Raw genomic sequence first — 57,554 nt, 5'->3', positions numbered from 1 at the left:
TCTTTCGGTAGGAGAGTCGCGTGAGAGAGTGCCGTTTCCCCCATTATTGGAAGCCATGATGATGGAATTGACTTTGGAAATGCTGCGCGAAGCAGGGGTTCGCTTGCCTGCCCCAATTGGACAGACTGTAGGAATTGTGGGGGGAATTGTCATTGGCAACGCTGTCGTGCAGGCTGGAGTCGTCAGCAATATTATGGTGATTGTGGTGGCGTTCACAGCGATCTCTTCGTTTATCATCCCGAACTATGATATGGCATCTGCTGTCAGGCTGATTCGCTTTCTCATGATGGGCCTCGCTGCTATGTTTGGGATAGTGGGGATCGTCATCGGGTTCATGACCTTAATTGGGCATCTGATCTCGTTAGAATCATTACGTGTCCCATACGGAAGCCCGCTTGCTCCAGTAAGATTCAAAGACTGGAAAGACTTTTTAATACGCTTTCCGCTTTTTAAAATGATCAATCGACCAGTAAGCTCCAGAGCGGTTCAAGAGCGCAGGCAAGGGGACAACCGTCCAGAGGGGGATGGAAAGTGAAAAAATACGGGTACAACGAAGTAACCACCATCCAATATATCCTTTTGATTCACGGTACGCAGGTGGGGATCGGCGTTTTGACCATGCCGCGAGAGTTGGCAGAAGTAGCTGGAACGGACGGCTGGATTTCTCTCATCTTCGGCTGGATATTGGCTTTACTGGCGAGCTTGCTCATTATCAACATCATGAAGCGCTATCCTGGATACACCATTATCGACTTGCTGCCACTCTTTTTGGGCAAATGGCTGGGCAAGGCAGGCATTTTTATTGTGGCGCTGTATTGTGCATTAGCCCTTATTGTGGTTACTAGCAATACGGTTGCCATTATCAACGTATGGATATTGACTCAGACCCCTGGATACATTGTGGTCATACTGTTTGCGATACCGATCTACTATATTGTCCGTGGGGGTTTGCGCGTAATTGGAAGGTATTCGGAGCTTATTTTTTATATCACCCTTTGGATGCCGGTTGTGTTATTGACTTTATTTAAAGATACGCATTGGTTGCATTTCCTGCCTGTTTTAAAGGAGGGGATACAACCAGTTTTACAGGCAACTAGATCTACGGTATTGTCATTTTTGGGGTTTGAGCTGGCGTTTTTTCTCTACCCGTTTCTTCAAAAAAAACAATATGCTGCGCTGGGCATCGTGGTGGCAAATACATTGTCATTGCTGGTTTTCTTATCGGTCACTTTATTTTGTTTCGCCTTTTTCAGTCCCGACGAAATATCGCAGTATACGTGGCCCACTCTTAATTTGTGGAAAGTAATTGAATACAGGTTTTTGGAGCGTATAGATATCATTTTTCTAGCATTTTATTCGATCATCTTGTCGACGACCGCCATTCCGTATATGTATTTCACCGTGTTCTCCACAAGCCGATTGTTTGGCAGGCAGGATCATCGAACCCATTTGAAAATACTGACGGTGCTGATCGTGGTTGCATTTTGGCTGTATACACCCTCATTCATTGAGGTGAAAAAATGGACTGAGACATGGAGTCTAGCTGGGTTGGCTGTAGGCTACATCTTTCCGTTGCTGGCTTGGGGCCCGATTTGGTTCCTACAAAAATCGTCTGGGGGACGAAATGTGTGAACAAACTCATACATCTCATAATGGTAATTGTTATGGTCACGGTGCTGCCAGGATGTATGGATCGAATTAACTTGGAGGATGCAACGCTTGCTCTGATGACGGGAGTGGATCTGAACGAAAAAAATGAACTTCTGTTTTATATGACCAGTCCCGTTTTCAGCAAGGAAGCGAAGGAAAAGTCGGAGGAATTTGGGGTAAGAGCAGATACCCAACGTGAGGCGAGACTTGGATACGACAGACTGGTAACAGCTCTAACCGTTGCAGGGAAAATACAGGTGATTGTTCTGGGAAAGCGGCTCTTACAGCATCCAGATTGGTTCAGGCTATTAGATGTGGTTTTTCGTGATGCGCGATTTACCGTGAATGCGCGGATTATTGTTTTTGACGGGCATGTTCACAATCTCTTTCACTTCAAACCAAAGGACAAGCCTCGTCTGGCTTTGCATCTAACCAAACTGATTGATACAGCTAACTCCAGAAATCTTACCGTCAGAACAAGAGCACAGGAGCTGCACCGGCAAATGTTTGAAAAAGGGATGACCCCCTCAGTGACGGAGTTGAAAAAGGACAAGGCGGCCATGATCGTAGGGACGGCACTACTATCTAAAAACGGAACTTACAAAACGCTGATTGATGCGAAGGAAAGCATCCTCTTGCAAATGCTGCTCTATGAAAAGAGGGGGGAAATTTTGCTCACGATTCCTGTAAATTTGAAGGAAGACAGCTCCCAAAAAATTGTGAAGGACAAGGTTAGTTATCATGTGAAGGGTGTATCCAGAAAGGTGAAGACCGAATACAAAAACGGCAGGTTTCATTTTGACGTTCATCTAAAGCTGAGAATTGCCATTTCCGAGAGATTGTTTCCGTTCAACATGGAAAAGGACCATAAAAAACTGGAGAAATTGATCGAACAAGAATTGCACAAGGAATACACCCAATTAATAAAGAAATGCCAAAAGGTGAATACCGATCCGTTTGGCTTTGGGCTGTATGCGCGTGCTTATGCGTACAAAGAGTGGAAGAAGGTAGAGGATGATTGGCCAAAAGCATTTGCCAATGCCGATGTTCGTGTCATTCCTGATGTGTCTATTAAAGGAAATGGTGTAGTGAAATAAGAAAAGGAAACAATCAAAAAAGAAACCCTGGTACACCAACAAGCACCAGGGTTCTTCCTCATTAATAGATGGCTTCCCAGCCTGCTGGTGTAACAAACAGGCGGATCGCTTTGATTTTGCGGTCGTCCATCAAGGTGAAGTAATGACGGTAGTTAGGTGGTACAGAGATCAGATCGCCAGGCGATAGCTCAACGTCGAAATAACGGTCGTTTTGGCCTTTGATCGCAAAAATGCCATGGCCATCTACGCAGAAGCGGCACTCGTCATCTGTATGATGGTGCTCACCTTTGAATTTCACCAAAAGCTCATCCAAATTCGGGACTTTGTCGGACAGGACGATAATATCCGCTGTCAAGTAGCCACGGCGCTTGCTGATATCGTCGATTTCAGGTTTGAAAGCGTCCAGAATCTCTTGTTTTTCTTCTTCACTCGGGCTGTAGTTGTCGCGGTGTTTTGGGTCCAGACGATCGACTCCCCAGTTTTCATAGATGATCCCTTGGGAATTCAGAAAGGCAACTACTTCTTCTGCAGAGCTAATGTACTCGTTGTTGTCGTGAAAACGTATTTGTGCCATCGTTTCATTCCTCCTCAATTAGTAGGTGTAGTGGACACGGCAGCTTGGCGCAGTTGCAGCCAGCGGGCGTGATACTCAAACAGGAATTCAAATGCTTCCAGGTGACGCTTGGCCTCGAAGTTGTTGCCGCCCCAGGCATAAATCCCGTGATTGCGGATGAGGACACCAGGGACTTCCGGGGTGATCACTTTTTCGATTGCGGCAGCAAGAGTGGGAATATCGGCAAAGTTCTCAACAATCGGGACCGTGATACGTGCGTTTTCTTCCCAGATTCCCAGGCCCTTGATCAGCTCCTGCCCCGAAATGGAGAAGGCGCGTTGTCCAAAGTACAGTTCAGAGATGAGGTTATTCCACACCGTATGAACATGGAAGCAGGCACCTGCCTGCGGGAATTTTTTGTAGACCACGGCGTGGATCAATGTTTCCGCCGATGGTTTGAGTGAAGTCGGGTCCACCGGGCGGGAGTCTTTGTCCACAACCAGATAATCTTCTGGGGAAAGCTTTGTTTTATCCTTGCCGCTTGCTGTCACCGCGAATTGCAGCGGTTCACTCTCTATTTTAATCGAAAGATTGCCACTGGTGCCGGGGAACCAGTCCCGCCCCGCAAATGTCAGCTTGGCGTCATCGAGACGGCGAAATGCGTCCATACGTTGCTCTAGTGTTGCTGTCATGGATCAGACGACCTCCTGTTTCAATACTTGCAAAATGGCAATCACGTCGTGGAACGTGGCGAATGTTTGATGAGGCAATTGCAGCTCCTCCGATTTTTGGGCGAGGAAGGAGCGGGCGATGACGAAATCAGCAATCTTTGCTCCAGCCAAATCGGTGATGGAATCGCCAATGACAACGCGATAATGGCTAGCAGGATCGTAGCGGCGGATGATAGTTGTCTTGCACATTCCACATCCGTTCGTGCAGTGATCGTCGCAAGAGTGCGGCCATGTAATGGTGATTCGTTCACCTGAGAAATCACTGCCATTGCAGTAGATCGGCACACCGGATAGATCAAACGGGGAGAGGATGGGCTCCACGAAAAAGTCGATCCCTCCGCTCGTGATCAAAAGCTCGATGCCTTCCTTGCGGCAAAAGCTGACGAATTCGGGGAAGCCAGGACGAATCGTGGCTTCGTTCACGATATAGTCTACAATCTCTTGGCGGAGCGAGGAGGGGAGCAGTTGAAACAGTTTTCCAACGCCCTCCTGCACGCTTATTTTTTGGGAAAGGATCTGCTCAGTCAACGCTTCCCATTCTGGCGGAGCAAACTTGCGGACGATTGCAACGATGTTGTCTTTTTCGGTAATGGTTCCGTCAAAATCACAGAACAAGACTAGTTTTTTGCTCACTGTCCGCCACCCCATTTTTCCAGAGCGATGGCAAGCTCCGGTGATTCGGACGCGGCGTCCTTCAGGGTGCGTCCGGCTGTGACTGCTCGAATTGCAGCGACGAATGCTTTAGCTCCCGCCGTAGCTCCTCCTGGATGACCGTGGATGCCACCGCCTGCATTGACGATTTGATCGAGTCCGAAGTCGTCAAACAACTGTGGAACCAGTCCGGGATGGATACCAGCAGATGGAACCGGGAAAGAACGTCTTATTCCACCCAGGGGCGCCGTAAGATTTTTGGCGAGCTGCAGGGCTTCCGATTTGTCTAAGGCGACGTTGCCGTATGGAGATGGGAACAGGACCAGGTCTGCCCCGGCAATCCGCATCAGTGTACCGAGCAGAAGCGGGGTTGCGATCCCGTAATCAGGCGAAGGATAATAGGCGCCAGCTAATGCCGGGTGGGCCATGATAGGCACGTGGACATCCGGATCTTGTGCCAGTCGGTGCAGAGCATCGAAGCCAAAGGCCAGTACGTTGAACAGCAAACAATCAGCGCCAGCGTCTACTGCACGCTTTGCTTTTTCATTCAGTTCATTCACCGGGCCGGTCAGATTGGCTGCGTAAAGAACCGGTTTGCCCGTTTCGGCTTCTGTTTCCAGAGCGATTTCTTTGAATGCTTTGATCCGATCCAAAAAGGGAGCGCGGTCATCTGCAAAGAAAATTTCGTCATCTTTGACCAGATCAACACCGCCCAATGCCTGTGCCCGGAATTGGGTTTTCAGATCATCGAAGGGAAGACCGAGGCATGACTTGAAGATGCTCATCAGCAGCGGACGATTCTGTGCGCCGAGGCGATTTCGCAGCCCATCGATCCCGTATTTGGGTCCGGGAAAAGCGGCGAGAAACGAATCAGGAAAGACTACGTCAACTAGCTTTATCTTGCCGTCCATGGATAGTTTGCCGAAGATGCCCGTCAAGAGAGACGGAATGTCAGCTGTAAAATTGCGAGTGGGGTAGCTGACGGTAATCAGACCGCGTGTTTCCCCGTTCTCCAGTGTTTCCAGCGGGGTGGCACTCACAGCTTCACCCAGGTATGGCTGCAGCTCTGCTTGTTTTGCGGCAGGCAAGTCAGTCCAGGAACCGACAGTCATTCCTACGGCAATCGCTGCTGCTTTCTTATTCAGATCCTTGGCTTGTGTTAGATAGGTTACGAGGATACGTTGCTCACTCATGCCAGGGCTAATCCTCCTTTTCAATGTGTGCGAAAATGCAAAATAGCCTCCCCGTTGAGCAGGGAGGCGGTTGTCGACTATAAAAGAGTCTTCGTCTCCTCTCATCTCTCGGGTCAGTAGTCGAGACGCGCAGAAGTGATTCTCCTGTCTCGACTCTTATCCGTTGGAATTAGCACCGTTTCGCTATCTAGACAAATAGTAGAATAGCGCCGGTTGCCGGGCATCATAGGGCCAGTCCCTCAGCCAGCTCGCGATAAGAGTTATGTGGTTCACACGATTCATGTGCGATACCCTCATGATATGACGTTCTGAGACGGGAGTCAAATTGTTTTTCCGTCGGGTGTGCTCGCCTGCGCAAGGAAATTTGACGAGAGCTGAAACTTTTTTTCGCCATTCGCGTGGTAATGGATGAAAGGGTGTGGAAGTGTTGGGAAAGTGAGCTTGGAGGACGTGTACAAACTGCACGTAAACGATATCTACCGCTATCTTTTCCGGCTGACACGGGATGCGAGGCAGGCAGAAGACCTGACGCAGGAGACGTTTTTCCGCGCCTTTTTGTCTCTCGATGATTACCGCGGGGAAAAAGTCAGACCATGGCTATTCAAGGTTGCCTATCACGCTTTTGTGGATTGGCATCGCAAACAGATGAGGCGACCTTTGCAGTTGGTAGAGCATCTGGCGGAAAGAGAAGATCATCTGGTGGATGACCCTGCCGAAACAGTCGTGAACAAGGAAATGTGGGAATGGGCGAATGAGCTCCTTTTGCAGCTTCCGGAAAAGCAGAAACAGGTGATCCTGCTCGCTGCGATGCCATTTTCCTATGCAGAAATCGCGGAAATATTGGAAATAGACTTGGCTGACGTGAAGCGCTCCTTGTTTCGAGGGCGACAAAAGATGCGAAAGATGTGGAGGGATGGAGTAGATGACGAATAAGGACGATGACATTCGGGAGCAAAAGCTGCTCAGATACCTTCGTGGAGAGATGACAGACGGGGAAGAAAAGCGACTGGGGGAAGAAGTAATCAGAGATGAAGATTATGCCCAAAGGCTGGAGCGGCTTCTTTTGGGGGAAGAGCAAGGACAGGACTCTGGCAAACAAGAGCTTGCGGCACTCACGGAAGAAAAGCAGCGAGCCATCATTCGCCGGGGAAAATGGAAGATGCGTCTGTCCAATTCTGCATTCACGATGGGGCTTACGTTCATCGCCGGTGTTTTGCTTTTTGTGGTGAACGGCTGGTTCGGTTCACTCATGCATGACGATTTGTTCCGGGTCGCCAAGGACATGGTCAACTTCACACAGCCGGGTGTCACTGTAGGTAGCAGCGGCTCGCAGGTCGGTTTATTTTACGGAAAGATCACCATGGAATTGCGCGAACAGGTAGGGAGTGAGGTCAGCAATGCCGGAATTTTTGAGAGCACCAACATCTTGTGGAAAAGCAGTGCCAGTCCCCAATGGACAAACGGGGTCAGGGAGCAAAAGCTCTTTTTCCGCTACCCGACAGGGGAAAAGATGACTCTGGATGAGACGGAGCATTTGCGGACGCCTGCCTGGACGACCATGCAAAAGCTGCCGGAAGGTACGGTGTCACAGTTGGCGGTTTCCTTTGACCATTTTCTGACCTACGAAGAGTACTATCAACTCATTTCTCGCTATGTCAGCTACGACACACATGATACGGTCTGGTTCGCTGTCGATACGGGGCAGGAAGTAACAAAAAGAGATGCTGATGAAGGAAATCGTCTGCTTGGAGCAGGCGACGTCTGGGGATTTGCGGAGCGCGAGCTAAACTACGGAAATGCCCCCATTCAAGTAAATGGCGAAGGGGACCGACGTGCAGCGGCTTATCTGAACGAAATGAAGTATCTCACTGAACAGGAGCGGCTGACCAATGACATTGGATTTAGCCTTGTTTCCAGGGGCAAGCCCCACATTGACAAGCGGTACCAGTACATGCAGGAAAAAGGAGTCCGCATTTACGGTGCAGTCCTGACGGGACCGACGAAGGAGCTGCTCAAGCTGCAACAAGAAAAGTCCATTACAGCAGCCTTTCTAGGCAAAGTGGACTGGTGGAATTGGGACCGTCCCGCTGCCTCTGGGTCAATGTACAGTTGGTAACAAAAATGGATGCAGGCAACCGAAAAAGGGTGTTGACAGCAGGGAAACGTGGCTGTATGATTCAAACTAAATCATAACTGCATACGATGGATACCTTATCCAGAGAAGGTGGAGGGACTGGCCCGATGATACCCGGCAACCGACATGACGCTTTTCAGGCGCGAGCAGCGACTGAAATGACAAGCGACGTGCACGGTGCTAATTCCTGCAGAAACAAAAGTAGTCTGGAAGATAAGGGGGACAAGAGCACGTTTATTTTGTACGTGACGACAGCGACCTCTTTTCTTCGGGAAAAGAGGTCTTTTTGCATAGTGAAACCGTATGACTGGGGAAGATATCCAGTCCTCTAGAGATAGATCAAAATGACAGTGAGGGGAGAAGTCAAGCATGGCTTATCGCGCGTTGACCGAGCAGGAGGCAGTGGAGTACGTAAAGGGTTTGCCAGGTCTGTTTACCGAGGGAGCAGAGCTTACAAGCCACGAAATCGGTGATGGAAACCTCAATTTGGTGTTTGACATTCGTGAAGCAGCTACAGGAAAAAGCGTCATTGTGAAGCAGGCGCTCCCCTTTGCACGTGTGGTTGGGGAATCATGGCCGCTTACCGTAGACCGTGCGCGCATCGAGAGCGAAGCATTGCGGATTCAGCACAAATACGTGCCGGATTTGGTGCCAAAGGTATATCACTTTGATGTTGAGCTCGCTCTGACCGTTATGGAAAACGTGGGTGACCATATCATCATGCGCAAAGGCCTGACCCATGGCAATCGCTATCCGCTCTTTGCCAAGCAGATTGGCCGTTTTATGGCGCAGACCTTGTTCTACACATCTGATTTGGGGACACATCCGTACGACAAGAAAGCGCTTGTCGGAACATTCCTAAATCCCGAATTGTGCAAAATTACTGAAGATCTGGTCTTTACGGATCCATATGAAAATGCACCTACCAACGATTTCAATCCATTGATTCGCCCAGAGGTGGAAGCGATCTGGAACAACAAGCCGCTCAAGCTGGAGATCGCCAAGCTGAAATACGACTTCCTCACACGCGCTGAAGCGCTTTTGCATGGTGACCTGCATACAGGAAGTATTTTCATTACCGAAACGAGCATGAAAGTCATCGACCCTGAGTTTGCCTATTACGGTCCGATTGGTTTTGATATCGGTGCGGTTATAGCGAATCTGCTGCTCAACTATGCTGGTCAGCACGGTTTGCAAAAAGACCAAGGAGAACGGGAAGCGTATCGCGAATACTTATTGGAAACGGTCGAAGATGTTTGGAACGAATTCGTCTCCCAGTTTGTTCAGCTTTGGCACAAGCAGGCAAAAGAGCGCAGCGCTCATGTGGAAGGTCTGTGGCAGAGCTATGTGAAGCGATTAATCCAGGATACTGCCGGCTTTGCCGGATGCAAAATCCTGCGCCGTGTGATTGGGCTTGCAGGTGTGGCTGATCTGAATACCATCGCGGACGACAAAACCCGCGCAGAAGCAGAACGCTTGGCGCTGGTCATTGGTGAAGCGCTGATTCTCGGCCGCGGCAACGTAGACGAATCAACAGACATTACGGACATTGTCCGTACGGTGACCGCACGCTATTATCAGGAGGCAGCAAAGGTATGACAACGAGTACACAATTTGCGCCGGTCAAGTGGGAGAACGATTGCTTAGTCCTGCTTGACCAAACGCGACTGCCAGTAGAAACGATTTATTTGAACTTGACGACATCCGAAGAAGTGTGGGCTTCGATCCGCCATTTGCAAGTACGCGGTGCCCCAGCGATCGGGATGGCAGCAGCCTATGGACTCTATCTTGGCATTCGCGGCAGCGAGGCAGACTCTCATGAACAATTTTGGAGCGAATTGAACAAGCATGCGGATTACTTGGGTACATCCCGGCCAACTGCTGTCAATTTGTTCTGGGCCTTGGATCGGATAAAGGCTCGTGTAGAAAAAGAAACGAATCTGTCCGTAGCCGAGCTAAAGGCTGCCGTACTGGACGAAGCACTGGCGATTCAAACAGAGGACGCAGAGGTATGTCGGACAATCGGTGAGCATCTGTTGACCCTGCTGCATGATGGTATGGGTATTCTCACTCACTGCAATCCGGGTGCACTTGCAACTGCTGCTTACGGAACCGCGACTGCGCCCTTTTATTTGGCAAAGGAACGCGGCTGGAATCTGAAGGTATACGCCGACGAAACTCGCCCTGTTTTGCAAGGCGCGCGCCTCACAGCCTATGAGCTGCAGCAGGCTGGCATTGATGTGACACTGATCTGCGACAACATGGCAGCGATGGTCATGTCCCAGGGCAAAGTAGAGGCTGTTATCGTAGGAACAGACCGCGTAGCTGCTAATGGTGACGTCGCAAACAAGATCGGAACGTACGGCGTGGCGGTATTGGCCAAGGCACACGGCATTCCTTTTTATGTCGCAGCTCCGTTGTCTTCCGTCGATCTGGAAACACCAACAGGTGACGATATTCCGATTGAAGAGCGGCCAGCCGAAGAAATTACGCATGGCTTGGGCAAGCAAGTAGCGCCAGACGATATCAAAGTGTACAATCCTGCTTTTGATGTGACTCCTGCCAAATACATCACGGCTATCGTCACAGAGACAGGCATTTTTAAACCAGAAGACATTGGTAACAGCAAAAAGTAAATCAAGTTTAGGCAAACGTCCACCTTGTCGTACAGGTGGGCGTTTTTCTCGTCTTTTGGCTAGGTGGTTAATGTGGCTGTGGTGGAGGAGAGGAAAAAGGAGAAAACGCTCCAGCTTCTTGGGGCCCCTGCTAGGGGTCATCCCTGTCCAGCTCCATTCCAAAAGCGAAACCGCGTCCAAAGCAGCCGATTCAAGGTGTATTTCAGAGGTGGACGCTTACAATCGTGTTTCGCTTTTTCCACTCCGCTTCGGCGGTTCCCCAAAGAGCTTCGCTTTTTTCTCCTTTTTCCTCGGCCAGCTTTAGCTCTTCCTCCTGCCTTCTGTTGGGAGCTTCAGGAAGATTAAAGGATAAAATCACCTCCATTTGTGGAATTTAACCAATGAGGTGATACTGTGAAAAAGTTGTTATTGCTTTTGTGTTGTTTAACATTTCTTCTTGGATCTGTACCTGTGTCAACAAACGCTAAACTGCCAAACTTCAATAAGGGAATACCGACTCAGGAATATTTTGATGTGAATCTGAATGGATATGGAATAAAAGTGCTCGATGATTTTGTTCTTGAAAATATCAATAAAAATAAGATTACGCCGCTGACAAAAATCTTTTTTGAACTATTAAGACGGGAGCAGCAATGGATATTCGAGCCCAGACTTTATATAAAAGGAGACAAAGCGTATGTCCATTTCGTAAAAAAGAACGGTTTAAATGTTCTCTACTCATTAAAGAAAGTGAACGAATCTTGGGAGGTCGCTAGCGTCCAGAAAAAGACGATCAATAGAATTCCGGTTCCGAAAGACCTGCTACAACAAGCTTTTATCGAACGGATGGTAGAACCTATCAGTAAAGCAATTAGTCAATATTATGGCAGTGGGAAGTTGTGGTATAGGGGATTTGAGAAGGTCCTCAGTATCGAAAAGGACGAAACCCATTTTATTTTTTTTGTAACGGTTCAAGTAACGACATTTGAAGGTCCGCACAATCCCCCCTATGGTGAAGAAACCATTCGTTTTCGCATAAAAGGTGGCGGTGAGGTAGAACAGATCGGCTATGAACATAGGGATATTACCAAAGAAGAATTATCAAAAATACAAGTAAGGTGAATCAAGTTGCAAATGTTATATTTTGCGTAATTCCCAAAAAGCTTCGTGGAAAGCTCCCAAGAGAAGGCCGATGGAGCTGGGTAGGGATGACCCCCAAGCTAGTGACCCAAGAATCTGGAGCGTTTTCTCCTTTTTCCTCCTCTCCACTCCAGCCCGACCAAACACGCAGCCAAAGATGCGGGCGCAATATCCCGCACTTTCTTAGGAGCTTCTTGCCAAACCATCTGCCTTTGCACCATAATCAGCGTAAACCGTTATTTATCTGGAATTTTCCAGCTGGAGACCACGTAGAGAACAGAGGAGGGCTTGGGATGCGACAGATTTACATGACAGATGAATCGTTTCTCAAACAGTTAGAACCTGCGGATGCTGCCGAGATGTTTTGGCTGACAGATACCAACCGGGCTTATTTGCGAGAGTGGCTGCCGTGGCTGGATTTCACCAAACGGGTAGAGGATACGGCCAACTTTATCCAGATGACGATAAATCAGCATAATAATAATCAGGGAACGCACTACGGCATTTGGTATCGAGGACGCCTGGCCGGAACACTGGGTGTTCACAATCTGGATTGGATCAATAAAAAGACCTCGATAGGCTACTGGCTCGGCGCAGGGTTCCAGGGGAAGGGCTTAATGACGGATGCGGTAGCTACCTATATAGATCGACTCATTTTTGGTTCATGGGGATTGCAAAAGGTAACCATTCAGGCTGCAATAGAAAATAACAAGAGCAGATCGATTCCAGAACGCTTGGGTTTTCAACTGGAAGGGGTATTGCGGCGCAATGAATTTCTGTATGACCATTTTGTCGATCACGCGGTGTACAGCTTGCTTCGTGAAGAGTGGCATGATTTAAAAAATGGATAAAAGGTAGATTGACAAGGAAAATTCAGTAAATTACGATGGAGAAGGTACGAAAAGGGGCTGCGCGATTCGCACGCCCTTTTTTGAGTGAATCAGAAGAACGCGGTCGTTCCTTTGCGAGTAAGCCTCGATAGAGGTTTTTTTATCGAAGCAGTATGTATTTGAAAAGAGGTGACTGGCATGCAGACACTTAGACAATTATCCTGGTTTTTTCGCGCCCATTGGAAGCGATACGTAGTTGGTATCTCTTTTTTGTTTTTCATTGATGTTCTCATGCTATGGCCTCCACGCCTGATAGGGGAGACGGTCGATTCGATTCGCAACAGCTCGCTGACTGCGTCTGCCTTGACACAGACGATGGTGATATTATTGACCCTTGGCGTGCTTTTGTACGTGATGCGTTTCATCTGGAGGTACTTGCTGAACGGTGGAGCACTCATACTGGAGCGCACTTTGCGTGAGCGGTTATTTGCCCATTTGACCCGGATGTCACCGTCATTTTATCATCGCAAACGTAGCGGCGATCTGATGGCTGTCGCCACCAACGACATTCCCGCGATTGAACAGACGGCCAGTACGGGAGTGTTGACGCTCGTTGACTCCTTGTTTATGACGTTGTTGACCTTGGGTGTGATGGTGACAGTCATCGATTGGAAGCTGACTCTGGCTGCTCTGATCCCGATGCCTTTTTTGGCGTGGTCGACAGCATATTACGGAAAGCTTTTGCATGATCGATTTTATTTGGCTCAAGAAGCATTTGGCGAGATGAACGACCACGTCCAACAATCTGTGTCGGGTGTGCGTGTATTGCGTGCTTTTGTGCAGGAACAGGCCGATGTGGAGGCATATCGGCGAGTCAGCGAGAAAACGTTGGAAAGAAATGTGAGTGTATCGCGGATCGACGCCTTATTTGAGCCGACTATTGGGATCATCATCGGCTTTAGTTTTTTGATTGGTCTTGGGTATGGAACCTATCTGGTTTTCAACAGCTCCATCTCATTGGGCGATTTGGTTGCCTTTAATTTGTACCTCGGGCTGTTAATCTGGCCGATGTTCGCATTTGGCTGGCTTGTGAATGTGCTGCAGCGTGGCGGTGCCTCACACAAGCGGTATTCAGAACTATTAGTGGAACAGCCGAATGTAGCGGAGCCCGAACATCCGATTACGTGCGTGACAAGAAATACGGTGGAAGCGCGGCACTTTTCATTTTGCTACCCGGGAACGGAAAAGCCGGCGCTCTCAGATATATCATTCACGCTGGGAGAAGGAGAGACGCTTGGGATTGTTGGACGTACCGGTAGCGGGAAGTCGACCCTTTGTCGTTCCCTTTTGCATCAGTATCGGATGAATGAAGAGTCCCTTTTTGTTGGGGGAGTAGCGATTGAACAGCTTTCCTTTGATGCCTTGCGTGAAAAAATCGGGTACGTTCCTCAGGAGCATCTGCTCTTCTCACGAACGATTGCCCAGAACGTCGCGTTTGGCCGTCCTGATGCCTCTTCCGAAGAAGTGCTGCGTGCACTGGAGCTGGCAGAAATGGGACGTGATCTGGAGCAGTTCCGCGAAGGTCTGCAGACGATGGTTGGGGAAAAGGGAGTCACGCTCTCAGGAGGGCAAAAGCAGCGGATTTCCATTGCCCGGGCTCTGCTGATCAATGCGGACATTCTGATATTGGACGATTCGCTTTCTGCGGTGGATGCCCGCACAGAGGAAAGCATCCTCCGTCACTTAAGACAGGAGCGCGCAAACAAAACAACGATAATTACGGCACATCGCCTGTCTGCAGTGCAGCACGCCCAATTGATTCTGGTATTGGATGAAGGCAGGATCGTAGAGCGGGGAACACATGACGAGCTGATGACGAGAAACGGCTGGTACGCACAGCAGTATCGCCGTCAGCAGATGGAGCAGGATGTCACCGGTTAGTGAAAGGAGGGAGAGCGCTTCATGGGCGAGCAAAATGTATGGGGACGGCTAATGGATTTCGCCAGGCCGTTTCAAAAGCAAGTAATGGGGGCGCTGCTCCTGTTATTGCTTGGGACCAGTGCTGAATTGGCAGGACCTTTTTTAGCCAAAGTGATGATTGATAATCATATCCTCGGCATTCAGAAGCCCTGGTATGAGTTTGATGAAAGACCGCAGGCACCTGCAAATGTGGGTGTTTCCCTCAACGAAAAGTATTATATTCGGGAAGATTTATTGGACGAAGCGGGCTTTGCTCCAGAAGGTCTCCGAGCGAACCAGGTGACGGTCCTTGCGGAAGGCACGGCGTATTATCTGGTTTCTGGCAACGTGAGCCAGAATAAAGAAAAGCAGATTGTGCAGGTCGCACCTGAAAATGGACGGGAGCGGGTAGAAGTAATCGTAGGCGAGGGTACGGCTGATGCTGCAACCAGTTTTACCGGCATCAGGCTGTCGGCCGAGGAAGTAAAGGCGATGTACCAAAGCGATGTGCTGCCGATTGTGTGGCTGTCTGTGGGGTATGCGGTGCTCATCCTGTTGTCGGCAGGATTCAATTATATTCAGATTTTATGGTTGCAGACGATTGCCCAGCGCATTATCCAGCAAATGCGGATGAAGCTGTTTATCCATTTGCAAAAGCTTCCTGTTTCTTTCTTTGACAAGACACCGGTGGGTTCACTCGTTTCGAGAGTGAGCAATGATACGGAGGCCATTCGCGAGCTGTACGTGAGTGTGCTTGGTACCTTTGTGCAGAATGGGCTTTATTTAATCGGTATTTTGATTGCCTTGTATATTTTGCAGCCAGAGCTGGCCCTGTTCTGTTGCTTAACGGTGCCTCTGCTTGTCTTGCTGGTGTTCTTTTATCAAAAATACAGCTCTCGCTACTATGCGAGTATTCGTGCACGTCTTAGCGATATGAATGCTACGATCAACGAAATGATTCAGAACATGTCAATCGTACAGGCGTTTCGTCGCGAGAAGGGCGTGCAAAACGAATTTGCCCAGGTGAATGAAGCCTACTTCAAGGTCCGCCTGAAAGAAATCAACCTGGAATCGTTTTTGCTCAGACCGGCGGTAGATCTGATCTGGAAAATTTCCTTGACCCTGATCATTTGGTATTTCGGTTCTACCTCGTTTCACAGCGCAATCTCCTTTGGTGCGTTGTTTGCCTTCGTCGATTACATGGGGCGGTTTTTCGAGCCGATCAACATGATTATGACTCGTTTGTCGCAGTTGGCGCAGGCTACGACCTCGGCCAAACGCGTCTTTGAAATCCTGGACACCGCGCCAGAAGTAGAGGCCCATGGAAAACAGATCGAGCGGCCGCGTGGGGAAGTGGTCTTTGACCAAGTATCCTTTGCGTATAACGCCGAGGAGTTCGTATTAAAAAACGTCTCCTTCACAGCGAAGCCTGGTCAGACGATAGCGCTGGTCGGTCATACCGGTTCAGGGAAAAGCTCGCTGATGAACCTGCTGCTCGGTTTTTATCAGGTAAACAAAGGACGAATTTTGATTGATGGGCAAGACATGATAACGATCAATACGCAGGTACTGCGTGAGCACGTTGGATTGGTACTGCAGGACCCGTTTTTGTTTACCGGAAGCATTGGCTTTAATATTCGGATGTACAATGAGTCAATAACAGATGAAAAAGTCAGAGCGGCGGCCGAAGCAGTGCGTGCGGATGAATTCATCAGACAATTGCCAGGAGGCTATGACGAGCCGGTGGTCGAACGCGGCATGACCTTGTCGGCAGGACAGCGTCAATTGATCTCGTTTGCACGTGCGCTGGCTGCAGACCCTGCTATTCTCATTTTGGACGAAGCGACTGCCAGCATCGATAGCGAGACAGAGCTGGCCATCCAGGAGGCACTGCATGTGCTGTCCAGAGGAAGGACGACATTCATCATTGCCCACCGCTTGTCTACGATTCAGCACGCGGATCAGATTCTCGTTTTATCCCGCGGGGAGATATCGGAGCGGGGTACACACGAAGAGCTGATGGAACAAGATGGTCTGTATCGAAAAATGTACCAGTTACAGCAAGGGAGTGCATTGGAAGTAACATAGAACATAGATAGAGGATGATAGGAGAGGAGTCAGGCACCATGTCTTCAACACGATACACCTTTTGGGTGCTGATTTTAGTGGTTGCAATAGCAGGACTTAGCCAGGGGTTGAGCATTCCATTACTGGCGGTCTTATTAGAGAAGCAAGGCGTATCATCCGTGATGAATGGGCTGAATGCGGCTGCCCTCTACATTGGGATGGTGCTGATTTCTCCCTGGTTGGAGATACCGCTGAGACGAATTGGCTACCGTTCCACGATTTTCATCGGGATGCTGCTTTTGACGATAGCTACAGCACTGATTCCGCTTTTTAGCCATTTGGTTGTCTGGTTTGTTTTGCGGATGCTGATGGGGATTGGCGACTCCGGACTGCACTACTCCAGCCAGATGTGGGTGACCAAAATCGCTTCGCCGCAAACACGTGGGCGAGATCTTTCCATGTACGGATTGGCCTACGGAGTCGGTTTTAGTGTTGGGCCCCTGGGCTTGAATCTGTTGCCTTTTGGGATTTGGGTACCGTTTGGAATGCTGCTCGTACTGTATGCGGTTGCGTTTGCGCTTTTGGCGCGAATGAAGAACGAGTTTCCTGAACAGATCAAACAGACAGAGAAAAAACAAAATAAATACGCGACTGTTTTGCGGGTAGGTTGGCTCGCGCTGATCCCTTCCTTCTTGTACGGATTTATGGAAACGTCCTTGAACGGCAGTTTCCCGGTATATGCACTGCGCACAGGCTTGTCTATTGAATGGGTATCGGTCATATTGCCATCATTTGTGGTGGGAAGTGTCATCCTGCAAATGCCTCTTGGTTCATGGAGTGACCGGATCGGACGTAAACAAGTCATGCTGGTCTGCGCTGTAGTCGGCGGGATAGCCTTCTTCTTGTTCCCTCTAGCTGGGGAAAATGTCTATATCATGATGGTGCTGCTTGCTATCGCGGGTGCAGCGGTTGGTTCCTTTTATTCGCTCGGGCTTGCCTATTCGGCGGACTTATTGCCTGGGTCCATGGTGCCTACAGCAGGGATCATCGCTGGTATCAATTTTGGTGTCGCAAGTATTTTGGCTCCAAACGTGAATGGCGTGCTGATGGAGATATGGGAGCCCTGGACGATATTCTGGTTGATGGGAGCGCTGTTGATCGTTTTTGCAGCCACGTGTCTGTTTTATCGTCAAGCCAAGTCTGATAAAGATCGTTACCCGATGCAATTGCAAAAGCAAGGCAATTGAGCGACAGGAATAGCATCTTCCTCGAAAAAAGAAGGTGCTATTTTTTTTTGTGAAAAAAGCATAAACGGGCGCACGGGGGGGAAGCGTAATGATAGTAAGTAGAATAGTTAGTGGAGGGGTTGTCCCCATGCTTACTCCGTGCATTTATAAGCGTGGAATCATCTGGATCTTATTTTTCGTGCTTAGTCTGGTGATCATCCCGTTTTTTTCAGAAGATGGTCCGACTCCTGGGGCTCCCAAGGCACCACAAGTAAAGGTGCAGAAAACGCAATAAAAAGACACGCCTGGCATACAAATGGGCGTGTCTTTTGTGTATTCCCTTTTACCTGGTCACAAAGTTTTGCGTGTAGTAGGGACGGCCTTCCTTGAACACTACTCCCACACCGAGCTGCTTGAATTTGTCGTTGAGCAGATTTTGCCGGTGACCGGCGGAGTTCATCCAGCCGATATGAACTTCAATCCCGTCCAGCTGGCCATAAGCAATGTTTTCTCCAGCGTAACCAAACAGGATTCCTGCATGCTGCAAGCGATTGAAGGGCGAACCTGTAGTGGGCGAGGTATGGTTAAAATAATTGTTTTGGGCCATGTCGTTGCTGTGAGACCTTGCTACAGTCGCGACCTTCTCATCCCAGGAGAGAATCGGCAGCTTGGCACGAGTTCGGGCTACATTTAGCAAATCGAAGCTTTCTTTCTCATAAGCGAGTGCTGCTTGTTTGATCTGTGCATCAGTCAATTGCGGCTGGGCAGGCAGGCGTGTGTATGTGATGGGATACATCAGCCCCATTGCAATCGTGGCAAAATGCTCCGGTGTCGAAATGCGTACGCCTGCAACCTTATTTCCTCCCAACTGATCAATCGAAAAAGTAACTGTCTGATTGTTCAGCATGTATGTAGGATGACTCATCGTATTGTTGCTAATGTTGAGTGTGGGCGTAATGGCGAGGGTGCTTTTTGGTGCGCCCCATGCATTTTGCAGGGCAGTCGTGGTTGTTCCGATGGTGACACCTTTTAGATTTAGCTTGGCACCATTAGTAAACAGCGTGACCACTTTGGCATTTTGAATACCGACTTGTATGTAATTATTGAGATCTTTGTTATAAATCCACCATTCTACTCCCGTGTGGCTGGGATCTTTGCGAACGGGCTTGCCCAATATTTGTTCCACTTGGGCCGTGCTCATTCCTAAGTGAATTCCATAAACGGAAATAGCACTCGTCGCGGCTTGCTGTGAAGTCGAAGCGGGTGATGTAGTTACTGCAAAGGCCGGTGAAAGTTGACCGAATAAAGCCAGAGAAAGGCTTGCGGCGAGGATGCTGGTTACTCTTTTTTTAAGCATAATTCTACCTCCTCGGGTTGTTTTCGCCATTCCCAAAATTGTATCGACATGGTTTGGATTCAACAATAGGGATAAGGCAGGAAATGCAGCCCCCTCAGCTAACGAGAGAACTGCATCTGCCTGGATACACACGAGAAAACAGGTCTTTAGTAGTGGTTTTGGCTCATGTTCGGCGCTCCCAGACAACATAGGTTTTGGCGATTAGATCGTGCCAGCCTTGCTTTTTATGATTCCACCCGACCCACATGTAGCCTAGTCCGAATGGAAGGGAAGCGAGCATTTTTCCGATGACTTCACGCAAAATGACTTGTCCCGCGCTCAAATTGGCGCGTGCTTGGCGGGCGCTGATCACGCGGATTCCCGTAATGACCTTTCCTAGTGTTTGCCCCTTCACCCAAGTGAGCAAAACCATATAAAGCAAATCAAATAAGACTTCGATGAGATCAATCAGCGAAAACACGTAGTCGGAAACACCAAGTGCACGACGTAACGGATTGAAAATAAGTAGACTGATCCCAATCAAAAAAAGGGAATCAAGAAGCGTTGCACAGACCCGAATCCAAAACCCGGCAAACTGATAGTGCGGTAGGGTATCGGCAGGATACGAGTTTTCTGGAAGGACGTGCCCTCGGGTGTCGTGCGGATCAAAGGGTCTCTCATTCATGACATGTGCCCCCTTTTTCTTATTAAAAAGTTTTATGGCATAAATTGATACAGCAGACGAGGAGAGCTTTCTCGTTCCAAAATACGCGCGAGTCCCAACGGATCAGGATTGGACCAATGCTGTTTCATGGTAAAGAGCAGCTTGCCAAGAGAGGGCAGGTCCGCATAACGAACGACCATGGCATCTTCTGCGCCGGACAAAGAAAGGGCGTAACGTGTCGCTTCTTCCAGATCGCCGAATTGGTCAATCAGTCCCAGGCGTTTTGCCTGCTCGCCGGAGTAAACTCGGCCATCTGCGATCTCCAATACACGCTGGCGGGAGAGATTGCGGCCATTTACGATCACATCGACGAATTTGTTATAGCTCTCATTAACCAACGTCTGAAAGATGTGGCGCTCAGGGTCAGTCAAGGGGCGAGAGGGGCTGCCGATATCCTTGAACCGCCCGCTTTTAATCGCATACTGATGAACTCCCAGTTTATTTGCCGCTTCATGGTAGTTAAACAGATGAAAAATAACCCCGAGACTGCCTGTCAGCGTATTGGGATTCGCGAATATGGCATCTCCCGCGGTTGCCAAATAATAGCCGCCGGATGCTGCTGTCGAGCCCATGCTGATGACAATGGGAATATGGCGGATTTGTTTGAGGCGCAAGAGTCTGGCATGAATCTCGTCGGTGGCTACGACTTCTCCGCCAGGACTGTCGATTCTCAGCACTAATGCTTTGACTGATTCATCTTCCTCCACACGTCTCAGTTGTTCACTCAAAATTTCTGTCATGGTGGGAACGCTGGCAGCATTTTGTGTCCCTGAAATGACGCCGTTGACAAAGAGCTGCACAATTTTATTGTTGCCCGAGCCTGAGACGACCGTTTCCTCCCATGAAAATCCGGGATGATCTCTCAGTGCTGCATAGCTGCTCGAGGCTCCTTCGACTGTGATACCCGCGATGAAGACGACTAAAACGACAGTGAGTGCGATCCATTTTTTTCGATGCATGAAAAACCACCTCACCCTTAGCATGAACCGGGAGTGCGATCGTTACGCATGGGACAGGCAATGGAAAAATAGGGATTGACGAAAAATCAATATCAAATTAGAATAAGTATAAATTTATTTCCCTGGTACAAAAGAATTCGCCTAAGAAAAGATATGGATAATCATTATCAATTGGGACGCTGTTGCCTTCGGGCAGCAGCTTCCGCTGTTTTTACGGGGGAAATAAGTCTGATTCTCTTTCTCAACCAGATTCCTGCTGAACTGTACATCTATAAAAAGGGAGATGGTAGGCATGATGCAAAAAGCAGCCATGATCGTGTCGGGTTTAGGTTTGCTTGTGAGCTGGTTGTACGGAGAGCTGTGGGGGATGGATCCATCTTGGCTGGCCGTGTTTTTATGCGGTATCCCGATTGCCTGGACAGCATGCAAGGAGCTGATACATGAACGCAACGTCAACAGCGACGTGCTTGTAACGATTGCAATTGTAGCTGCTGTCGGGATTGGTGAGATTTTTGCCGCAGGGGAAGTGGCTCTTATCATGATGATCGGGATGTGGCTGGAAAACCGTACAGTCGCTCGCGCAGCATCTGCCCTGGAAGAAATGATGCAAATGGCTCCGCAAACAGCAAGGGTAAAACGTCAGGACGATTGGGTGGAGGTATCACTTGAAGAGGTAGCACGCGGTGATGTCATTTTGGTCAAACCGGGGGAAAAAGTCCCTGCCGATGGGGTTGTGTCGAGCGGGCAAGCTGCGGTGGATCAGGCAGCATTGACAGGAGAATCGTTGCCAGTCGAAAAGCGCTCGGGCGACGAGGTATTTATGGGCACGATCAATACGAATGGAATCATGGAAGTAACAGCGCAGCGTGTAGGAGAAGAGACGACTTTTGCTAAAGTGACCAGACTCGTAGCTGAAGCGATGGAAAGAAAAGCTCCCGTGCAGCGCCTGCTTGATAAATGGGCAGCCTGGATTGTTCCGAGCAGTCTCGCGCTCGCCATCCTGATGTATCTGTTTACAGGGGATCTGGTTCGTGCGGTTACGATTCTCATCGTTTTTTGTCCCTGTGCACTGGTGCTTGCCACGCCAACTGCGATCATGGCCGGAATCGGCAGTGCCGCCAAGCATGGCATCTTGATTAAAAGCGGCGTGGCTTTGGAGCAAATCGGTCTCGTCAATGCGTTGTTGTTTGATAAAACAGGCACACTCACAGAAGGAAAGCTGCAAGTGACAGGTGTAGCCAGACTTCACAGTAAAACTGGGGAAGATGTACTGCGTCTGGCTGCAGCGCTGGAGCATCATTCAGAGCATCCGGTGGCACAAGCGATCGTCAAGGCAGGAAAAGAACGGAATATCGAGCTGCCAGAGGTGGAATCGTTCCTCGTGCATCCTGGTAATGGTGTTTCAGGCCGAATCGAAGGGCTCGAGGTGCTCGTTGGGAACCGCCGATTTTTTGCAGAAATGGGGGTGGCGACGAATGAGCTGCAGCCACTGCAGGAAGAGCAGGAGCGAGCGGGACATACCGCTGTCTTTGTAGCCAGGGACGGAAAGTTGATCGGAATGGTTTCGCTGGCAGACCGAGTGCGAACGGAGTCGCGTGAAACCATTGATCGTTTGCGCTTGCACGGTGTTGGCGAGATTGCGATGCTGACAGGCGACAACAAAGGGGCTGCCGGGCAAATCGCCAAGCAGGCAGGAGTGACTACAGTATTCGCTGAGCAGTTTCCGGAAGCGAAATACGAGCGCGTGGAGGAATATCGAGGGCGCGGCCTCGTAGTCGGAATGGTAGGTGATGGGATTAACGACGCACCAGCATTGACTTCTGCCCATGTCGGCATCGCGATGGGGGCAGGCGGTACGCAAATCGCTGCAGAAGCGGCAGATATCGTCATCATGACCGATGATGTTTCCAAAGTAGCAGATGCCGTGCAATTGGGGCGCAAAACACTGCGTGTCATCCGTGAAAACCTGATTATCTCCAGCGCGATCAATGCGGTTGCAATTGTCCTCGCCATGACGGGTCTGCTCGGCCCTGTGGGAGGAGCATTTGTGCACAATGCGACCTCTGTTCTCGTCGTTCTCAATTCTGCACGCCTCATTCACTATTTGGCGCAAAAACAAAAAGAGAAGCGAATGACCCCGTCATCCGGTTTTTGCGATTCCTGTACCACAATCTGTACAAGAAAAGGCGCTTGCGAGCTGTCAGCATCCAAAGGGTAAAAAGTACGGCAACCGTTATGAGACCAGAGGATTTTTCTCTGGTTTTTTTCATATAGTGAAATATTTATTACTTTATCGGTGTGTTATCCTTACGTCTCTTGGATGATCCCTCAAAAAGCATGGGCAACCGAAAAGCTGGTGAGAGGAAAACGGAGAAACAAGCGAAGCTCTTTGGGTCGCTACCGAGGCGCAATGAAAAAAGCGAAACACGCCTTTAAGCGTCCACCTCTGAGAAGCCCCATGAATCGGCTACTTTGGACGCGGTTTCGCTTTTGTAATGGAGACGTGCAGTGAATCTTCCTGGCTGGTGACCCAAGAAGCTGGAGCGTTTTCTCCGTTTTCCTCTCCTCCCCTACAGCCCGACCAATGCGCATTTCCCCCCCTTCTGATAATTCATGCAATTTTCCCACTATTGCGGTAAACTATAAGAACGAGCAACATGAAATCATCGGTCAAAGGGGGAACGTCCTTGATTATCCAAGTGACGGACTTGAAAAAAAATTATGGTGACCTGCAAGTCTTAAAGGGCATTACCACCCAAGTGGCAGAGCGTGAAGTGGTTTGCGTCATCGGGCCTTCCGGTTCAGGAAAAAGTACCTTTTTACGCTGCCTCAATCAGCTGGAGGAGGCTACCGGCGGGCGGGTCGTTATCAATGGGCACGATTTATCTGATCCTAAGGTCGACATCAACAAGGTACGGGAAGACGTAGGCATGGTGTTTCAGCGCTTTAATCTGTTTCCCCATAAAACCGTGCTCGAAAATGTCATGTTGGCTCCGGTAAAAGTGCGCAAATTGGCGCAGGATCAAGCCCGTCAGCAAGGTTTGGCTCTCTTGAAAAAGGTAGGTCTCGAAGATAAGGCGGATGTGTACCCCGAAAAGTTGTCTGGAGGCCAGATGCAAAGGGTGGCAATCGCACGAGCTCTGGCTATGAATCCAAAGGTTATGCTATTCGACGAACCAACCTCCGCTCTTGATCCAGAGCTGGTCGGAGAGGTGTTGGCCGTTATGAAAAACTTGGCCAGGGAAGGCATGACGATGATTGTCGTCACCCACGAAATGGGCTTTGCCAGAGAGGTGGGAGATCGGGTGATCTTCATGGATCAGGGTGTTATTATGGAAGAAGGAAAACCAGCGGACATTTTTGCTGATACAAAAAATGAAAGATTACGATCCTTTTTGGGGAGGGTGCTGGCATAAATGACAAAACCAATTCACTTGAATCAGATTCCAGCTGATTTCGTCGACGAGGACCTGGGTATGGCAACTCTCTACCTAGGGGAAGCGGCGGGCAGCGAAAAGCTCTATGCAAATATCGATAAGGTGCAGCCTGGAGCCAAAAGCACCAAGTACCACACTCACTCGCTGCAAGAAGAATTTTTCCTGATTTTGGCGGGCTCAGGTACACTGCGTTTGAATGGTGAGGAGTACCCTGTCACAAAAGGTAGCTTTGTAGCTAAACCTGCGGGAAAAAACATCGCTCACCAGTTTATCAATACGGGCAATGAAGTATTGGAGATTCTCGATTTAGGCACAAAAGTCGAGGGAGACGTAGCATACTATCCGGATGAGGATGTCTACTTTTTGCGAAAAGAAAAAAAGATGTTCAAAGGAACGGAAGCTTTCACGGAGTGGGATTCGGAACCAAATAAATAATAGCGTGTACCAAATTAAGGTACCAGGGCACCAAATGCTTCGTTCATTCAAGACGAGCTTCTGGTGCCCTAATCATGTTACTACTTGGCGGAATCCAGCAATTGACTTACGGTAACAAAATGATAGCCTTGTGAGCGCAGATCCGTGATGAGCTCTTGAAGGGCGGCTACTGTTTGCCTTTGGTTCAGTCCGCCGTCATGAAACAAAATGATGTCGCCGGAAGAAACATTGCTTTTCACACTTTTGGCAATGACCGAAGCCGTTCGAGCCAGCGACCAGTCCCTAGGATCGACCGACCAGTGGATCACGTCATAGCCACTGGATTGCACGGCGTTCATTACGTCATGTGTCATGACACCGCCGGGAGGTCGATAATATTGTGCCAAAATGCCAGTCGTTCTAAGAATAGAGCGTTCTCCTTGTTTGATGTCCTCGTAGACCTCATGCTCTGTGAGCTTGTTCAGGTCATAATGGTGGTAGCCGTGATTGCCGATCTCATGCCCCGCCTTGTAAATCCATTGCATTACCTTTGGATGCTTGTCGACTTGGGAACCGAGCACAAAAAAAGTGGCGGGTACCTTGTTCTGATGGAGGACCTCCAGTATTTTCGGGGTATAGGTTGCGTCAGGCCCGTCATCAAAGGTAAGGGCAACTACTTTTTTCTTCGTATCAATCCGATGGATAGGCTCGTAGGACGGTAGAGGAGGATTGGCTCCTGCAGGTAAAATTGCACAGCCGAGAAGGCAGGCGATGAAAAAGGCGCATAGAACGCCGCGACGCATAACGATCGCCTCCTTCATTTTGGTATAACCCTAGGTTCACCCCCTAGCAGGGAAAACATGCTACCAAAAGAAAACAGGGGTCAGTGTTTAAAACTGATATGTTAAAATGAAGGAATCGTACATAGGAGAGGAGAGAATGAGGTGGAACTCCGCGGTATTTTACAAGGACTCACCCATGAGTATCACGGAAAGGACAAGCCCGTTGACTATTATCTGCAAATCGGCGAGGAACGGATGCCGCTGAATGAATGGCTGGGCAGTGATTTGACGATTTCCTTTTTGGGAGAAAAAAACTGCATTGCCTGTGGGCGAAAAACAAACAAAACCTTCAACAGCGGGTACTGCTATCCCTGTTTTACCAAGCTGCCAGAAAACGATCTGTGCATTGTCAAACCGCATGAATGTCATTTTGATTTGGGGACCTGCCGGGACGAGAGCTTCGGCGAGAAATATTGCATGATTCCCCACTTTGTCTATCTGGCGGTTTCCAGTGACATAAAAGTTGGATTGACTCGCAAGCACAATCAGTTGAAGCGGTGGGTCGATCAGGGAGCGATTCGCGCCATTCCGATTGCGGAAGTCCCGACTCGTCGCATGGCAGGGGAGCTGGAATTTCATTTAAGCCAGTTTTTGCCGGACAAAACCAACTGGCGCAAAATGCTTAAAGGCGATGTAAAAGAAATTGACCTGCTTGCGATGCGTGATGAGGTGTATGGTCACTTCCCGGAGGAATTCAAAGCATTCCAATACCGAGAGGACGAGTGGGTAGATATTGCTTATCCAATTCTAGAATCTCTGGATAAGATCACTTCGAAATCGTTGGACAAAGAAGAACAGCTGGGCGGTCGTTTAATCGGAGTGAAAGCTCAATACCTGATTTTTGAAAATGGTGTATTTCAAACGAGAAAACACGCTGGCTACCAGGTTGAGATCAAAGCGACTCATTCTGCATAAAGCAGGGCAAACTCCTTCAGACTTAGCTTCATATACCCGTGAAGGAGGAAAAACGATGGACAGAGAAATCGAATACACTGAGCCGCTAAAAGGAACACTGGCTGAGGCTGTAAAAGCCAAGGGCGAGGACGAGCTAGGAGTACCGTTTTCGCCGCTTGCGCAAATGTGGCAGGCAGGTCCCGGTGCTGAGGTAGTTGACAACCAAGCGGTGGCAGATGAGTCTGCAAAAAAAACCCAAATAAGATGATCGCAGCAGAGGGAAACGACAGCCAGAGAATGAGGAGGGCTGTCGTTTTTTCTTATCGTTATTTCTTATCGTTATTCCTATGATGATTATGGCTGCCTACTGAGGAGCTGGTGTCAAAAAAAGAAAGGAAGAAGGTACATGAGAGTCTGGAGTCTATCCGTTGTCATTGCTTTGCTGTTAGTGTCTTTTTTATGGGGCGGATTTCAATTGGGGAGCTTGCATAAAGATCGGGAAGTCGTCCAGCTACGCAATGAGCTTTCAGGTCTGAAAGAGAAGTTGGCCCAGGCCAATGAGCAAAGCGAAACAAACCAGCCAACAACGCCATCGAGTGTGGCCTTCCCGGATGAAGGGAGAAGCGGAGTGCGTAAGCAGCAGGTCGATCGGGACGCTATTGTTAATGCGTTCAAATGGACCGACGACAAAGGGACGGGCTATGAATATGAGGAAGTGGAACTGACAGAACGAATGCAAGATCCGCAAAACCGGGACTACAAAGAGGTGCTAAAGCGGTTTGTCGAACAGGAGCTGCAAAAAGAATTGGAAAGCTTCCAAACAATGAGCCGTACGCTCAATCCGCGCAGCCTGTTAGTAGCGACAACCGACCACAATCTGTATGAGGTACGCATGAAAAAATGGTACACCCATGACCAAATTTGGACAGTGCAAGGGTATAACACGTTGCCTGAAATCGGGAAGGTAAATGGAACCGCGAATCATCGCATACTGACATTGGCTGAAGTAGATGAGGAAGTAAGTACATGGGCAAAGGGATTGTTGGCGTCGCCGGAATGGAAAAACGAATTTTTGCGAAGAGACGGGAAAACGTATCTGTTGATCAAGTCATCTGGAGGCGAAACGGACTCAGTCGAACTAGAAGATATTCGTATATGGGTCGAAGAGATGTACGTCGATTATCAGGCGTATGAGTACAAAAATCAGGAGGACCGTTCCTTGATCAATGATTACCTGCTGATCGAAGTCCCCGTAGATGCATCTGCAGGCGTTACCTTCCGAAAAACCGTTTCTGTTACCGAGTAGATTTTCTTCTCTGAGATAGGGATAATGGGTAAAGAGGTATCGCTGCGATGACAGAATGAAAAGCGAGGAAATGGAACATGACAATGAAAGCATACTTGTACAACAAATGTGACACGTGCCGCAAAGCGAAAAAATGGCTGACGGAGCAGAATGTAAGCTTTGAGGAGATTCCGATTGTAGATACCCCTCCCGCCAAAGAAGAGCTGCGCAGCATGTGGCAAGCAAGCGGATTGGATCTGCGCAAGTTTTTTAATGTGAGCGGTGTCCAATACAAAGAGCTGGGACTAAAGGACAAGCTGCCGACGATGACAGAGGAAGAAATGCTGGAGCTGCTCTCATCCAATGGAAAGCTGATCAAGCGCCCTCTGCTGGCTAGCGAAAATACCGTAACTCTGGGCTTCAAGCCAGAGGAGCTGGAAAAAGCCTGGGGAGGCAAATAATCATGCGCCAACCTTCCAAGCGACTGGAGAACTTGTCGGCTGCTATTTTTTCGGAGATGGCAGCCCGTAAACGAGAAGTGGCAAAAAAGCGGACAGTCTATGATTTGAGTATCGGAAGCCCAGATCAAGAACCGGATCAAAAACTTTTAGAAACGCTGATACAGGCTGTGCAGCGTCCTGGAGCGTTTGGCTATGCCCTCAGTGAAGGCACGGCTGATTTCCGCGCAGAGGTAGCTCGCTGGTATCAGTATCGCTTTGACGTCGAGCTTGCGCCAGACGGTGAGGTGCACTCCTTGATGGGCTCGCAGGATGGTCTTGCTCACTTTGCCTTGGCTTGGACAGATCCGGGAGATATCGTGCTAGTGCCTGACCCGGGGTATCCGATTTACGAAGGCAGTGTTCATCTGGCCGGTGCTGTTCCTTATCGGATGCCGCTGCGGGAGGAAAATGATTTTTTACCCAAGCTCGCAGATATTCCAGAGGACGTGGCAAATCGGGCAAAATTTATGATCCTGAATTATCCGAATAATCCAGTTTCAGCCGTTGCTACTATCTCCTTTTTTGAGGAGGTCGTGGCCTTTGCCAAGCGTCATGACATCATTGTGGTACATGATCTGGCCTACTCAGAGATGGCTTTTGACGGTTACAAGCCACCGAGCTTTTTGCAGGCGCCTGGTGCCAAGGATGTCGGAATCGAGTTTAACTCCTTCTCCAAAAGCTTCAATATGGCTGGGTGCCGGATTGCTTATGTGGTGGGGAATGCCGAGATAATCAAACCGCTTGCAGTGGTGAAGTCGAACGTCGACTACGGCGTCTTTTTGCCTGTCCAGCAAATGGCGATTGAAGCCTTGAAGCAAGATCGGGAATCTGGCGGTCAAAATACCGTAGGTCCGATCTATCAGGAGCGCCGGGATGTGCTCTTGTCTGCTTTGGCAAACGCCGGGTGGGTCATTCCTTTGCCAAAAGCGACCATGTTTGTATGGGCACCTGTGCCACAGGGGTGGACATCGCGTGAGTTTGCTTTTGCGCTTTTGGAAAAAGCGGGAGTCGTTGTGATTCCGGGAAGTGCATTTGGAGAGGAAGGCGAGGGGTACGTTCGGATTGCGCTGGTCCAGACACCAAAAGTGCTCTTGCAGGCCGCTGCAGCGATTGCAGAATCAGGAGTTCTTTTGCAAAGAGGAGTATAGCCTGCCACAAAAAAGGAAAATCTATTTTTTGTGCATAATTTAGGAAGCGGCAGCATCGTTTACGGTCCAATTGAAAAACAATTACAGGTTGAAATGATTCCTACATTATATTGACTATAAAGTGAATCCTTTGATATCATTGGACATGTAGGTAAGAACACATTCCTAAGGAGGTTTTACATAATGGCTCAACGTCTAATTGGACTCCCAGCTCCAGATTTCACAATGGAAACAGCACTGGGCAATGGTAAAGAATTCGGAAAGGTTTCCCTGTCCGACTACCGTGGAAAATGGTTGGTACTGTTCTTCTATCCACTCGACTTTACTTTTGTTTGCCCAACTGAAATCATCGCTATGAGCGATGCAATCGAAGAGTTTGCTGACCTGGATGCAGAAGTTCTGGGTGTATCTACTGACTCCGTTCACTCCCACCGCGCTTGGATCAACACTCCTCGCGACCAAAACGGTCTGGGTGGCCTGAACTACCCACTGGCTGCTGACTTTCTGAAAACAACTGCTCGTGACTACGGCGTACTGGACGAAGAAGGCGGACAAGCTTACCGCGGTTTGTTCATCATCGATCCAGAAGGCGTTCTGAAATACCAAGTAGTAACTGACCTGAACGTAGGTCGTTCTACAGACGAAACTCTGCGTGTGCTGCAAGCACTGCAATCCGGCGGTCTGTGCCCAGCTAACTGGCGCCCAGGACAAGCTCAACTGTCTGCTAAGTAATAATCTGAACGGGTAACAGAATAGAAGGGTCTAACATTTTGCTGTTAGACCCTTTTTTTACCATGTAGGTATGATATGAAACAAGAAAAGGAGTTGACCTATCCATGCGTTTGCGCGAAGAATTGCCTGATTTCCCTGGGATTACCGAATGGGTGAATGGACAGGTGACCAAAGCTGACCTCGCTGGCAGCCCGGTTTTGGTACACTTCTGGTCGGTTAGCTGCTACATGTGCAAAGAGTCCATGCCAAGCATCAATGAATGGCGCGACAAATATGCAGCGAATGGCTTGAAAGTGATCGGGATCCACATGCCCCGTTCTGAAAAAGATACGGACATGGAGACCATCAAGCAAACCATTACCGAGCATAACTTGACACACCCTATCGCCATTGATAATGATATGAAGACAGTGGATGCATTCCAGAATGAATATGTCCCTGCTTTCTACCTCTTTGATGAAAACCTCCAACTGCGTCATTTCCAAGCAGGCGAGAAGGGGCTCAATCTCGTGAAAAAACGTCTGTTTAGAATTTTGGGGATCGAAGAGGAATCCTAGAATGTTCGTCTAATTATGTATGTGTAATGGATTGTACCTGATAGGAGGAAATGTAAACGATGGAATTCCCAAAAAGTCTACGTTACAGTGAAGAGCATGAGTGGGTGCGAGTAGAAGGAAACAAAGCGTACATCGGAATCACTGCTTTTGCTCAATCAGAGCTGGGTGACATCGTGTTTGTCGAGTTGCCAGAAGTAGGGGCAACGATTCAACAGGATGAGCCGTTTGGCAGTGTGGAATCGGTAAAAACCGTTTCTGAGCTGTACGCTCCTGTAACCGGCAAAGTGTTGGAAGTGAACGGTGAGCTGGAAGATGCTCCTGAGCTGGTTAACTCCTCGCCGTATGAGCAAGCATGGATGATCGTCGTGGAATTGTCTGATACTGCTGAGCTGGACAAGCTGATGGATGCAGACAAATACGAAGCGATGGTAAAAGAATAGGAACCAATATGAAAAAGCCGAGCTCTTCTGCTCCGGCTTTTTTGTTTTCATCTTTTACCCTTTATGTCGTGGGCAACGTGTCGAATGATGCTCGAATGGTATGGCAGAACGATCAGTGTGGTAGCCAAAAACTACCCTTCCAGCCAACTATGTTCCTCTCGTGGATATCGCCAACTAAACTGTCGGAACGGAAGGGACCGCTTGGTTATATAAACAAAGAGAGGGTTGTCCGTAAGGTAGCGGACAACCCTTCTTCATTTGCCAAGTGTGCATGAAATCTATTCCCGTGATGCGATTAGCTAAGCTTGAAGCTGCGGACAGCATCGTTCATTTCTTCCGCCATTTTCGCAAGCATCGTAGCTGCTGCGGAAATCTCCTGCATGGAGGCGTTTTGTTCTTCGGCTGCGGCTGCTACTGTTTGTGAGTTGCCTGCTGATTGCTCGGCAATTTGCGAAATGTGGCCGATCGCAGAGATGATGGTCTGCATCTGCTGGCTGATCTGTCCCATCTCCTCAGTGACTTCTTCCGTGCGCGTGAGCAATCGGGCAGTAGAGCCAGTAATCTGCTCAAAGGCTGTTCCGGTCGACTGCACGAGTGTCATGCCTTCGCCAAGAATCGTGGAGCCGTGAGTCATCGCATGAATGGCTGATTCCGTATCCCGCCTAATGTCCGCGACAATATTGCTCACTTGTTCTGCGGCGGCGCTGGATTGTTCTGCCAGCTTGCGCACCTCATCAGCGACGACGGCAAAGCCACGTCCTTGCTCTCCGGCACGAGCTGCTTCGATAGCGGCATTGAGGGCCAGGAGATTGGTTTGGTCAGCGATCGTTGTAATTAACGAAATCATTTGCCCGATTTCCTGGGATCGTTGTCCCAATGTATTGACAATGCTCGCTGTTTGTCCCATTTGCGTGTGGATGACGTTCATGTGCTCTACGGTTTTCACAGCCATCTGATTTCCTTCAGTGGCTTGACGGTTGGCCTCAAAAGTTGAAGTGCTGACTTCCTCGATGCCTTTTTCCATCACGGTGATGTGATGGGCAATCTCGGTAATCACTTCACTGCCTTGGTTCGTTGCATCCACTTGCTGCTCGGTTCCATAGGCTATTTCCTGAACGGATTGGGCGATTTGCTCCGTTGCCTTGCTTGTTTGTTCGGCGCTAGCCATCAATTGCTCAGAAGTGGCAGCTACCTGCTGGGCACTGTAGCTGACTTGTCCGAGGGTTTCCCGCAGTGTCGTTGTCATCGCGTTAAATCGGCTTGCCATGACTCCCATCTCATCGACGGTATTGATTTCCATGGAGGCGGTGAAATCTCCATTGGAGAGGGCGTGGGATAGCTGGTTGGCACGATCGATTTGTTTGGTCAGGTATTTGTTGAAAAAGTAAATAACGGCGATCAAAATCACCAGACCCAACAGACTGACTGCACAGAGTTGATAGAAGAGAGCAGAGAGTGGTGCATAAAACTCGTTTTCCGGCATGACCAGTCCGATTGTCCAATTTGTCTTAGGAACTTTTTGGAAATAGATGCGATTTACGCCATTGTCGTCTGTGTATGTCTTCATTCCTTCTTCTTCGGCAAGCAGTGCCGATCCCATTTCGGCGAAAGATGCATTGTCATCCGTTTGGATCGTTTTGTGCATGAGCTTTTCAGCATCCGGATGAGAGAGGTATCTGCCCGTCTGATCCAGCATAAATGCCCAACCGGTCTCGCCAACCTTCGTCCCGGATACCAAGGTTTGAACGTCGGTGAGGGTAATGTCATCTGTGGCAACCCCAAGCAGTTTTTTATCCGCGGAGTAAAAAGGCGCGACGACTGTCAGCATCGAGACCTGTGAAACGTCGTCAAAATAGGGCTCTGAATAATCGGTTTTGTTTTTGGTCGAAATCCCGACCTTGTACCAATCCTGATTGGGATAGTTATAGGAAGCCGTGCTGTATTCATAGGTAATATCGACTTTGCCATCTTTCTTCGCCCCGTATGTAGCAACCAATTGCTTATTCGGGTCAAACGCATGGGGCTCCATGAAAATTCCCATGCCAACCGACGTCTCATTGATTAGAACCGTTTTGGTAAGCAGGGAATTCAACTGCTCCAGCGAATACGTAATAGGAGACATTTCGATAAAACGGGCCATACTCTCGGTTACTTTGCTGTGAGCTTCCAGCTGGCGGTCCACTTTATCGCTGAGCAGGTCGAGCTGGTAATTCATCTTGTCGCTTAGTGCCCCGTTCAACTGGGAGACAGAGAAAAAGAAGGCCATGCTCATTACGAGGAGAAGGGTAAATACAATAACTGGAAGTGTGACCGTGAGTGTTCGAGCACGAAGGCTTTTAAAACGAAACATAAATCTATCTCCTTTTGTTTAAGTAGATGACTACCTATTCCCTATATCGGTATTACTAAAACGTTTTTGTATGAATTTAGGCAGATGAGGGAAAAAATTCAAACTAATCAGAAAACATTGCCGGGCACAGGTGAATTCGAGTACAATAGGAAGACAAATTGACAAATTCTTGTTGCGGGTAACCACTGGTATCTTTTGCGGGTAGAGTGTCAGAGGGATAATGGGCTACAATGCGAATACAGACGAAAGTGTCGACCAAACAAAAAAGCAGACGTTTGGCGAAGAAGGAGGGAGACTTTATGAGTTTTTGTTGCGGTGCTGGAATGGTTGGTTCCGTAGGGTCAGTCCGTCATTATAAAACACTTGTTCACAATGTCCCCATCATGTTTTGTCCTGTATGTGACAGAATTGAGGTCCATCCCGGTATTGAGGGAGAATACGAAATTTTAGTAGAATATGCTCAAGGAGATCAGGCACCTGAAGTTGATTTTGCCGACTTTGTGAGTGTTGACAATACATCGGAGTTGTTTGAGAATTGTACCATGACGGATGAAGCCGCTAGCTTCGCCGATGTGCTCAAACAACAGATCGACATTTCGCTTGATTTGCTTCGTGTCGCCAAGGAGCTTGGGGATGACGAATGGCGGGAAGCATTGATGATTCGCTTAAGACGGTTAAGCGAGAGGCTGAAGCAGTACAATAAACGAAAGCAAATGTCGCAGAAAAGCGCATGACCAGAGTTGACGTGGGAGGCAGTGTGAATGTTTCATTTGAAAGGCGTTCACCATATCGCATTGAATTGTAGCGATGTCGTGAAGGTAGCTCGTTTTTTTAAAGACATTTTGGAAGTTCCCATCCCGGAAGAGAACATGGTGGAAGGAGCGCCTGTCTACTTTCAAATTGGCACATACACACGGATTGGTCTTCATCCACACGGCGGGGAGGAAGGCAAAGGCGGCGTAGGTCAAGTGGACCATCTCGCTTTTTCCGTAACGAGCCGCGCGGAACTAGACTATCTAGTGGATAAGCTGGAAGCGGAGAACATTTGTTATCGTGGTCCCATTACCCAACCAACCAGCTACAATCTTTACTTTGAAACCCCGGATGGGCATCATCTGGAGGTACGCTTAGACAAAGACGAGTTCGACGAATAGATAAATGCGTCGGGAAGAGCATCTGCCAAGCGGTGGATGCTTTTTCATTTCCCAAAAACGTGTCGAGAAAAAGTTGCCCTCCCTGACAGAAGCCGACAGCGGTTCCTACCCCTCGTCAAAGGATTCGACTAGAAGCTAAACGAACCCATTTGGAAGAGAGGGGTGGGCGTGTATGATCGGAATGGGCAGGCTGCTGGGTGAGGTTGCGAATCGACTCCACCAGAAAACACACTTGCGATTAATGACCAAAGGATGGGAACGGCGGATCGGCATCGTCATGGAAGATTCCCAGACGAGATGGCAACTGACGTTCTCAGGGGGAGGAGCATTTTGTGGTGAGTGGACAGAGGGCCAATCCGCCGATCTGATCGTGCAGGGTGGACAGCGCCAGGTGCAGATGCTGTTTGGTGGAGATGAGCTGGTCTATGCATTCGCCAAGCAACAGGTAAAGATCGTAGGGTCTTTGCGTGATCAGTTGAAGCTCGATGCCATATTGCGACTCACCTGCAAGTAAGGGGAAGGGAAAGGTGCTTTGGAAGCACTATGCTATAATTAGGAAAAAAGAGACTTTTGGGAGGTAGGGTCATGTCCGCTGCTTTCTCTTTCAAACAAACGATACGTACGCGTGAGCAAAGGATTGCTGAAACATTCAGCCATCTGCATGCGAATCCAGAGATTAGCTGGAAAGAGGTTCAGACGACTCGCTATTTAGTGGAGCGGATGCAAGCGCTTGGATTGCATGTGACTACTTTTGATGATTGTACCGGGTTGGTCGCAGAGTGGGGAGAAGGAAAGCCCGTTGTAGGATTGCGGACAGATATCGACGCGCTTTGGCAGGAAGTAGATGGAGAGTGGCGAGCGAATCACTCCTGTGGACACGATGCGCATATGACCATGATTGTCGAAACAGTAGAAGCATTGGTCGCATCAGGCTATCAGCCGCCTGGCACATTGAAGGTCCTGTTTCAGCCAGCGGAGGAAAAAGGGACAGGCGCCTTGAAGCTGGTTGAAAAAGGAGTCGTAGATGATGTGGATTATCTGTATGGCGTACACCTGCGACCGATTCAGGAGATGGTCCAAGGAACGGCAGGACCAGCTATTTACAATGGGGCCGCAATGTTTCTTTATGGAGAAATTACCGGTGTTTCCGCTCACGGAGCACGACCTCATTTGGGGATCAATGCCATCGAGGTAGCAGGAGCGATCATTTCCGGAATTGGACAGGTACATATTGATCCGATGGTGCCAGCGACCGCCAAGATGACAATGCTGCAAGCTGGCGGCGAGAGCTACAATATCATACCGGACAAGGCACGCTTTGCAATTGATCTGCGGGCGCAGACCAATCAGGCTATGGATGAATTGGAAATGCGGATTCGGCAAGTGATTGAAGGAGTCGCAACGTCCTTTCAAGCACAGATTGAAGTGCAACAAGGATCAAGGATGGTGGCGGCCGAAGTGAACGATCAGGCGAAAAAATGGATGGAGCTGGCGATTGTTGATGCACTGGGTGAGGAGAATCTTCGAGAAGCACCAGTCAGTCCTGGTGCCGAAGACTTTCATTATTATACGGTGGAGCGCCCGCATATCAAAGCAACCATGCTGGCACTTGGGTGCGATCTGAAGCCGGGCTTGCACCATCCGCATATGCAGTTTGAGCACTCTGCATTGGCAAAGGGCGTGGAAATTTTAGGACGTGTCATTGTGAGGACGTTTGAAAATGAATCAGATCGTGCTTAAAACAAAAAGGCTCATTCTACGAAAATACGCGACAGAAGACATAGACAACTTGCATGCGATTTTGTCTGATCCCGTAACTATGCAATTTTGGCCGGCTCCTTTTACGAGAGAAGGTTCAGAGCAGTGGCTGCACAACAATCTGAAACGATACAGGGCACAAGGGTACGGACGCTGGGCGATGGTTCATCAGGAAAGTGGGAGGATCATCGGCGATTGCGGAATTGTGTTATCTGAGTTGGACAATCAGATGGAGCACGATCTCGGTTATATTCTGGATAAGGAGTACTGGGGATTGGGGCTGGCGACAGAAGCTGCAAAAGCCTGCAAGGAGTATGGAACAAGTGAGCTGAATCTGCACCGTTTATGCGCAAACATGGCTTTTGACCATATCGGTTCCCAGCGTGTCGCTGAGAAAATTGGCATGACAAGGGTAAAAGAGTATCGCAATAAGCGCAATCGAGACATCTTGACTTATTTATACGTCTGGGAAGCATCTAGCCAGTCTTGAGTATAAATGCAGTCTAATGCCCAAAACCCGCTATTGTAGCGGGTTTTTTGGTATCCATTAATTAACGGAGCACGCGAAAAAGATGGACTGAGAACAAAGCAAGATCCAGGGGAAACCTACTCAGGACGGTTATTCACACATTCTCCACATGAGAATATAAAATTATGTAGCTTATTTGGTTAAATGTGATATACTAATTACAAATCGAACGACTGTTAAAAAGTCATAATCAGGGATATATACTGGGAAGGAGATCGTTCACACATGGAAACCAACACGGTTCATAAGCTTGCTGACATTTTAGGAGCTACCAAGGTATATTCGAACCTGCCTGTAGCTGGGCTCGTTGAAATGGCAGTTAAGCGTGGCGAAGGGATTTTGACCGATAAGGGGGCGCTCAATGCGCTAACAGGCAAGTTTACAGGCCGTTCGCCAAAGGACAAATTTGTGGTGGACGAAGCTTCCGTACACGATAAAATCAACTGGGGTCCGGTTAACCAACCGATTAGTCCTGAGAAATTCCAAGCACTTCAACAAGACGTGCTCGAATATCTGCAAACAAAAGAAGAGTTGTTTGTATTTGACGGTTTTGCTGGGGCAGATACGACTTATCGCCTGCCGATCCGCGTCGTAAATGAATACGCTTGGCACAACCTGTTTGCTCGCCAACTGTTCATCCGCCCGACTGCAGAAGAATTGGTGACACACGAGGCAGAATTCACTGTGATCTATGCGCCTGACTTCAAGGCAAATCCTGCTGTGCACGGAACCAACTCGGAGACATTCATCGTACTGAGCTTCGAGCATAGAACCGTATTGATCGGCGGAACTGAGTACGCAGGTGAAATGAAGAAATCCATCTTCAGCGTGATGAACATGCTCTTGCCAGAGCGTAACGTTCTTTCCATGCACTGCTCTGCAAACATAGGTAAAGATGGCGATGTAGCTTTGTTCTTTGGATTGTCCGGTACAGGTAAAACCACGCTGTCTGCTGACCCGAATCGCTTCCTGATCGGTGATGACGAGCACGGCTGGTCTGACAATAGCGTGTTCAATATCGAGGGCGGCTGCTACGCAAAATGCATCAAGCTGTCTGAAGAAGGCGAACCGCAAATCTGGAAAGCAATCGAGTTCGGTACGGTTCTTGAAAACGTGGATGTGGATGAAGTAACCCGCACCGCTGATTACGATAGCCAAAAGTATACGGAAAATACCCGTGCAGCCTATCCAGTAGAAGCGATTCCAGGAGCTGTAATTCCAGGAGTAGGCGGTCATCCAAATGTGATTGTATTTTTGACAGCTGACTCGTTCGGAGTACTTCCTCCAATCTCCAAGCTGACGAAAGAACAGGCGATGTACCACTTCCTGTCCGGCTACACTAGCAAAATGGCAGGAACTGAACGCGGCGTATCTGCACCGCAAACAGAATTCTCGACATGCTTCGGAGCTCCTTTCTTGCCGCTGCATCCGGTTGTTTATGCCGAAATGCTGGGTAAAAAGATCGATGAGCACGATGTGCAAGTGTACCTCGTGAATACAGGCTGGACTGGTGGACCAGTCGGCGTAGGTCAGCGCATGAAGCTTTCCTATACCCGCGCGATGGTAACGGCTGCACTGAATGGCGAGCTGGCCAAAGTAGATTACGCAGCTGATGCAACCTTTGGCGTACAGGTACCTACTTCTTGCCCGAATGTACCAGCAGAAGTTCTGCAACCACGCAACACATGGGCGAATAAGGAAGAATACGACAAACAGGCTGCTGATCTGGCAAACCGCTTCATCGAAAATTTCCAAAAGAATTTTCCAAATGCATCTGAAATTTCCAAAGCTGGTCCTAAAGTCCAGTAATATAGTTGGACAATCAATCAAAAAAACGGTTGGATACCAAGTATCTAACCGTTTTTTCTATTTTGTATAAAAGAGAAAATATTAATTATAAAGAATTGCCCAGAATAATAAAATTATTTATAATATTCATGGAATATATTCCTGAAAATAATATTCATGAATGGAGTGATTTTTTCTGGAAGCTTTCGTGAATGGGTTAAATGATTTGATATGGAGCCAAGCATTGATTTATCTTTGCTTGGGCGCAGGACTGTTTTATTCCATCGCTACACGGTTTCTCCAGGTTCGTCATCTCAAGGACATGATTGTTCTGATGTTCGATGGGAAAAGCTCCGATGCAGGAGTATCGTCTTTTCAGGCGTTATCAATGGCTTTATCAGGAAGGGTCGGAACGGGGAACATCGCAGGTGTTGCGACTGCGATCGCTTTCGGAGGTCCGGGTGCGATCTTCTGGATGTGGGTGATGGCATTTCTCGGGTCGGCATCAGGCTTTATCGAAGCGACTCTTGGGCAAGTCTATAAATCCAAACAGGGAGGGCAATTTCGCGGTGGTCCTGCCTATTATATTGAAAAAGGGCTAAAAGCGAAGTGGTATGCAATCCTTTTTGCAATTGTAACAGTTATTGCTACCGGTTTTTTATTGCCGGGTGTACAAGCCAACAGCATCGCTTCCGGAATTAACAACGCTTTTGGGATTAGTCCCTGGATTACCGGCATCGTGCTCGCTGGGGTGTTGGGAGCCATTATTTTTGGTGGCGTAAAGCGCATTGCCAATGTTGCGCAAGTAGTTGTTCCGTTCATGGCGTTGGGTTACATTCTCGTGTCCTTAGTCGTTGTTTTTGCAAACCTGTCTCAAGTACCGAGCATGATTGCTCTCATTTTCAACAGTGCCTTTGGTACTGAGGCTGCGTTTGGTGGAATTTTAGGATCCGCCATCATGTGGGGAGTAAAACGTGGGATTTATTCGAACGAAGCAGGACAAGGGACAGCTCCGCACGCTGCAGCAGCGGCAGAAGTTTCTCACCCTGCCAAACAAGGAATTGTGCAAGCGTTTTCCGTTTATGTGGACACACTGTTTGTCTGTTCGGCTACAGCATTCATGATCTTGATTACCGGCATGTATAACGTAAAGCCTGACGGTGTAGCTCCTATCGTCAACAATCTGGGTGATATCGAGCCGGGTCCCATTTATACACAACAAGCTGTTGAATCTGTACTTCCAGGGTTTGGTGCTCCATTTATTGCAATTGCTCTTTTGTTTTTTGCTTTTACTACAATTATGGCGTATTACTACATGGCAGAAACCAACCTGACTTATTTAAATGGCAATGTAAAACGTGTATGGTCGGAGTACTTGTTAAAAATCGCGATGATGGGTATGGTTGTTTACGGAAGCGTGAAATCAGCGGGTTTGGCTTGGACGCTTGGAGACATTGGCGTAGGAAGTATGGCTTGGCTGAACATAATAGCAATGCTGCTGCTGACAAAACCTGCCCTGCGGGTGCTGAAAGATTATGAAAGGCAAAAGCGGGAGGGGAAAGATCCGGTGTTTGATCCCGTTAAAGCGGGTGTGCCTTATGCGGACTTTTGGGAAAAAGAGTACAAGTATCCAGAGTCCGTACAATCCGGTAATCGAAAGTTATCGTAAAGATGGAAAATAGAAACAAAAAAACCGTCAAATCAAAAGCTGACGGTTTTTTGTTCACTTCGCTGTGCGGGAAGGATCATTGCTTGGTGATCTGGCCCGTTTTGATGAGTTTGCCATTTTGAACTTCTACGATGGCTGCTTCCAACAGCTCTCCTTTGCCAAATCGGGAAGAATTCCCTTCAGAAATAAGCTTGAAAGCGTACCGGTGTACATAGACCTGCTTTAGCTGCGCATCATAGACAACGTCACCTGGATCTGCTGCTGTTTCTCCTTTGTAAAGCTCGACAGTGTTTAGCGGTACGGCTTTTCCATTTGATTGGCGAAAGAGGGTCACATATGCTTCAAAAGGGATAGATGCCCTGAACAGAGCCTGAACCGCCGTTGGAAAAACGAACGGCTGGTGTCTTGTTGTCCCACTCTTGATGGATGTTGAGTGCGTTTGCTACGGTTGCGACAGGAGCATAGACGTTTCCGTTGTAAATGAATGGTTCTGCTTTTGTTTGGATCACTTTATCGTTGACAATTAATTTTATATTGGCAAACCGGGCAGAGATTTTCTCTGTAAGCGTTTTGGAGAAGACAGTGGTTCCTCCTGCCAACAGGCAAATTCCCAAAAGGGTAAAAAGAATGGCCTTGTGTCTTTTCATCATGTTCATTCGTCCTTTCCGAGGCGATTGCTGCGAGTGATAGTGATTAAAGAATGCATGATCTATGATGGGATTGTATTCCAAAATGTTACAAGGGAAAAATGTTTCGATGAGAAGGTGATAAAAGACAAAGTAGGTATAACCAAAAGTCGACTTTCTAAATATAATGATATAAAAAATACAGATATGTTTCATTCCTTGATTTATAATTATTCTTATTATAAGATAGTTATTGAGAATGGATTGAGAATTTACCAACTCACTTTTGACGTGTATGGAGGGAATTCAGATGACAGCAGTACCGCATTTGCAAATAAAAAACCTTCGCGCTAAGATCGAGGACAAAGAGATCCTCAAAGGCATGAATTTGGAAATCAAGGGCGGCGAAGTGCACGCGATCATGGGACCAAATGGTACCGGTAAATCGACATTGGCATCCACGCTGATGGGTCACCCGAAATATGAAGTAACCGAAGGCGAAGTGCTGATCAACGGCGACGACCTGTTGGAAATGGCAGTAGATGAGCGCGCACGCGCGGGTCTGTTTTTGGCGATGCAATACCCATCCGAAATCAGCGGTGTAACCAACTCCGACTTCATGCGTTCCGCGATCAACGCGCGCCGCGGAGAAGGCAACGAAATCTCCCTGATGAAATTTATCCGCGAGATGGACAAGAAAATGAGCACACTGGAAATGGACGATTCCTTTTCCCACCGTTACCTGAACGAAGGGTTCTCCGGCGGGGAGAAAAAACGTAACGAAATTCTTCAAATGATGCTGCTCGAACCAAGCATCTGCATCTTAGACGAGATTGACTCTGGTCTCGACATTGATGCACTGAAAATCGTAGCAAATGGTGTCAACGAAATGCGTTCTGCGGATCGTGGCTTCTTGATCATCACTCACTACCAGCGTTTGCTGAACTACGTAAAGCCTGACTTCGTACACGTAATGATGCAGGGTCGTATCGTGAAGTCCGGTGGTCCTGAACTGGCTGAACGCCTGGAGGCAGAAGGCTATGACTGGATCAAGGAAGAGCTCGGCATCGAGGACGAAACCGTAAACGCCAACGTGTAGGAAGAAGGAGGCTGCAGTGAAATGAGTGTGGATGTACAGCTACGCTTCGACGCCGAAGCGATTACCGAGTACTCCAAAGCCAATCAGGAGCCTGCCTGGTTCCTGGAAAAGCGCCTCGCTGGACTGAAGGCGGCGGGAGAGCTTGGGCTTCCGACTTTGGAGAAAACCAAGATTGATAAATGGAACACGCAAGAATTCGAGCCGTTCCAAACCACTGCCAAAGTGGCATCGGCAAACGAACTGAGCGAGCTGGTAAAGGATCAAATTGATGCTGACAGTGTGAAAAACCTGTTGGTACAAAAGAATGCCTCTACCCTCTTTTACGCCGTGACCGAAGAGCTGAAGGCGCAAGGTGTCATTTTCACGACATTTGCCGACGCTCTCGTAACACACGGCGATCTGGTGCAAAAATATTTATTGAATGTTGTTGCGTACGATGAGCACAAGCTGACCGCACTGCATACAGCGGTAGTTAATGGCGGCGTATTCCTCTACGTGCCGAAAAACGTGGAAGTAGATGTTCCGCTGCAGACAGTGTACGAAATCGCTGGCGACAATGCGCTCCTGTGCCCACATGTTCTGATCGTAGCAGAAGCGAACAGCAAAGTGACCTACGTCGATACATACGTATCTGGCGAAGGTAAAAACATGGTAGCCAATAGCATCGTCGAAGTATATGTGGGACCTGGTGCATCTGTACAGGTTGCGTCAGTTCGTTCCCTTTCTACTGATGTTCATGATTACAGCTTCCGTCGCGCTACTGTTGATCGCGATGGAAAAATGGAATGGATTTTGGGTGAGATGAACGACGGCAATACCGTTGCCAACAACACGACAATCCTGAAAGGTACTGCTTCGAACGCAGAGACCAAATCCATTTCTGTAGGGACAGGTTCCCAGCGTCAAAACTTGACCTCCCAAGTTCAACATATCGGTACTCATTCCGAATCGGATATGGTGAGCAAGGCGGTAATGACTGGTGAAGCAGTTAGCATTTTGAACGGTATCACCAAAATCGAAAAAGGCGCAGAAAAAGCAAACGGTGTACAGGCGGAAAACATCCTGATGCTGAGTGAAAAATCTCGCGGCGATGCCAACCCGATCCTTTTGATCGATGAGGACGATGTCAAAGCGGGCCATGCTGCCTCGGTAGGACGCTTTAGTGAAGAGTCGATCCACTACCTCATGTCGCGTGGTATTACCCGTCAGGGCGCAGAACGTCTCATTATTCTCGGCTTCCTGGATCCAGTCGTAGCTCAGATTCCAGTAGAAGAAGTGAGGAATAAACTCCGTCAGGCGCTTGAAAGGAAGTTAGGCTAATGAACGCCAAGGAGCTTCGGAAATATTTTCCCATCCTTCACCAAGAGGTAAACGGGCATCCGCTAGTGTATCTGGACAATGGAGCGACCTCCCAAAAACCGATTCAGGTTATGGAGGCGATGGATAAATACTACAAGGAGTACAACTCCAACGTGCACCGTGGCGTGCACACCTTGGGCAACATGGCGACAGATGGCTATGAGGGCGCGCGCGAGAAAGTCCGCGCCTTCATCAACGCCCGTGAAGCAGCGGAGATCGTCTTCACGCGCGGTACGACATCGGCTATCAATACCATTGCGTATGGCTATGCTCGCACGACCTTAAAGCCAGGAGATGAAATTGTGACGACTGTGGTGGAGCACCACGCCAATTTCATTCCATGGCAGCAGGCAGCCAAGGTGACCGGAGCGACTTTCAAGTTCATTCCGCTGGCAGAGGACGGCACTGTTACTCTGGAAGCGGTCAAGGAAACGATTACGGACAATACCAAGATCGTTGCCATTCACCATATTTCCAACGTTCTCGGGGATACTACTCCGATCAAGGAAATCGCACAGATTGCGCATCAGCATGGAGCTCTCTTGTTTGTAGACGGGGCACAGGGTGCTCCGCACAAAAAAATCGACGTCCAGGATTTGGATTGCGATTTTTACGCGTTTTCCGCCCACAAGATGGCAGGCCCTACAGGCGTGGGTGTCCTGTATGGCAAGCGTGAAGTGCTGGAGCGTGTCGAGCCGATGGAGTTTGGCGGAGAGATGATCGACTACGTGGATTTGTACGAATCTACGTGGAAAGAGCTTCCTTGGAAGTTTGAAGGGGGCACCCCGATTATCGCTGGCGCAATTGGCCTCGGGGCAGCGATTGACTTTTTGGAAGAAATCGGTCTGGACAACATCGAGCGCCACGAAAAACATCTGGTGGCATACGCCATGGAACAGATGCGTGAGATCGAAGGACTGAAGATTTACGGCCCACAGCAGGACCGCAGCAGTTTAATTACATTCAACCTAGATACGGTACATCCGCATGACCTGGCGACGGTTCTGGACAGCTACGGAATCGCAGTTCGTGCCGGCCATCACTGCGCACAACCGCTGATGCGTTGGCTGAATGTGACGGCAACCGCTCGGGCAAGCTTCTACGTGTACAATACGGAAGAAGAAGTAGATGTGCTGGTAGCGGGGTTGAAGAAAACGAAGGAGTATTTCGGCAATGTCTTCTCTTGATGATTTATACCGCCGCGTCATTATGGACCACTACCAAAAACCGCGTAATCGTGGAAAGCTGGAAGAATCCGACGGACTCATCGTTAATCTGAATAACCCAACCTGTGGTGACAGCATCTCGCTCTCCTTGAAAGTAGAGGAGGGCAAGGTGGTTGACGCAAAGTTTCTTGGTGAAGGATGCTCAATCAGCATGTCCTCCGCTTCAATGATGACGGACGCAGTTAAAGGCAAGCCAGTGGAAGAAGCTTTGGAGCTGGCACACAAGTTTTCTGATTTAATGCAAGGCAAGGAGATTGACGATTCCATTGACCTAGGCGATATTGAAGCCCTGTCCGGGGTGGCCAAGTTCCCTGCGCGAATCAAATGCGCGACACTCGCTTGGAAGGCACTGGAGCAAGGCATCAAACAGGCAGGGCAGGAATAGCAATTTCTACATGGATATGAAAATGAAGGAGTGAGTAAAGATGGCTAAAAAAGCCCCTGAGATACAGGATTACCAATACGGCTTTCACGACAAGGACGTTTCCGTATTCCGTACGAAAAAGGGCCTGACCCGCGAGATCGTCGAAGAAATTTCGAAGATCAAGGATGAGCCGGAATGGATGCTGGAGTTTCGTTTGAAATCTCTGGATATCTTCAATAGCATCCCGATGCCTAAATGGGGCGGCGACTTGGACGACCTCGATTTCGACAACATCACTTACTACGTAAAGCCTTCTGAAAAGCAAGGCCGTAGCTGGGATGAAGTGCCAGAAGAAATCAAGGCTACCTTTGACAAGCTGGGTATTCCAGAAGCGGAGCAAAAGTTCCTCGCTGGTGTATCCGCACAGTATGAATCCGAGGTTGTTTACCACAACATGCAGGAAGACCTGGAAAACCTAGGCGTTCTCTTCTGCGACATGGATTCCGCTGTGAAGCTCTACCCAGACATCGTGAAGGAGTATTTCGCGACAGTCATTCCAGCGGCAGACAACAAATTCTCCGCACTCAACTCGGCTGTATGGTCCGGTGGTTCCTTCATTTACGTACCAAAAGGCGTAAAAGTAGATACTCCGCTGCAAGCATACTTCCGCATCAACTCGGAGAACATGGGACAATTCGAGCGTACGCTGATCATCGTGGATGAGGATGCGTTCGTACATTACGTCGAAGGCTGTACAGCTCCAATCTACAGCACAGACTCCCTGCACTCCGCTGTAGTAGAAATCATCGTAAAAGAACGCGGCCGTTGCCGTTACACAACAATCCAAAACTGGTCCAACAACGTATACAACCTCGTTACCAAACGTGCGGTTGCTTACGCGGATGCGAACATGGAATGGATTGATGGTAACATCGGTTCCAAGCTGACGATGAAATACCCAGCCGTAATCATGAAAGGTCCTCGCGCAAAAGGGACTGTTCTTTCCATCGCGGTAGCAGGAAAAGGACAACACCAAGACGCAGGAGCGAAAATGATTCACCTGGCTCCAGATTGCACATCCACAATCATTTCCAAATCTATCTCCCGTGATGGCGGAAAAGTAACCTACCGCGGTCTGTCGCAGTTTGGACGCAAGTCGGAAGGCTCCAAGTCCAACATCAAGTGCGATACGCTGATTTTGGATAAACTGTCTACGTCCGACACGATCCCATACAATGAGATCATGAACGACAACATCACGCTCGAGCACGAAGCGACTGTTTCCAAAGTATCCGAGGATCAACTGTTCTACCTGATGAGCCGCGGACTGTCCGAAGCAGAAGCAACCGAGATGATCGTAATGGGCTTCATCGAGCCATTCACCAAAGAATTGCCGATGGAGTATGCGGTAGAGATGAACCGTCTCATTAAGTTCGAGATGGAAGGCTCTATCGGGTAAGCCTTGATATACCAAGGGTTTATGAGTGGAGATAATATGCTTGCCCACATTTTTTTCAAATGTATTTCAAGTAGAGGTCTAAAGCATCGTTTTCAATCTTGTTTGTAACATGTAAATACGTGTTTGCTGTGACTTTGACTCTTGCATGTCCAAGTCGCTCGGACACGTATTTTTTTTGCCCCCGATTCTGATGCCGGTTCGAGCGATAAGGGTAAACAATGCATAATTCTGTTTCGAGTGCTTGTATTTAGCTTTCTTCGTAATATGTATTTTCGAATTAAAAAGGGCAGCTTAAAAGCCGCCTGTAAACATAATGAATTAATTGCAACTACAAGCAACAATTACTAAGAGGACAAACAGAACCAAGATTAAAGAAAAGTTATCACCAAAAATACCGCAGCTGGACACTTCGATCACTCCTTAACTGAGATAAGGAAAAACCCAATGAGTGTGGTTTACAGGAAAAAGCGGCGTCTCGAAAATGGTGACTAATCGAAGAAGAAAGGTGCAAAGGGTGATTCGCGAAACCTTCTAGATCCAGGTGACTCAAAGGTTCTGAATCGACGGCAAAATCATCCTCGACCACGAAACGACGGTGGATAATCAAAACGTATGGAACATGACGACACGCATTTACATCTACAGCGTCTACGTGACATTGACCTTTCTGTCCTTTCCGATCTCTTCATTGTTATGTATCACTCTGGCTAATGGTATAGGCGTTTAACTAATCATTATAGCCTAAATTGAACCGATCGTTTTTATTAATATAAGTTCTTGCGTCTAATAGAAATAGGATCTAACGGCGGGTCAATTTCTATAATTGCAAGACTGTGCAAATCACTAAACTTTTTTAAGCAACGAGAACCCATGAATATTTAACCAAGCACAATAAATCGGTGCTTTGAATATGATTGTTATATGAAAAAGTCAGTGTGTACACTTGCTGGATTTGTTTTTACTAAAGGGTGAAACTTGCAAAATGGTAGGTTACAGTCTCACCTCACACCAATATGTATGAACGGTTTACTATGTTAGGTGGGGGGAAGAATAAATGGATTCCTTTCAAAAAAATAATATGTTATCACAAAATTCATCAAGTAATGCAGAAAAGAAACAGTTAACCAATAGATCATCAAGTAATGGAAAAAAGAAGCAGTCAACCAATAGTTCATCAAGTAACGGAAAAAAGAAGCAATCAACCAATAGTTCATCAAGTAATGGAAAAAAGAAACAGTCAACCAATAGTTCATCAATTTTACATTGCCTGAACGGCAATAATTTAGAACTCATTGTGGCAGTTCTTCTTTTAAATGGTAAGTTAAGAGTAGATGCTGTTCAATTGTTTAGACAAGCTACGATGATTGTCAGCTTAACGGGAAAGTACATTACACTAGGCGATTTGAGCAATAAAAATGTAGATAACATGCTGAAATTTCTAAACGATAATGGAAATATGGCCGTAGATGATATAATTCAGGCACTTAAAAAGAAAATGGATAATTGATGAAAAAGGGTGAATTCATAATGAATCATTTTGATGGAGAAGGTTTCTCAGATTTCATATTAATAATTATTTTAATTGCATTACTATTATTTGGTTCCAAAGATATAGTTGGTCTTTCTGCTCAACCAACAAAACCCTAGAAACCTGAAGGAAAGCACCTATAACCATAAAGAGAATGAATCGAAGCTGGCAGTGAAAAACTTTGATTCAAGCATAAATGAATTGGCACGAACAGCTGAGGTTTCCCCCTTTTGTTTAAGAGTAAATACACTTAACTTTGGATAGGTTTCCAAGGAGTGTATCTTGGTTACCGTGAAGTTGCCCGTTGTAAAAGCCTTCTTTCCGTTGATGGAACGCCGTGTCCCGATGAAAGTCTCCCTCACGATGTAGGCTCGAATGAAACCCTTCAGGAAGAGAAAGGGATAAGTCGAGAACAGCGAACCACCAGCACCGATAGCAGATTTGAATACGTTTGGCATAACGAAAAGGGCGGATGGCTCCGTATCTGTCTTTTTCACCTTTTCTCCATATTTTAAGGAGCTGCAAATGCAGCTCCACTTTTCTTTTTACAACATGACGATGAGACGGCGGGAAGGGTGGTGGATGAGCTAATAAGAGGAGATATTTGCTTTACATTTCCGTACACAAATTTACACTACAGGCGATTTCAGCGAGTAATCGTGAAGTTCTGCTAAAATGAGGACAAGCCAATAAGAACTGAGCCATTCGGGTAACCGAGTGGCTTTTTTGTGTGTACCGATGCGGGTACTCAGGTGCCCTTGAATAATCGGGCAGCACAACTGGCTACGGAAATCTAATTGAGAACAAGAGTAGGGAGGGGAACAAGATGGATAGCAAATAAAATGCAAAACACCAATAGCAAAGAGCATTAGCTGGAGAAGAAGCAGAAATGACTACATCATTCATTACATTCATTTACTAGGAGGATTATGACTATGGCTACGAACAAAGTTACATTCGGACTTGAGAAGGTTCATATTGCATTTGTGGATGAAACGGTACAGGACAAACTGGCATGGAAAAAACCGATTGCGATCCCCGGAGCAGTGCGATGGACACCAGAAGCACAGGGTGAATCGGCGACCTTCTATGCGGATAACACTGCTTATTTCGTGATTACCAGCAACAACGGATATAACGGCGAACTGGAATTAGCACTCGTACCGGACGCGGTACTGGCTGAAATGCTCGGCTGGGAAATTGATACGAACGGGATGCTGGTGGAAATCTCAAATGCTGTTCCGAAAAAATTTGCCTTGCTTGGACAAGTACAAGGTGATGTGAAAAACCGTCGCTTCGTTTACTACGATTGCCAAGCAGCTCGTCCGGCGAAAGAGCGTAAAACACAAGCAGAAGCCGTTGAAGTCGCAACGGACATGTTGAGCCTTGCCGTTTCCCCGGTTGAGATTGGTGGCAAAATGCTGGTCAAAGGAGATCTGGAATTAAACGATACGAATACAGAGGCGTACAATAGCTTCTTTACCTCTGTTTATACGCCTACCTTTACACCTGCTGGAGGTGGAGCATAATGCGTGAGTTAACAATCGGAGTACAGCAAGTAAGAGTCAGGGCTACGCCCCTGGCTCTTCTCTTTTACCGTCAGGAATTTAAGGCTGATCTATTTGGAGATCTGGTTAAGATGCAGCATCTTGTAGACGATCCGAGCAATATTGATTCTGTCGCCATTCTCCAACTCATTTGGGCGATGGCAAAAGCGGATTCATATGGAAAGCCCTTTCCATCCTTTGTAGAATGGGTTGGTTCTTTGGAGACGATTGACTTCTCCGATCAAACATTTCTCATGAGTGTGCTGGAGGAAGCCGCGGACGGATTTTTTCGTTCCAAGTCCAAGCAAGCATTCCAGCAGGGAGGAAAGTAATCCTAGTGAAAGGCCGGAAATTGACATTCTTACTGTAGGTAAAAGAATTGGCCTTAGCTTTATGGAGATGAACGACCTTCGCGTACGAGACTTGTTTGATCTGGTCAGAAGTTACGCAGGTGGAAGGGATGACGAGCCGAGAAATGCAACACAGACGGACATTGATGCTTTTTATGGCAGATAAGGAGGTGAGATGATTGGCCGAGACGATTAACGGTATTACGGTCGTGATTGGGGCGTCGACAACTCGTCTGTTGGCAGCCCTGTCCGATGTAAATAAAAAACTGAAGGATACGCAGTCTGAGCTCAAGCAAGTGGATAATCTGCTGAAGCTGGATCCGAAAAACACGGAGCTGCTTGCCCAAAAAAGCCAACTCCTCGCTGACGCTGTCGGGAGCACAAGTGATAAGCTTGAACGCCTGCAAGCGGTTCAGGCACAGGTAAACGAGCAATTTGCCAATGGGACGATCAACGAAGGACAGTACCGTGCTTTCCAACGTGAACTGCTGACGACGGAACAACAACTGAATTCATTGCAAGCAAGTGTCACGAAAATGAAAACAGATTTTGAAGCAGTCGGGAAGTCTATTCAGGACACGGGAAAGCAATTATCTGAGACTGGGGGCTCGTTCAAGAAGGTGACCCAGCCGGTTGTCGATTTTGGAACAGCGGCGCTCAAAGCAGGCATGGAATTCGAAGCAAGCATGAGTGAAGTTAAGGCGATAACTGGGGCAACAGGAAGCGATTTTGAGGCACTCCAAGAAAAGGCCAAGGAATTGGGCAAGAACACTAAGTTCTCGGCTCTGGAGGCTGCCGACGGATTGAAGAATTTGGCGGATGCAGGCTGGAGCTCCCAAGAAATGCTGAGTGGCATCGACGGCGTTATGACGTTGGCGGCTGCCTCAGGTGAAAACCTGGCGAAGGTTTCAGATGTTGTGGCAGCTTCCATGGAAGCGTTCGGGCTGTCAGCCAATCAAACAGGACAGTTTGCGAATATTTTAGCTGCCGCATCGTCGCAGACACATACCAGTGTGTCCATGCTTGGCGAGTCATTCAAAACAGTTGCGCCTGTAGCGGGTGCCTTAGGGTATAACGCAGAAGATACAGCGATTGCTTTAGGCTTGATGGCCAATGCCGGAATCAGGGCAGGCGATGCGGGCAAATCGTTACAAAGCGCACTGAACAATATGACGAGTCCGACGAAAGAAATGTCGGCTGTCATGGCCAAGCTTGGGATTAGCATGACGGACAATCAAGGCAATATGAAGAGTCTGGATACAGTCATGCAAGATTTGCGTAGCGCTTTCGGAGGGCTGGATGCAGACCAACAGGCAGCATATGCAACAACACTGTTTGGAAAAGAAGCCATGGCTGGCATGTTGGGCATCATTCAAGCGTCAGAGGAAGATTACAATAATCTTTCCCATGCAATTAACAATTCTGCAGGGGAAGCCAAGCAGATGGCTGACATTATGCAAGACAATGCCAAAGGCGGTCTGACCGAGCTCAATAGTGCAATTGAGGGCGTCGCTTTGCAAGTGGCTGACATTCTTTTACCCATCTTCAGAGATATGGTTGAACTTGTGAAAAACGTGGTAGAGTGGTTCGCCAGCTTTGATGAAGAAACACAGAAAATCATTGTGGGGATTGGCGTTTTTGCTGCAGCGATTAGTCCTGTATTGCTTGGACTAGGTTCTCTGATTACCACTGTCGGCACGATTGTCCAAGCCTTCGATACCATTTCCGGCGTCTTTTCCAAAGTAGGTGGCGTGATGACGCTCCTCAGTGGACCTGTAGGGATTGCCATCGCTGCAATTGCTGCACTTGCCGTGGCAGCCTATCTCATCTATGACAACTGGGAGCCAATCAGTGCATTTTTCATCGACCTTTGGAATGGGATTACGAGTGTCACTACGGCTGCTTGGGAAGGAATCAAGCAGTTCTTTTTGGATACGTGGACTTGGATTCAGGCCTTTTTCGCGGAATGGGGAACGGTTATTTCAGCCGTCATTGCTCCCTTTATCGGAATCCCGCTATTGATTCAGGAGCATTGGGATGAGATCGTAACCTATCTTGCTACTCTTTGGGAGAGTGTCAGACAGGTTGCTTTCGATTCCTGGAATCTGATTGTATCTGTCATTATGGAGATTGTGACCCCATTCATTGAAACGTTGATGGGTGCCTTTACCAGCATGAGTGATGGATTGATCCAGATTTGGGACGGGGTCAAAATGTATTTCGAGGGGCTTTGGGAAATGATCAAGACTATCTTCCTCGGGGCCATTCTACTCATCTACGATCTAGTAACAGGTAATTTTACTCAGCTTTCAACAGATGCGCAGCTCATTTGGAATGCTTTGAAGGACGCATTCTTCATGATTTGGGAAGGGATCAAGCTGGTATTTACGGGTGCCTTGGATGTGCTTACTAGCTACCTGATTTTTACTTGGAACACGATCAAAACGACTACTAACACCGTATGGAATGAGATTATTGCGTTTTTTACCACGACCTGGAACACGCTCCAAACGCTGGTGAATACAGCCGTAGCTGCAATCCTCCTAGCCATTCAGACGAAATGGAATGAAATCGTGACATTTTTCACAAACACATGGGCGAAGATCCAGTGGCTGTTCACGGACGGTCTTGATCAAGCTGAGAAAGCCGTTATTGCAGGCATGATTAAAATCAAGGACGACTTTCTTGCCTACATGGACGATGTTCTTGATGGCATAAAAGACTTTGCGGAAGATTTTGTTGATGCCGGTGAAGATTTTGTTATGGGGATCTGGGATGGGATTACCAAAAAAGCGGGCTGGCTGTACAACCAGGTCAAGGGTTTTGTCAGTAATCTCGTCAGTTCAATCAGGGGGGCTATCCCTGGTGGTGGAAGTAGTTATTCAGGGAATAGAACCGGGGACTCGACCATGACTGGAGCAGGTGGTGGTGCCGCGAGATCAGCAGCCATTCCGGGTCTTGCAGATGGAGGGACCGTCACGAAATCCGGATGGACATGGGTTGGGGAAAACGGTGCCGAACTGCTCAGATTACCGCAGGGATCACAGGTCATTCCGAACTACGATATTCCGAAAATCGGCGGACAAACATTCGATTACGATGCGCTTGCCAAGGCAATGGCAGCTCATCTGAAACCAAGCATCACACAAAATAATACATTCCAAAGTCTGCAGCCATTATCGCCTAGCGAAACGGCGAGAAAGAACTTGCAAGTTTCTCGTCAACTCGCTTTAGAATGGGGGCTGTAATGTGAGGAAATTGACTTTTACCAACACTAGGGGCGAGACTGTTGTTTTCGACAACTCCGCTCCTTTTCTGATGACAAAGCTGGAAGGTACGGGTGCTCCTTCCGCAGACATTCAATCCCAGCGAGCGCCCTATCAGGATGGGGTCACGTATCTGGATACATTTTTACAACCGCGCAGTTTAAGTGTGGAGGGTGCAGTGATGGCGAAAACAAGGAAAGACATTTTTTCGCTCCGTCAGACGCTTTCCCGTGTGCTCAATCCAAAGCTGGGACCTGGTACTTTGCGTTATGAGTACGATGGTGGGGTGAAAGAGATTCAGGCTGTCATAGAGGGAGCGCCAATTTTTCCTAACCAGTATGGAGAGACGTTCCAGGTATTTTTGATTTCTGTTCTTTGCCCGTCTCCTTTTTGGACTGATACGCCCACAACCAGTCGCGAAATGTCTTACATCATGGGTGGCTTCGGGTTTGCGCTGCGACTCCCTGCGTCCTTTTCCAGACGATCGTTTCGTCGTACCTTTTTCAATGAAGGCGATGTGGAAACACCAGTGAAGATCGAATTTAGAGGGCCGGCTCAGAACCCCACGATTATGAATAATACGACTGGCGAATTCGTGAGAGTGAAATGCAATCTGGGGGAAAATGACGTTCTGCACATTCATACGACTTTCGGCAACAAGCGAGTGGAGGTTGTACGCGCAGATGGCAACAAAGAAAATGCCTTTCACTATCTCGATTTAGCCAGCACATTTTTCCAATTGCAGACAGGCGAAAACGAGCTGGAGTATAACAGCAACAATGACAGTACAAAGACGAAGGTAACAATCAAATACAAGAACAGGTATGTGGGGGTGTAGGTGTGCAGCCAATCCGAATCATGGATGCTGATTTTACGCTTTTGGGAGAAATCGACACCTACACCTCCCTGCGATGGGTCCGCCGCTGGCACAAGCCGGGAGAATTCGAACTTCGGATCAATCCGTCGCTGCAAAATGCTGATTGCTTGCAGGAAGACAAGATGATTTTCAAGGCGCATGCAACCACAGAAGCAGCGATCATCAAGCATCGGGAAATAGGCGTAAACGAGGCTGGAATCGAAGAGTTGATTGTGAAAGGCCCACTCTTGGCTGGCCTGATCGGCAGTCGAATCACCTACCCGCCGCTTGGAAAAGAACATGATTACATTCATGCAAATATCGAAACGATTATGAAGCACTTTGTCCGCGCCAATTTTATTGCTCCTTCTGAACCCTCCCGTATTCTTTCGAGATTAATCAATGCCCCCGATCAAGCGAGAGGGGACAAGGTCCAGTTTCAGACCCGGTACAAGCAGCTGGACGAGGAGCTGGAGAAGTTGAGTATTACATCCGGCTTGGGGTGGCACGTCTGGCTCGATACAAAGCGGCAGCTCTTCGTCTTTGAAGTAATCCGTGGACGTGATCTGACAGCTGGTCAAAATAGTTATCCCCCCGCTATTTTTTCTACGGACTACGACAACATCGAAAGTCAGTCATACGTCTCATCGGCGATTGGCTACAAGAACGTTGCGATTGTTGTAGGGCAGGGAGATAGCGGAACGCCGAAGCTGGTCACGGTTGGACAACAAACAGGCTTGCAGCGGCAGGAAACATTTGTGGATGCAAAGGACGTTGGACCAAAGGAGAAGGAAGCCGAGTCCTTGACGGAAGCCGAAGTGGAACGGATGCTCCAGACCCGCGGGCGAGAAAGGTTGGCAGAGCTGGGGCGATCCGAGTCCTTTGAATCAAAGCTCCTCGCCAATTCCAATCTGGTATACCGGGTAGACTACGACCTTGGCGACATGGTTACCGTTGTCAACAAAGGGTGGGGGATAACCTTGGATGCCAGAATCACAGAGATGGTGGAAGTCTTTGAACCCGGAGGCTTTCGCCTGGACGCGACCTTTGGCAACTCGCTTCCGAGCCTCATAGACAAAATCAAACAAACAATAGGAAGGTGATACCGTGGCAGAGCATTATCGTTTTTTTGACTCGACATCGGATGATGAGCGAGTCTATACCGCTGACGAATTTGCGGAATATTTTCGTCGAGTGTTAAGCGACGGGATTTTCAACGGCGGAACAAATCTCAAGGTGGAGTCGAGCGGCACGGACATCCGCACGTACATTCAGCCTGGCTACGCTTGGGTGCAGGGATACATGTATAAGGTCGATACGGGGCCTCTTTACTTGCAGCATGAATATCCTGATCCAAACCTTGACCGAATTGACCGGGTCGTTATCCGCTTGGACAAGCGCTTGGAGCATCGGTATGTACGCACATTCATTTTGAAAGGAACTCCTGCCGCCTCGCCTGTTCCACCTGTGCTGACGCGTGATGAAAATGTTTTTGAGCTGTCTTTGGCACAAGTCCGGATCATCAAAGGAAAATCGTATATTGAAGGATCGCAAATTACAGATGAGCGTCTGAATAATAGTGTTTGTGGCTTGGTGAACTCTTTGATACAAGTTGATACACAAACGATGTTTGACCAATTCAAAAAACAATGGGACGGGTGGATGGCAACCATCGAAGGCAAAACACCTGTCATGTCTGTTAACGGGAAAAGCGGAGCGGTTGTATTGTTACCCAAAGACATTGGGGCGGTTCGTGCGGCAACGAGAGTAATTGCAGCAAATAACAGTTCCCAGAAGGCCAAGGAAGCAGCTGATTATGTGGTACCTGATGGAGCTTATGCAACTGATACGATTCAGACTGCCGTGAATTCCCTCCCAAGCTCAGGTGGCAAAGTCATTCTATTGGAAGGAACCTATATTATGGACAGCTCCCGCTATATTCCAGATAACACAACCATAGAGGGTATGGGGGCAGGTACCATTTTAAAAGCGAAAACAGGGTTAACCGAATTTGTAAGGATGTTGAATCTTAACAGCAACAGCGTCATTCAGAATTTGACCATCGATGGAAGTGAACCAGGGGTAACTTCAAGATACGTTAAAGGGATTTCGATCTCAGGTAATCAGAACATCATTGAGGGACTTTTGATTAAGAATTGTGGGTTCGGCGCTATTGAACTATATGGCAATGAAAACAAGATTATCAATAATATCACGATGAATTCTGAAGGACACGGAATTTATTTAACAAGTAATAGTGAACAAAACATTGTCACGGGGAACAAATGCTCGAATTGTATCTCAGGAATTTATTCTGCTGGAAAAAGACATATATTTATAGGAAACATTGTTCAGGGGAATAAATCAAACGGAATACACGCCAACACGATTGGAACCAATGTAATCATCTCAGGGAATATATGCTTGGGGAATGCTGAGGATGGCATAGTTTGTGATGCTTCCAACAGCATAGTCGAGGGGAATCTTTGCATTGACAATACAAATCGAGGAATTTATGTCACTAGCGCTTATTCTACCGTTCAAGGAAACACGGTTAGAAAAAGCAGCTTAACCTCTGGAATTGGCCTACGTGTTGAAGGAACGGGTAACTTTGTGACAAACAACGACCTGTACAACTCTGGCCAGACAAAGTTTTCTGACGGTGGTTCGGGAACAATAGTAACAGCAGGGAACAGGGTGTGAGAATATGAACTATTATTTTGAGTTAAGAGACGGAAAGGCTGCTTTTGCAATTGCCAAGACACAGATCAATAAAGAGATTTTGATTGGGATAAATGAAGAAACAGGCGAGCAGATCACTAAGGCTGTACAGGAGACTCTCTATCTTTTTGATGCCGATAGTCTAAGCCAATATCCTGATGCTGACCCACTCCCCAAACCGACACCAGAAATGCTGTCGCGAGCGGAACAGATCCAAGGTCTCACCTTGTCAAAATCAGAGTTTGAGCAGTTGCTTTTCGGAAAAACAGCAGAGGAGCAGTTGCAGGAAACTCTTGGCACCATGGGTCAGGAGCTTGCTGAAGAGAAAATCAAAAATATACAGAAAGACGCAGTCATTCAAGCTCTTGGTCAGGAACTGGCATCAATCAAATTGGAATGGATACAACGAAAAGGAGGTGCTAGCTGATGGTATTCTGGAAGCTGGCTTTCACTCTCAAATGGGTAGATGCAAATAAACTACGCCTTGCCGTAAAAACAGAATCAAATCCTTTCGGGGAGATTACGCTGGAAGAATTCAAACAGATCACGGGCCAAGATTTCTAAGTCAGTGATTTTTTTTATTGGTAGCCCCTATAGATCAAGACCACAGGATAGAGAGTCAATTGTCTCGTCGTGACATGTTGATTTTGAATTTTATACCTTTTTATCGCCATAAAATGCGCCCTCTAGAATTTCACTCGGCTAAACCAAGGATTTTTTCCGATGTCTATTCTAAGGGTGCACTTCACAAGCGACCCTCGGGATAACCCGAGGGCTTTTTTCTATTCCCG

The 57,554-nt window shown here is 48.1% G+C and carries 58 protein-coding genes and 2 riboswitches (1 of these 60 cut by a window edge); of the genes, 45 read left to right on the top strand and 13 right to left on the bottom strand.

The annotated features are described in order from the left end of the window. The 3 genes in view from ACIFQN_RS14785 to ACIFQN_RS14775 are tightly spaced (each overlapping or abutting the next) and all read left to right on the top strand, a layout consistent with a single transcriptional unit that may run on beyond the window. Positions 1-535 carry the 3' end of a spore germination protein gene (locus ACIFQN_RS14785; protein WP_429833796.1) on the top strand. 1,010 nt of this gene lie to the left of the window's left edge, so only the last 535 of its 1,545 coding nucleotides appear in the window; the start codon falls outside the window, past its left edge; the stop codon is at positions 533-535. Next, positions 532-1,632 carry a GerAB/ArcD/ProY family transporter gene (locus ACIFQN_RS14780; protein ID WP_429833795.1) on the top strand — a complete coding sequence of 367 codons (1,101 nt, stop codon included), beginning with the start codon at positions 532-534 and terminating at the stop codon, positions 1,630-1,632. Before ACIFQN_RS14785 ends, ACIFQN_RS14780 begins: the two co-directional genes overlap by 4 nt. After that, positions 1,629-2,747: a Ger(x)C family spore germination protein gene (locus ACIFQN_RS14775; protein ID WP_429833794.1), complete on the top strand. Its 1,119-nt coding sequence runs from the start codon at positions 1,629-1,631 to the stop codon at positions 2,745-2,747. The genes ACIFQN_RS14780 and ACIFQN_RS14775 overlap by 4 nt, the downstream gene beginning before the upstream one ends. 61 nt (positions 2,748-2,808) lie before the next feature. Here the strand turns inward: ACIFQN_RS14775 and ACIFQN_RS14770 are convergent, their stop codons facing one another. Genes ACIFQN_RS14770 through ACIFQN_RS14755 form a run of 4 tightly spaced genes read right to left on the bottom strand, consistent with a single transcriptional unit; the run spans position 2,809 to position 5,875 of the window. Beyond that, positions 2,809-3,321, bottom strand: a complete 513-nt coding sequence (locus ACIFQN_RS14770; protein ID WP_429833793.1) for a 1,2-dihydroxy-3-keto-5-methylthiopentene dioxygenase — start codon at positions 3,319-3,321, stop codon at positions 2,809-2,811. A gap of 14 nt (positions 3,322-3,335) precedes the next feature. Then, on the bottom strand, positions 3,336-3,992 hold the full coding sequence (locus tag ACIFQN_RS14765; RefSeq protein ID WP_429833792.1) for a methylthioribulose 1-phosphate dehydratase: 657 nt from the start codon (positions 3,990-3,992) through the stop codon (positions 3,336-3,338). Positions 3,993-3,995: 3 nt separating this feature from the next. After that, positions 3,996-4,664, bottom strand: coding sequence for a 2-hydroxy-3-keto-5-methylthiopentenyl-1-phosphate phosphatase (locus ACIFQN_RS14760; protein ID WP_429833791.1), 669 nt, complete (start codon positions 4,662-4,664; stop codon positions 3,996-3,998). After that, positions 4,661-5,875, bottom strand: a complete 1,215-nt coding sequence (locus ACIFQN_RS14755; protein WP_429833790.1) for a 2,3-diketo-5-methylthiopentyl-1-phosphate enolase — start codon at positions 5,873-5,875, stop codon at positions 4,661-4,663. The genes ACIFQN_RS14760 and ACIFQN_RS14755 overlap by 4 nt, the downstream gene beginning before the upstream one ends. A 153-nt stretch (positions 5,876-6,028) precedes the next feature. Then, a riboswitch (SAM riboswitch) is annotated at positions 6,029-6,135 on the bottom strand. Positions 6,136-6,310: 175 nt separating this feature from the next. Between ACIFQN_RS14755 and ACIFQN_RS14750 the strand changes: the two genes are divergently transcribed. The 10 genes from ACIFQN_RS14750 (at position 6,311) to ACIFQN_RS14705 (ending at position 18,141) form a co-directional block, all read left to right on the top strand. Beyond that, positions 6,311-6,808, top strand: a complete 498-nt coding sequence (locus tag ACIFQN_RS14750; protein WP_429833789.1) for a sigma-70 family RNA polymerase sigma factor — start codon at positions 6,311-6,313, stop codon at positions 6,806-6,808. Beyond that, positions 6,798-7,991, top strand: coding sequence for an anti-sigma factor (locus ACIFQN_RS14745; RefSeq protein WP_429833788.1), 1,194 nt, complete (start codon positions 6,798-6,800; stop codon positions 7,989-7,991). The genes ACIFQN_RS14750 and ACIFQN_RS14745 overlap by 11 nt, the downstream gene beginning before the upstream one ends. Before the next feature lie 92 nt (positions 7,992-8,083). Further along, positions 8,084-8,229: riboswitch (SAM riboswitch) on the top strand. Positions 8,230-8,378: 149 nt separating this feature from the next. After that, positions 8,379-9,608, top strand: a complete 1,230-nt coding sequence (gene mtnK, locus ACIFQN_RS14740; RefSeq protein WP_429833787.1) for an S-methyl-5-thioribose kinase — start codon at positions 8,379-8,381, stop codon at positions 9,606-9,608. Further along, a complete protein-coding gene (gene mtnA, locus ACIFQN_RS14735; RefSeq protein WP_429833786.1) occupies positions 9,605-10,645 on the top strand; it encodes an S-methyl-5-thioribose-1-phosphate isomerase in 1,041 nt (346 codons plus the stop codon). Before mtnK ends, mtnA begins: the two co-directional genes overlap by 4 nt. A gap of 393 nt (positions 10,646-11,038) precedes the next feature. Next, positions 11,039-11,746, top strand: a complete 708-nt coding sequence (locus tag ACIFQN_RS14730; RefSeq protein ID WP_429833785.1) for a DUF3888 domain-containing protein — start codon at positions 11,039-11,041, stop codon at positions 11,744-11,746. 311 nt (positions 11,747-12,057) lie between these two features. After that, on the top strand, positions 12,058-12,615 hold the full coding sequence (locus ACIFQN_RS14725) for a GNAT family N-acetyltransferase (RefSeq protein WP_429833784.1): 558 nt from the start codon (positions 12,058-12,060) through the stop codon (positions 12,613-12,615). Between the two features lie 177 nt (positions 12,616-12,792). Next, complete coding sequence (locus ACIFQN_RS14720) at positions 12,793-14,535, top strand: ABC transporter ATP-binding protein (RefSeq protein WP_429833783.1); 1,743 nt, start codon at positions 12,793-12,795, stop codon at positions 14,533-14,535. Between the two features lie 21 nt (positions 14,536-14,556). Next, positions 14,557-16,641, top strand: coding sequence for an ABC transporter ATP-binding protein (locus ACIFQN_RS14715; RefSeq protein WP_429833782.1), 2,085 nt, complete (start codon positions 14,557-14,559; stop codon positions 16,639-16,641). 38 nt (positions 16,642-16,679) lie between these two features. Further along, positions 16,680-17,867 (top strand): MFS transporter, encoded by a 1,188-nt coding sequence (locus ACIFQN_RS14710; RefSeq protein WP_429833781.1) that lies wholly within the window; start codon positions 16,680-16,682, stop codon positions 17,865-17,867. A gap of 88 nt (positions 17,868-17,955) precedes the next feature. Beyond that, positions 17,956-18,141 carry a hypothetical protein gene (locus ACIFQN_RS14705; protein ID WP_429833780.1) on the top strand — a complete coding sequence of 62 codons (186 nt, stop codon included), beginning with the start codon at positions 17,956-17,958 and terminating at the stop codon, positions 18,139-18,141. A gap of 48 nt (positions 18,142-18,189) precedes the next feature. Here the strand turns inward: ACIFQN_RS14705 and ACIFQN_RS14700 are convergent, their stop codons facing one another. From ACIFQN_RS14700 to sppA, 3 genes are all read right to left on the bottom strand, one after another. Next, complete coding sequence (locus ACIFQN_RS14700; RefSeq protein ID WP_429833779.1) at positions 18,190-19,203, bottom strand: CAP-associated domain-containing protein; 1,014 nt, start codon at positions 19,201-19,203, stop codon at positions 18,190-18,192. 163 nt (positions 19,204-19,366) lie between these two features. Further along, positions 19,367-19,867, bottom strand: a complete 501-nt coding sequence (locus tag ACIFQN_RS14695; RefSeq protein ID WP_429833778.1) for an RDD family protein — start codon at positions 19,865-19,867, stop codon at positions 19,367-19,369. A gap of 32 nt (positions 19,868-19,899) precedes the next feature. Next, positions 19,900-20,865, bottom strand: coding sequence for a signal peptide peptidase SppA (sppA, locus tag ACIFQN_RS14690; RefSeq protein ID WP_429833777.1), 966 nt, complete (start codon positions 20,863-20,865; stop codon positions 19,900-19,902). Positions 20,866-21,157: 292 nt separating this feature from the next. On the opposite strand from sppA, the gene ACIFQN_RS14685 reads away from it, so the two are divergent. From ACIFQN_RS14685 to ACIFQN_RS14675, 3 genes are all read left to right on the top strand, one after another. After that, on the top strand, positions 21,158-23,083 hold the full coding sequence (locus ACIFQN_RS14685; protein WP_429833776.1) for a heavy metal translocating P-type ATPase: 1,926 nt from the start codon (positions 21,158-21,160) through the stop codon (positions 23,081-23,083). A 469-nt stretch (positions 23,084-23,552) separates the two neighbouring features. Then, a complete protein-coding gene (locus ACIFQN_RS14680) occupies positions 23,553-24,281 on the top strand; it encodes an amino acid ABC transporter ATP-binding protein (RefSeq protein WP_429833775.1) in 729 nt (242 codons plus the stop codon). Beyond that, positions 24,282-24,737 carry a cupin domain-containing protein gene (locus ACIFQN_RS14675; RefSeq protein WP_429833774.1) on the top strand — a complete coding sequence of 152 codons (456 nt, stop codon included), beginning with the start codon at positions 24,282-24,284 and terminating at the stop codon, positions 24,735-24,737. Positions 24,738-24,817: 80 nt separating this feature from the next. Here ACIFQN_RS14675 and ACIFQN_RS14670 read toward each other — a convergent pair whose 3' ends face one another. After that, on the bottom strand, positions 24,818-25,519 hold the full coding sequence (locus ACIFQN_RS14670; RefSeq protein WP_429833773.1) for a polysaccharide deacetylase family protein: 702 nt from the start codon (positions 25,517-25,519) through the stop codon (positions 24,818-24,820). Positions 25,520-25,660: 141 nt separating this feature from the next. On the opposite strand from ACIFQN_RS14670, the gene ACIFQN_RS14665 reads away from it, so the two are divergent. From ACIFQN_RS14665 to gcvH, 8 genes are all read left to right on the top strand, one after another. Next, a complete protein-coding gene (locus tag ACIFQN_RS14665; RefSeq protein WP_429833772.1) occupies positions 25,661-26,473 on the top strand; it encodes a DUF2797 domain-containing protein in 813 nt (270 codons plus the stop codon). A gap of 55 nt (positions 26,474-26,528) precedes the next feature. After that, a complete protein-coding gene (locus ACIFQN_RS14660) occupies positions 26,529-26,720 on the top strand; it encodes a hypothetical protein (protein ID WP_429833771.1) in 192 nt (63 codons plus the stop codon). A 138-nt stretch (positions 26,721-26,858) separates the two neighbouring features. Next, complete coding sequence (locus ACIFQN_RS14655; protein WP_429833770.1) at positions 26,859-27,758, top strand: hypothetical protein; 900 nt, start codon at positions 26,859-26,861, stop codon at positions 27,756-27,758. Positions 27,759-27,835: 77 nt separating this feature from the next. Further along, the gene (locus ACIFQN_RS14650) at positions 27,836-28,198 is read left to right on the top strand and encodes an arsenate reductase family protein (protein WP_429833769.1); all 363 of its coding nucleotides are present in this window, start codon (positions 27,836-27,838) and stop codon (positions 28,196-28,198) included. 2 nt (positions 28,199-28,200) lie between these two features. Continuing rightward, a complete protein-coding gene (locus tag ACIFQN_RS14645) occupies positions 28,201-29,385 on the top strand; it encodes an aminotransferase class I/II-fold pyridoxal phosphate-dependent enzyme (protein ID WP_429833768.1) in 1,185 nt (394 codons plus the stop codon). Between the two features lie 183 nt (positions 29,386-29,568). After that, positions 29,569-30,117 carry a peroxiredoxin gene (locus ACIFQN_RS14640; protein ID WP_213021751.1) on the top strand — a complete coding sequence of 183 codons (549 nt, stop codon included), beginning with the start codon at positions 29,569-29,571 and terminating at the stop codon, positions 30,115-30,117. A gap of 104 nt (positions 30,118-30,221) precedes the next feature. After that, complete coding sequence (locus ACIFQN_RS14635; RefSeq protein ID WP_429833767.1) at positions 30,222-30,674, top strand: redoxin domain-containing protein; 453 nt, start codon at positions 30,222-30,224, stop codon at positions 30,672-30,674. 59 nt (positions 30,675-30,733) lie between these two features. Continuing rightward, positions 30,734-31,114: a glycine cleavage system protein GcvH gene (gcvH, locus tag ACIFQN_RS14630; protein ID WP_429833766.1), complete on the top strand. Its 381-nt coding sequence runs from the start codon at positions 30,734-30,736 to the stop codon at positions 31,112-31,114. 295 nt (positions 31,115-31,409) lie between these two features. On the opposite strand, the gene ACIFQN_RS14625 is transcribed toward gcvH, so the two are convergent. Continuing rightward, positions 31,410-33,464, bottom strand: a complete 2,055-nt coding sequence (locus ACIFQN_RS14625) for a methyl-accepting chemotaxis protein (protein WP_429833765.1) — start codon at positions 33,462-33,464, stop codon at positions 31,410-31,412. Between the two features lie 299 nt (positions 33,465-33,763). Here ACIFQN_RS14625 and ACIFQN_RS14620 point away from each other — a divergent pair, with 299 nt between their 5' ends. The 7 genes from ACIFQN_RS14620 to ACIFQN_RS14590 all read left to right on the top strand — a co-directional run bounded on the left by ACIFQN_RS14620 (position 33,764) and on the right by ACIFQN_RS14590 (position 40,362). Then, positions 33,764-34,198, top strand: a complete 435-nt coding sequence (locus tag ACIFQN_RS14620; protein ID WP_429833764.1) for a hypothetical protein — start codon at positions 33,764-33,766, stop codon at positions 34,196-34,198. Between the two features lie 27 nt (positions 34,199-34,225). Continuing rightward, positions 34,226-34,618, top strand: a complete 393-nt coding sequence (locus ACIFQN_RS14615; protein WP_049741732.1) for a VOC family protein — start codon at positions 34,226-34,228, stop codon at positions 34,616-34,618. Between the two features lie 172 nt (positions 34,619-34,790). After that, positions 34,791-35,132: an SCP2 sterol-binding domain-containing protein gene (locus ACIFQN_RS14610; protein WP_429833763.1), complete on the top strand. Its 342-nt coding sequence runs from the start codon at positions 34,791-34,793 to the stop codon at positions 35,130-35,132. A 71-nt stretch (positions 35,133-35,203) separates the two neighbouring features. Beyond that, positions 35,204-36,358 carry a M20 peptidase aminoacylase family protein gene (locus ACIFQN_RS14605; RefSeq protein WP_429833762.1) on the top strand — a complete coding sequence of 385 codons (1,155 nt, stop codon included), beginning with the start codon at positions 35,204-35,206 and terminating at the stop codon, positions 36,356-36,358. After that, positions 36,339-36,866, top strand: a complete 528-nt coding sequence (locus ACIFQN_RS14600) for a GNAT family N-acetyltransferase (protein WP_429833761.1) — start codon at positions 36,339-36,341, stop codon at positions 36,864-36,866. The genes ACIFQN_RS14605 and ACIFQN_RS14600 overlap by 20 nt, the downstream gene beginning before the upstream one ends. 264 nt (positions 36,867-37,130) lie before the next feature. Continuing rightward, positions 37,131-38,714, top strand: coding sequence for a phosphoenolpyruvate carboxykinase (ATP) (gene pckA / locus ACIFQN_RS14595; RefSeq protein WP_429833760.1), 1,584 nt, complete (start codon positions 37,131-37,133; stop codon positions 38,712-38,714). A 175-nt stretch (positions 38,715-38,889) separates the two neighbouring features. Beyond that, positions 38,890-40,362 (top strand): alanine/glycine:cation symporter family protein, encoded by a 1,473-nt coding sequence (locus tag ACIFQN_RS14590; protein WP_429834138.1) that lies wholly within the window; start codon positions 38,890-38,892, stop codon positions 40,360-40,362. Between the two features lie 76 nt (positions 40,363-40,438). Here ACIFQN_RS14590 and ACIFQN_RS14585 read toward each other — a convergent pair whose 3' ends face one another. Beyond that, on the bottom strand, positions 40,439-40,696 hold the full coding sequence (locus ACIFQN_RS14585) for a hypothetical protein (RefSeq protein ID WP_429833759.1): 258 nt from the start codon (positions 40,694-40,696) through the stop codon (positions 40,439-40,441). 7 nt (positions 40,697-40,703) lie between these two features. Next, positions 40,704-41,012, bottom strand: coding sequence for a stalk domain-containing protein (locus ACIFQN_RS14580; protein WP_429833758.1), 309 nt, complete (start codon positions 41,010-41,012; stop codon positions 40,704-40,706). Positions 41,013-41,298: 286 nt separating this feature from the next. Between ACIFQN_RS14580 and sufC the strand changes: the two genes are divergently transcribed. Genes sufC through sufB form a run of 5 tightly spaced genes read left to right on the top strand, consistent with a single transcriptional unit; the run spans position 41,299 to position 46,495 of the window. Beyond that, positions 41,299-42,087 (top strand): Fe-S cluster assembly ATPase SufC, encoded by a 789-nt coding sequence (sufC, locus tag ACIFQN_RS14575; protein ID WP_049741723.1) that lies wholly within the window; start codon positions 41,299-41,301, stop codon positions 42,085-42,087. 21 nt (positions 42,088-42,108) lie between these two features. Beyond that, positions 42,109-43,407, top strand: coding sequence for a Fe-S cluster assembly protein SufD (sufD, locus tag ACIFQN_RS14570; protein WP_429833756.1), 1,299 nt, complete (start codon positions 42,109-42,111; stop codon positions 43,405-43,407). Then, on the top strand, positions 43,407-44,633 hold the full coding sequence (locus tag ACIFQN_RS14565; RefSeq protein ID WP_429833755.1) for a cysteine desulfurase: 1,227 nt from the start codon (positions 43,407-43,409) through the stop codon (positions 44,631-44,633). Before sufD ends, ACIFQN_RS14565 begins: the two co-directional genes overlap by 1 nt. Then, the gene (sufU, locus tag ACIFQN_RS14560; protein WP_429833754.1) at positions 44,620-45,057 is read left to right on the top strand and encodes a Fe-S cluster assembly sulfur transfer protein SufU; all 438 of its coding nucleotides are present in this window, start codon (positions 44,620-44,622) and stop codon (positions 45,055-45,057) included. Before ACIFQN_RS14565 ends, sufU begins: the two co-directional genes overlap by 14 nt. A 40-nt stretch (positions 45,058-45,097) precedes the next feature. Next, a complete protein-coding gene (gene sufB, locus ACIFQN_RS14555) occupies positions 45,098-46,495 on the top strand; it encodes a Fe-S cluster assembly protein SufB (RefSeq protein ID WP_429833753.1) in 1,398 nt (465 codons plus the stop codon). Between the two features lie 318 nt (positions 46,496-46,813). Here the strand turns inward: sufB and ACIFQN_RS14550 are convergent, their stop codons facing one another. Further along, a complete protein-coding gene (locus ACIFQN_RS14550) occupies positions 46,814-46,903 on the bottom strand; it encodes a YjcZ family sporulation protein (RefSeq protein WP_429833752.1) in 90 nt (29 codons plus the stop codon). A gap of 646 nt (positions 46,904-47,549) precedes the next feature. Between ACIFQN_RS14550 and ACIFQN_RS14545 the strand changes: the two genes are divergently transcribed. After that, positions 47,550-48,002, top strand: a complete 453-nt coding sequence (locus tag ACIFQN_RS14545; protein WP_429833751.1) for a hypothetical protein — start codon at positions 47,550-47,552, stop codon at positions 48,000-48,002. 158 nt (positions 48,003-48,160) lie between these two features. On the opposite strand, the gene ACIFQN_RS14540 is transcribed toward ACIFQN_RS14545, so the two are convergent. Further along, positions 48,161-48,520, bottom strand: a complete 360-nt coding sequence (locus ACIFQN_RS14540; RefSeq protein ID WP_429833750.1) for a hypothetical protein — start codon at positions 48,518-48,520, stop codon at positions 48,161-48,163. Between the two features lie 438 nt (positions 48,521-48,958). On the opposite strand from ACIFQN_RS14540, the gene ACIFQN_RS14535 reads away from it, so the two are divergent. The 8 genes from ACIFQN_RS14535 (at position 48,959) to ACIFQN_RS14500 (ending at position 57,327) form a co-directional block, all read left to right on the top strand. After that, on the top strand, positions 48,959-49,552 hold the full coding sequence (locus ACIFQN_RS14535; protein ID WP_429833749.1) for a major tail protein: 594 nt from the start codon (positions 48,959-48,961) through the stop codon (positions 49,550-49,552). Further along, complete coding sequence (locus tag ACIFQN_RS14530; RefSeq protein WP_429833748.1) at positions 49,552-49,902, top strand: hypothetical protein; 351 nt, start codon at positions 49,552-49,554, stop codon at positions 49,900-49,902. The genes ACIFQN_RS14535 and ACIFQN_RS14530 overlap by 1 nt, the downstream gene beginning before the upstream one ends. A gap of 197 nt (positions 49,903-50,099) precedes the next feature. Then, the gene (locus tag ACIFQN_RS14525; RefSeq protein WP_429833747.1) at positions 50,100-53,168 is read left to right on the top strand and encodes a phage tail tape measure protein; all 3,069 of its coding nucleotides are present in this window, start codon (positions 50,100-50,102) and stop codon (positions 53,166-53,168) included. Between the two features lies 1 nt (position 53,169). Next, positions 53,170-54,024, top strand: coding sequence for a phage tail family protein (locus ACIFQN_RS14520; RefSeq protein ID WP_429833746.1), 855 nt, complete (start codon positions 53,170-53,172; stop codon positions 54,022-54,024). Between the two features lie 2 nt (positions 54,025-54,026). Continuing rightward, on the top strand, positions 54,027-55,145 hold the full coding sequence (locus ACIFQN_RS14515; RefSeq protein WP_429833745.1) for a siphovirus ReqiPepy6 Gp37-like family protein: 1,119 nt from the start codon (positions 54,027-54,029) through the stop codon (positions 55,143-55,145). Between the two features lie 4 nt (positions 55,146-55,149). Beyond that, positions 55,150-56,745, top strand: coding sequence for a right-handed parallel beta-helix repeat-containing protein (locus tag ACIFQN_RS14510; RefSeq protein ID WP_429833744.1), 1,596 nt, complete (start codon positions 55,150-55,152; stop codon positions 56,743-56,745). 4 nt (positions 56,746-56,749) lie between these two features. After that, positions 56,750-57,190: a hypothetical protein gene (locus tag ACIFQN_RS14505; protein ID WP_429833743.1), complete on the top strand. Its 441-nt coding sequence runs from the start codon at positions 56,750-56,752 to the stop codon at positions 57,188-57,190. Then, on the top strand, positions 57,190-57,327 hold the full coding sequence (locus ACIFQN_RS14500; RefSeq protein WP_429833742.1) for an XkdX family protein: 138 nt from the start codon (positions 57,190-57,192) through the stop codon (positions 57,325-57,327). Before ACIFQN_RS14505 ends, ACIFQN_RS14500 begins: the two co-directional genes overlap by 1 nt. Positions 57,328-57,554: the final 227 nt, after the last annotated feature.

It is taken from the genome of Brevibacillus sp. NRS-1366, assembly GCF_050467985.1.
Note: the sequence above shows the minus strand (reverse complement) of the source record. Positions and strands in the feature narration are given on the sequence as shown.

Bases quoted from the DNA above. Each gene is read 5' to 3' on its own strand.
- ACIFQN_RS14770 (WP_429833793.1), bottom strand. From the start codon at position 3,321: ATGGCACAAATACGTTTTCACGACAACAACGAGTACATTAGCTCTGCA.
- ACIFQN_RS14765 (WP_429833792.1), bottom strand. From the start codon at position 3,992: ATGACAGCAACACTAGAGCAACGTATGGACGCATTTCGCCGTCTCGAT.
- ACIFQN_RS14755 (WP_429833790.1), bottom strand. From the start codon at position 5,875: ATGAGTGAGCAACGTATCCTCGTAACCTATCTAACACAAGCCAAGGAT.
- ACIFQN_RS14745 (WP_429833788.1), top strand. From the start codon at position 6,798: ATGACGAATAAGGACGATGACATTCGGGAGCAAAAGCTGCTCAGATAC.
- mtnK (WP_429833787.1), top strand. From the start codon at position 8,379: ATGGCTTATCGCGCGTTGACCGAGCAGGAGGCAGTGGAGTACGTAAAG.
- mtnA (WP_429833786.1), top strand. From the start codon at position 9,605: ATGACAACGAGTACACAATTTGCGCCGGTCAAGTGGGAGAACGATTGC.
- ACIFQN_RS14725 (WP_429833784.1), top strand. From the start codon at position 12,058: ATGCGACAGATTTACATGACAGATGAATCGTTTCTCAAACAGTTAGAA.
- ACIFQN_RS14720 (WP_429833783.1), top strand. From the start codon at position 12,793: ATGCAGACACTTAGACAATTATCCTGGTTTTTTCGCGCCCATTGGAAG.
- ACIFQN_RS14715 (WP_429833782.1), top strand. From the start codon at position 14,557: ATGGGCGAGCAAAATGTATGGGGACGGCTAATGGATTTCGCCAGGCCG.
- ACIFQN_RS14710 (WP_429833781.1), top strand. From the start codon at position 16,680: ATGTCTTCAACACGATACACCTTTTGGGTGCTGATTTTAGTGGTTGCA.
- ACIFQN_RS14705 (WP_429833780.1), top strand. From the start codon at position 17,956: ATGATAGTAAGTAGAATAGTTAGTGGAGGGGTTGTCCCCATGCTTACT.
- ACIFQN_RS14700 (WP_429833779.1), bottom strand. From the start codon at position 19,203: ATGCTTAAAAAAAGAGTAACCAGCATCCTCGCCGCAAGCCTTTCTCTG.
- ACIFQN_RS14695 (WP_429833778.1), bottom strand. From the start codon at position 19,867: ATGAATGAGAGACCCTTTGATCCGCACGACACCCGAGGGCACGTCCTT.
- sppA (WP_429833777.1), bottom strand. From the start codon at position 20,865: ATGCATCGAAAAAAATGGATCGCACTCACTGTCGTTTTAGTCGTCTTC.
- ACIFQN_RS14685 (WP_429833776.1), top strand. From the start codon at position 21,158: ATGATGCAAAAAGCAGCCATGATCGTGTCGGGTTTAGGTTTGCTTGTG.
- ACIFQN_RS14675 (WP_429833774.1), top strand. From the start codon at position 24,282: ATGACAAAACCAATTCACTTGAATCAGATTCCAGCTGATTTCGTCGAC.
- ACIFQN_RS14670 (WP_429833773.1), bottom strand. From the start codon at position 25,519: ATGCGTCGCGGCGTTCTATGCGCCTTTTTCATCGCCTGCCTTCTCGGC.
- ACIFQN_RS14660 (WP_429833771.1), top strand. From the start codon at position 26,529: ATGGACAGAGAAATCGAATACACTGAGCCGCTAAAAGGAACACTGGCT.
- ACIFQN_RS14655 (WP_429833770.1), top strand. From the start codon at position 26,859: ATGAGAGTCTGGAGTCTATCCGTTGTCATTGCTTTGCTGTTAGTGTCT.
- ACIFQN_RS14650 (WP_429833769.1), top strand. From the start codon at position 27,836: ATGACAATGAAAGCATACTTGTACAACAAATGTGACACGTGCCGCAAA.
- ACIFQN_RS14645 (WP_429833768.1), top strand. From the start codon at position 28,201: ATGCGCCAACCTTCCAAGCGACTGGAGAACTTGTCGGCTGCTATTTTT.
- ACIFQN_RS14640 (WP_213021751.1), top strand. From the start codon at position 29,569: ATGGCTCAACGTCTAATTGGACTCCCAGCTCCAGATTTCACAATGGAA.
- ACIFQN_RS14635 (WP_429833767.1), top strand. From the start codon at position 30,222: ATGCGTTTGCGCGAAGAATTGCCTGATTTCCCTGGGATTACCGAATGG.
- gcvH (WP_429833766.1), top strand. From the start codon at position 30,734: ATGGAATTCCCAAAAAGTCTACGTTACAGTGAAGAGCATGAGTGGGTG.
- ACIFQN_RS14625 (WP_429833765.1), bottom strand. From the start codon at position 33,464: ATGTTTCGTTTTAAAAGCCTTCGTGCTCGAACACTCACGGTCACACTT.
- ACIFQN_RS14620 (WP_429833764.1), top strand. From the start codon at position 33,764: ATGAGTTTTTGTTGCGGTGCTGGAATGGTTGGTTCCGTAGGGTCAGTC.
- ACIFQN_RS14615 (WP_049741732.1), top strand. From the start codon at position 34,226: ATGTTTCATTTGAAAGGCGTTCACCATATCGCATTGAATTGTAGCGAT.
- ACIFQN_RS14610 (WP_429833763.1), top strand. From the start codon at position 34,791: ATGATCGGAATGGGCAGGCTGCTGGGTGAGGTTGCGAATCGACTCCAC.
- ACIFQN_RS14605 (WP_429833762.1), top strand. From the start codon at position 35,204: ATGTCCGCTGCTTTCTCTTTCAAACAAACGATACGTACGCGTGAGCAA.
- ACIFQN_RS14600 (WP_429833761.1), top strand. From the start codon at position 36,339: ATGAATCAGATCGTGCTTAAAACAAAAAGGCTCATTCTACGAAAATAC.
- pckA (WP_429833760.1), top strand. From the start codon at position 37,131: ATGGAAACCAACACGGTTCATAAGCTTGCTGACATTTTAGGAGCTACC.
- ACIFQN_RS14580 (WP_429833758.1), bottom strand. From the start codon at position 41,012: ATGATGAAAAGACACAAGGCCATTCTTTTTACCCTTTTGGGAATTTGC.
- sufC (WP_049741723.1), top strand. From the start codon at position 41,299: ATGACAGCAGTACCGCATTTGCAAATAAAAAACCTTCGCGCTAAGATC.
- sufD (WP_429833756.1), top strand. From the start codon at position 42,109: ATGAGTGTGGATGTACAGCTACGCTTCGACGCCGAAGCGATTACCGAG.
- ACIFQN_RS14565 (WP_429833755.1), top strand. From the start codon at position 43,407: ATGAACGCCAAGGAGCTTCGGAAATATTTTCCCATCCTTCACCAAGAG.
- sufU (WP_429833754.1), top strand. From the start codon at position 44,620: ATGTCTTCTCTTGATGATTTATACCGCCGCGTCATTATGGACCACTAC.
- sufB (WP_429833753.1), top strand. From the start codon at position 45,098: ATGGCTAAAAAAGCCCCTGAGATACAGGATTACCAATACGGCTTTCAC.
- ACIFQN_RS14545 (WP_429833751.1), top strand. From the start codon at position 47,550: ATGGATTCCTTTCAAAAAAATAATATGTTATCACAAAATTCATCAAGT.
- ACIFQN_RS14535 (WP_429833749.1), top strand. From the start codon at position 48,959: ATGGCTACGAACAAAGTTACATTCGGACTTGAGAAGGTTCATATTGCA.
- ACIFQN_RS14530 (WP_429833748.1), top strand. From the start codon at position 49,552: ATGCGTGAGTTAACAATCGGAGTACAGCAAGTAAGAGTCAGGGCTACG.
- ACIFQN_RS14505 (WP_429833743.1), top strand. From the start codon at position 56,750: ATGAACTATTATTTTGAGTTAAGAGACGGAAAGGCTGCTTTTGCAATT.
- ACIFQN_RS14500 (WP_429833742.1), top strand. From the start codon at position 57,190: ATGGTATTCTGGAAGCTGGCTTTCACTCTCAAATGGGTAGATGCAAAT.